Origin of the sequence: Streptococcus massiliensis DSM 18628 (assembly GCF_000380065.1) — a bacterium.
In the GTDB taxonomy this organism is placed as follows: domain Bacteria; phylum Bacillota; class Bacilli; order Lactobacillales; family Streptococcaceae; genus Streptococcus; species Streptococcus massiliensis.
In genome coordinates, this window is record NZ_KB904431.1 from 2900 (window position 1) to 47819 (window position 44920).

42 protein-coding genes and 2 pseudogenes are annotated in these 44920 nt (G+C 39.7%); 9 read left to right on the forward strand and 35 right to left on the reverse strand.

The features are described 5' to 3' along the window. Positions 1–100: 100 nt before the first annotated feature. The 12 genes from csn2-St to nox all read right to left on the reverse strand — a co-directional run bounded on the left by csn2-St (position 101) and on the right by nox (position 15641). The gene (gene csn2-St, locus A3I3_RS0109055) at positions 101–1150 is read right to left on the reverse strand and encodes a CRISPR-associated protein Csn2-St (RefSeq protein ID WP_018372379.1); all 1050 of its coding nucleotides are present in this window, start codon (positions 1148–1150) and stop codon (positions 101–103) included. Beyond that, positions 1147–1470: a CRISPR-associated endonuclease Cas2 gene (gene cas2, locus A3I3_RS0109060; RefSeq protein WP_026129793.1), complete on the reverse strand. Its 324-nt coding sequence runs from the start codon at positions 1468–1470 to the stop codon at positions 1147–1149. Before cas2 ends, csn2-St begins: the two co-directional genes overlap by 4 nt. Further along, the gene (gene cas1, locus A3I3_RS0109065; RefSeq protein ID WP_018372381.1) at positions 1460–2383 is read right to left on the reverse strand and encodes a type II CRISPR-associated endonuclease Cas1; all 924 of its coding nucleotides are present in this window, start codon (positions 2381–2383) and stop codon (positions 1460–1462) included. Before cas1 ends, cas2 begins: the two co-directional genes overlap by 11 nt. Positions 2384–2554: 171 nt before the next feature. After that, positions 2555–5935, reverse strand: a complete 3381-nt coding sequence (cas9, locus tag A3I3_RS0109070; protein ID WP_018372382.1) for a type II CRISPR RNA-guided endonuclease Cas9 — start codon at positions 5933–5935, stop codon at positions 2555–2557. Positions 5936–6914: 979 nt separating this feature from the next. Further along, on the reverse strand, positions 6915–7094 hold the full coding sequence (locus tag A3I3_RS0109085) for a twin-arginine translocase TatA/TatE family subunit (RefSeq protein ID WP_018372384.1): 180 nt from the start codon (positions 7092–7094) through the stop codon (positions 6915–6917). Position 7095: 1 nt separating this feature from the next. Next, positions 7096–7809, reverse strand: coding sequence for a twin-arginine translocase subunit TatC (gene tatC / locus A3I3_RS0109090; RefSeq protein ID WP_018372385.1), 714 nt, complete (start codon positions 7807–7809; stop codon positions 7096–7098). Then, a complete protein-coding gene (locus A3I3_RS0109095) occupies positions 7802–9490 on the reverse strand; it encodes an FTR1 family iron permease (RefSeq protein ID WP_018372386.1) in 1689 nt (562 codons plus the stop codon). Before A3I3_RS0109095 ends, tatC begins: the two co-directional genes overlap by 8 nt. Then, positions 9468–10700, reverse strand: coding sequence for an iron uptake transporter deferrochelatase/peroxidase subunit (efeB, locus tag A3I3_RS0109100; RefSeq protein ID WP_018372387.1), 1233 nt, complete (start codon positions 10698–10700; stop codon positions 9468–9470). The genes A3I3_RS0109095 and efeB overlap by 23 nt, the downstream gene beginning before the upstream one ends. Position 10701: 1 nt before the next feature. Further along, entirely contained in the window at positions 10702–11577 is an 876-nt protein-coding gene (gene efeO, locus A3I3_RS0109105) for an iron uptake system protein EfeO (RefSeq protein WP_018372388.1), read from the reverse strand. A 151-nt stretch (positions 11578–11728) separates the two neighbouring features. Then, a complete protein-coding gene (locus tag A3I3_RS0109110; protein WP_018372389.1) occupies positions 11729–13276 on the reverse strand; it encodes a ClC family H(+)/Cl(-) exchange transporter in 1548 nt (515 codons plus the stop codon). An 88-nt stretch (positions 13277–13364) separates the two neighbouring features. Continuing rightward, the gene (locus tag A3I3_RS0109115; protein ID WP_018372390.1) at positions 13365–14051 is read right to left on the reverse strand and encodes a glycoside hydrolase family 73 protein; all 687 of its coding nucleotides are present in this window, start codon (positions 14049–14051) and stop codon (positions 13365–13367) included. Positions 14052–14267: 216 nt separating this feature from the next. Continuing rightward, complete coding sequence (gene nox, locus A3I3_RS0109120) at positions 14268–15641, reverse strand: H2O-forming NADH oxidase (RefSeq protein ID WP_018372391.1); 1374 nt, start codon at positions 15639–15641, stop codon at positions 14268–14270. Between the two features lie 262 nt (positions 15642–15903). On the opposite strand from nox, the gene A3I3_RS0109125 reads away from it, so the two are divergent. The 3 genes from A3I3_RS0109125 to A3I3_RS0109135 are packed head-to-tail and all read left to right on the forward strand — an operon-like array spanning position 15904 to position 18716. Continuing rightward, positions 15904–16830 carry an FAD:protein FMN transferase gene (locus A3I3_RS0109125; protein ID WP_317857633.1) on the forward strand — a complete coding sequence of 309 codons (927 nt, stop codon included), beginning with the start codon at positions 15904–15906 and terminating at the stop codon, positions 16828–16830. 20 nt (positions 16831–16850) lie between these two features. Further along, on the forward strand, positions 16851–17459 hold the full coding sequence (locus tag A3I3_RS0109130; RefSeq protein WP_018372393.1) for an NADPH-dependent FMN reductase: 609 nt from the start codon (positions 16851–16853) through the stop codon (positions 17457–17459). A gap of 18 nt (positions 17460–17477) precedes the next feature. Next, positions 17478–18716 (forward strand): NAD(P)H-dependent oxidoreductase, encoded by a 1239-nt coding sequence (locus tag A3I3_RS0109135; protein ID WP_018372394.1) that lies wholly within the window; start codon positions 17478–17480, stop codon positions 18714–18716. Positions 18717–18819: 103 nt separating this feature from the next. Here A3I3_RS0109135 and A3I3_RS0109140 read toward each other — a convergent pair whose 3' ends face one another. The 9 genes and pseudogenes from A3I3_RS0109140 to brnQ all read right to left on the reverse strand — a co-directional run bounded on the left by A3I3_RS0109140 (position 18820) and on the right by brnQ (position 26936). Continuing rightward, entirely contained in the window at positions 18820–19356 is a 537-nt protein-coding gene (locus tag A3I3_RS0109140) for a TlpA family protein disulfide reductase (RefSeq protein ID WP_018372395.1), read from the reverse strand. A gap of 12 nt (positions 19357–19368) precedes the next feature. Next, complete coding sequence (gene ccdA2 / locus A3I3_RS0109145; RefSeq protein ID WP_018372396.1) at positions 19369–20076, reverse strand: thiol-disulfide oxidoreductase-associated membrane protein CcdA2; 708 nt, start codon at positions 20074–20076, stop codon at positions 19369–19371. Between the two features lie 144 nt (positions 20077–20220). Then, entirely contained in the window at positions 20221–21912 is a 1692-nt protein-coding gene (locus tag A3I3_RS0109150) for a cache domain-containing sensor histidine kinase (RefSeq protein ID WP_018372397.1), read from the reverse strand. Continuing rightward, a pseudogene (locus A3I3_RS10325) lies at positions 21909–22642 on the reverse strand (response regulator transcription factor). The gene A3I3_RS0109150 and the pseudogene A3I3_RS10325 overlap by 4 nt, the downstream one beginning before the upstream one ends. A 59-nt stretch (positions 22643–22701) precedes the next feature. Further along, positions 22702–23829: a peptide-methionine (R)-S-oxide reductase MsrB gene (gene msrB / locus A3I3_RS0109160; protein ID WP_018372398.1), complete on the reverse strand. Its 1128-nt coding sequence runs from the start codon at positions 23827–23829 to the stop codon at positions 22702–22704. 12 nt (positions 23830–23841) lie between these two features. Next, positions 23842–24408, reverse strand: a complete 567-nt coding sequence (locus A3I3_RS0109165) for a TlpA family protein disulfide reductase (protein ID WP_018372399.1) — start codon at positions 24406–24408, stop codon at positions 23842–23844. Further along, entirely contained in the window at positions 24409–24723 is a 315-nt protein-coding gene (locus A3I3_RS0109170; RefSeq protein WP_018372400.1) for a hypothetical protein, read from the reverse strand. 4 nt (positions 24724–24727) lie between these two features. Beyond that, positions 24728–25432: a thiol-disulfide oxidoreductase-associated membrane protein CcdA2 gene (ccdA2, locus tag A3I3_RS0109175; RefSeq protein WP_018372401.1), complete on the reverse strand. Its 705-nt coding sequence runs from the start codon at positions 25430–25432 to the stop codon at positions 24728–24730. A gap of 127 nt (positions 25433–25559) precedes the next feature. Next, positions 25560–26936, reverse strand: a complete 1377-nt coding sequence (gene brnQ, locus A3I3_RS0109180; RefSeq protein WP_018372402.1) for a branched-chain amino acid transport system II carrier protein — start codon at positions 26934–26936, stop codon at positions 25560–25562. A 219-nt stretch (positions 26937–27155) separates the two neighbouring features. On the opposite strand from brnQ, the gene A3I3_RS0109185 reads away from it, so the two are divergent. Both A3I3_RS0109185 and A3I3_RS11205 read left to right on the forward strand, forming a co-directional pair. After that, positions 27156–28142 carry a YdcF family protein gene (locus A3I3_RS0109185; RefSeq protein WP_018372403.1) on the forward strand — a complete coding sequence of 329 codons (987 nt, stop codon included), beginning with the start codon at positions 27156–27158 and terminating at the stop codon, positions 28140–28142. A gap of 28 nt (positions 28143–28170) precedes the next feature. Next, positions 28171–29289, forward strand: a pseudogene (locus tag A3I3_RS11205) (low temperature requirement protein A). Between the two features lie 8 nt (positions 29290–29297). On the opposite strand, the gene A3I3_RS0109200 reads toward A3I3_RS11205, so the two are convergent. From A3I3_RS0109200 to pyrF, 12 genes are all read right to left on the reverse strand, one after another. After that, entirely contained in the window at positions 29298–31067 is a 1770-nt protein-coding gene (locus A3I3_RS0109200) for an ABC transporter ATP-binding protein (protein WP_018372406.1), read from the reverse strand. Between the two features lies 1 nt (position 31068). Then, positions 31069–32808 (reverse strand): ABC transporter ATP-binding protein, encoded by a 1740-nt coding sequence (locus tag A3I3_RS0109205; protein WP_018372407.1) that lies wholly within the window; start codon positions 32806–32808, stop codon positions 31069–31071. 57 nt (positions 32809–32865) lie between these two features. Beyond that, entirely contained in the window at positions 32866–33336 is a 471-nt protein-coding gene (locus tag A3I3_RS0109210) for a GNAT family N-acetyltransferase (protein ID WP_018372408.1), read from the reverse strand. A gap of 127 nt (positions 33337–33463) precedes the next feature. Then, positions 33464–33880, reverse strand: coding sequence for a nucleoside-diphosphate kinase (ndk, locus tag A3I3_RS0109215; protein WP_018372409.1), 417 nt, complete (start codon positions 33878–33880; stop codon positions 33464–33466). A gap of 28 nt (positions 33881–33908) precedes the next feature. Then, positions 33909–34544 carry a TIGR01906 family membrane protein gene (locus tag A3I3_RS0109220; RefSeq protein WP_018372410.1) on the reverse strand — a complete coding sequence of 212 codons (636 nt, stop codon included), beginning with the start codon at positions 34542–34544 and terminating at the stop codon, positions 33909–33911. After that, positions 34534–35307, reverse strand: coding sequence for a TIGR01457 family HAD-type hydrolase (locus A3I3_RS0109225; protein WP_018372411.1), 774 nt, complete (start codon positions 35305–35307; stop codon positions 34534–34536). The genes A3I3_RS0109220 and A3I3_RS0109225 overlap by 11 nt, the downstream gene beginning before the upstream one ends. Before the next feature lie 9 nt (positions 35308–35316). Further along, a complete protein-coding gene (locus A3I3_RS10910; RefSeq protein ID WP_018372412.1) occupies positions 35317–35781 on the reverse strand; it encodes an NUDIX hydrolase in 465 nt (154 codons plus the stop codon). A gap of 12 nt (positions 35782–35793) precedes the next feature. Beyond that, positions 35794–36447: a uracil-DNA glycosylase gene (locus A3I3_RS10915; RefSeq protein WP_018372413.1), complete on the reverse strand. Its 654-nt coding sequence runs from the start codon at positions 36445–36447 to the stop codon at positions 35794–35796. A gap of 97 nt (positions 36448–36544) precedes the next feature. Continuing rightward, the gene (locus A3I3_RS0109240) at positions 36545–38071 is read right to left on the reverse strand and encodes a glycosyltransferase family protein (RefSeq protein ID WP_026129796.1); all 1527 of its coding nucleotides are present in this window, start codon (positions 38069–38071) and stop codon (positions 36545–36547) included. A 53-nt stretch (positions 38072–38124) separates the two neighbouring features. Continuing rightward, positions 38125–38523: a GNAT family N-acetyltransferase gene (locus tag A3I3_RS0109245; RefSeq protein WP_018372415.1), complete on the reverse strand. Its 399-nt coding sequence runs from the start codon at positions 38521–38523 to the stop codon at positions 38125–38127. Next, on the reverse strand, positions 38520–39158 hold the full coding sequence (gene pyrE, locus A3I3_RS0109250; protein ID WP_018372416.1) for an orotate phosphoribosyltransferase: 639 nt from the start codon (positions 39156–39158) through the stop codon (positions 38520–38522). Before pyrE ends, A3I3_RS0109245 begins: the two co-directional genes overlap by 4 nt. Positions 39159–39367: 209 nt before the next feature. Then, positions 39368–40060, reverse strand: a complete 693-nt coding sequence (pyrF, locus tag A3I3_RS0109255) for an orotidine-5'-phosphate decarboxylase (protein ID WP_018372417.1) — start codon at positions 40058–40060, stop codon at positions 39368–39370. Positions 40061–40360: 300 nt separating this feature from the next. Between pyrF and A3I3_RS0109260 the strand changes: the two genes are divergently transcribed. Together A3I3_RS0109260 and A3I3_RS0109265 are read left to right on the forward strand one after the other, a co-directional pair. Then, positions 40361–40744 (forward strand): RrF2 family transcriptional regulator, encoded by a 384-nt coding sequence (locus A3I3_RS0109260; RefSeq protein WP_018372418.1) that lies wholly within the window; start codon positions 40361–40363, stop codon positions 40742–40744. Positions 40745–40808: 64 nt separating this feature from the next. Beyond that, the gene (locus A3I3_RS0109265; RefSeq protein WP_018372419.1) at positions 40809–41723 is read left to right on the forward strand and encodes a DMT family transporter; all 915 of its coding nucleotides are present in this window, start codon (positions 40809–40811) and stop codon (positions 41721–41723) included. A gap of 64 nt (positions 41724–41787) precedes the next feature. Here the strand turns inward: A3I3_RS0109265 and A3I3_RS0109270 are convergent, their stop codons facing one another. Together A3I3_RS0109270 and A3I3_RS0109275 are read right to left on the reverse strand one after the other, a co-directional pair. Continuing rightward, a complete protein-coding gene (locus A3I3_RS0109270; RefSeq protein ID WP_018372420.1) occupies positions 41788–42726 on the reverse strand; it encodes a dihydroorotate dehydrogenase in 939 nt (312 codons plus the stop codon). Between the two features lie 8 nt (positions 42727–42734). Further along, the gene (locus A3I3_RS0109275) at positions 42735–43541 is read right to left on the reverse strand and encodes a dihydroorotate dehydrogenase electron transfer subunit (RefSeq protein ID WP_018372421.1); all 807 of its coding nucleotides are present in this window, start codon (positions 43539–43541) and stop codon (positions 42735–42737) included. 173 nt (positions 43542–43714) lie between these two features. Between A3I3_RS0109275 and A3I3_RS0109280 the strand changes: the two genes are divergently transcribed. Both A3I3_RS0109280 and A3I3_RS10710 read left to right on the forward strand, forming a co-directional pair. Further along, entirely contained in the window at positions 43715–44623 is a 909-nt protein-coding gene (locus A3I3_RS0109280) for a LysR family transcriptional regulator (RefSeq protein WP_026129797.1), read from the forward strand. A gap of 171 nt (positions 44624–44794) precedes the next feature. Continuing rightward, positions 44795–44920: transposase (locus A3I3_RS10710; protein ID WP_205617690.1), on the forward strand; the 126-nt coding region annotated here is incomplete at its 3' end.

Consider the following 44920-nt stretch of genomic DNA (forward strand, 5'->3'; position numbering starts at 1 on the left):
GTTTTACAGTTACTTAAATCTTGAGAGTACAAAAACCTCAAATGAAACTTTTTTGGTTTTTGTACTCGTATATTCATTATAAATTCTTCGAGAGCGAATGTCAATGACTGTCCTCCAGAAAGTTAATTAAAAGCTGATTAGGACGATGATACTGAAAATCTATTTTCTTATCATAATGGTACAAATGATTGATAATCTTTATTGCAACCATATCAGAGATAGATAAACTTACATGGTCGATATCTGTCGTGAATAAATAGCCTGCATTCTTTTGCAAAGAATGCAAAAACTCTTCCTCACTAAGTATATCATTAGAAGGATATTGCCCAATAAATCTTTCATACATAAAAGGAAATTCATATAAATGCTCAAGCAAGTCAGAAAAAATATTCACATTTTCAATATTTTCTTTATTAACATAAAGATAGCCCTCATTAGAAGGAAAAATAATAATATTCAGATTAGGAAAAATTTCGCATAATTCTTGTAATTTTTGACAACAAATCCTAAAAGAAGAATAGGTCAAATAGTCATCCATATTCCTTAGTAGCAATATGGTCTTATCTGTTTCTTTTTCTAAAACCACTGCTAACATTTCTAAGAACATCAAAAATTTTGTTTCATTATCAACAAATTCAAAAGAAATGTTTTGCTGTTTCACTCCAAAATAGGGTAAAAAGTTCTTAAGAATGAGTTGTTCTGTATTAAAATAAACGCTCTCTATATGGTAAGCGACTTCTCCAATCTCTAATTCTAATCCTTGATTTACAATATCAGAAATTTTTTCTAACTTATCGTTGATAGAATCAATTTGCTCTACAATATCCAGATGGCTCATTTTGATTTTTAAATAGTCAAAAGCAATCGTACCTTTTTTATAAACCATTTGTTCAATTAAATCTTGAATATTGGCAATTGACAAAACTTTATATTCCGTTCTCTTCAGTTCTTTTTCATCTAGCATAATTTTAGGCTCTTCTTGTTCAAACAATGACAAGTCTTCTACTTTGTACTTTTTGCCTTCAAAATACCAAATCAGTAACTGCCAGATATAATACTTCAACTGTTGCTCTTGTCCCACCACTTGAGTAAATTGCCCAAAACTGATAGAAACATTTTCTTTATAAGGATGCGTAAAACTCATTTTCATATAATCACCAACTTGTTATCACTAATCACTTCTTCTTGTTTCGTTTTTCCGCCAATGATCAACACCATTTCAGAAAATTGTTTTTCTGTGACGGCTAACAACCGCACATTGCCACTTGGTAAGTGGCTTTGCTGTAATTTTTTATAAAATTTACTAGCAAAACTTCGATTGGGGCAAGTGCGATAATAAACAGAGAATTGAAGCATTTCAAATCCATTAGCAATTAGTTCCTTTCGGAAATTTCTATAAACTCTTTTTTCTTGATTGGTTTCCATTGGTAAATCAAAAAAACAAAGTAATCTCATAGCCTCATACCTCAACCTGCTCACTCCATTCTACACTCGAAACAACGGGACAATAGAATTTTGTCGTATCTTTGTCATCAATACACTTGATAAATCCCTTGACATATTTATCCATAGCAACAGTAACCGAGCATGTTTCTTTTCCATATCTGATTTTAGCATTTAATAAATTTGTTAGGCTGAGCCGCGACTCATATTTTAGATATTCTTCTTCTCTAAGGTGTTTATATACCCACACATCTACAATTTGCCGAAACGGCTCCATTAAATCATCTACTAAATTAAACTGATTGTATTCATTTTTATGAAAAATTCCAATTAAAGGATTTAAACCATACCCTGCCACTATTCGTGCTAGCTGAGCTCGCATGATTGCATAACCATAATTTAACCCCGCGTTGATTACATCCGCTTCTTGCTGGGTTACTCGAGTAAACTTCTTTCCAAATAATTCGTTGAAATACACTTTAGCCGCGTGCCCTTCACGATTTGTTTTATCTCCTAGTTCGATATGATCCTTGTAATCCGCTAACTTCTGAATACAATCAATATTCTTTTCAAGCATAGCCAAAACATCTTGTTGATTGTTAATTTTAAAGTAAGTGACTATCTGCCATAGTTTATCCTTTTGCTCTTGGCTCCACATCAACTGATTTTGAAGACGCTTATAAGCTCTAAAATGGTTGTTTTGAGCATGATAAATGCCCGTTGGCAAATGCTCATTATCACAAACAATTAAAATAATATTATATTTGCTCAAAGCACTCAGCAAGCGTAAAGTTACAACTGTGTCCCCGCCTTCTGCTACAATAATTGAAATGTCGCTCAAAGGTATGGTGTATTCTTCACCTAATTTTTTAATCAAGAGATTATCCAATTTCAATCTCATTTTCTCACTTTGGCAGATGTGTACAATTCTCCAAGTCATAATTTCCCCTTTATAACACGAAAAACACCCTGTTAAAACAGGGTGTTTGTTTTCGGCATGAAGCCTTATCTTTGTAGCTTCTGCAAGATTTAAGTAACTGTGTAAGGCGTCCCTCACATTTACTATTATAAACCTTTGCAGAGCTATTTGCAATTCTTTTTTAAAAATTTTTTAAAAATCGAGTTTTGCTTGCTCACCCTCTTTTTTGATGAAATGTTTGTCACCGAGAACATCGGTTTTTACTTTATAGATTGAGAGATTGGATTTGTTTAAACCTTTCAAACATTGTCCTCCTTTCGCCACTGAGCCGAAAATCTTCATCAATTTTTGATCACCTTCAAATTTAGCTTTGTCATATGGTTTCAATTCAACATAATGTTTTTGGTTGGGCATTGTTCTAGATAAAAATCTAAACAACTGCTGCTCCCCGCTTTCGGTATCCTTGATTAAAATCAAATCATTCTTATGTAAAGTAAACTTAAATTCTGAATGTTCCGCTACGCCTTCTCGACATTTGATTTCCTTATATTTTTCTAAGGAAAGTCCATAGCCACCACCTTGTTTAAATTGCAAATCTGCATACTTCAATCCTAACAACTCATATTTTCCAGTTTGACCATTAAAGTAAACATCTGTCCTCCAAGGTTTTAGAGATTGCAAAACGACCCTGTTTTGACTATTATTCGGTGTAATATCAATATGATTACCTAATTTGTTATCATAGTACTTCAAGCTCTTAATTTCTGGTCCTTTTCCTTTTTTACTATACTTTCTGATAGGACCATTTTCTTTACGATATTTGTCAAAAGGATTGCAGGGCACTTCTTTATTTTTTTCATTAAGCTCTTTATCCGGATAAACCTCCAATATCTTTTCGATGACTTTCTCAAAAGTGACTGGATCCTTATGATACATAAGAAACTGAGTTTTATCTTTATGATAACGCTTAATAAAATCGTCATAACCGGACTGACTATAAATATCTTTTATCTTGCCTAAGACATAAGTTTCTTCTGATTTATCTTTTCCAAGTTGGGCTTGGCGTGTCGCATAGATAGTCGCATCAGAAATTTTCCGATTGTATTTTGAATCTACCTGATAAGAGAACAAGATACTATTCTCAAATTTTTTGCTTTTCAATGTCTCTACAAAATGTTCATAGGGCGGCTGGAAAACAAGTTCCTTGTATTCGTCATTTGTTAGAGATAGAATTTCACCTGTTTCAGGATCAACAAACTGTCCATCTTTATATGAAATGAGTGGATTGCCCTGTTTTTTCCATAGTCTCAGTTGAGAAGATGCCGCAATAATAAGGGCATCTACAGCATGGTGGTGATAGGTGTCACGTGTCTTGTCTATCTTCCATTTTCTTCTGAGTTGCGAAGTAAATTGTCCACGAACAACAGAAATCTTGGTATCAAAATCATTCTGTCTATAAAAGTCTTGCAAACTATTCAAAACCACTCGTGACGCATAGCGAGTATCAACTAGATTACGCTCAATAAATCTCTGTTTGACCTCAATTTTACTAATATCTTCTTCCGTTAGTAAATATTCTTTCTTCTTTTTACTGAAGTTTTTCAAACCATTCACATAAGCTTTCATTTCTCGAAATGACCAAGCATCATCCATAGTATCTATAGCTTGAAAAGGTGTCCTCTGTCCTTTTTCCTGATTAGCAGTCGCTAAAACCAAAACTTTATTGGCAAGACTATCATCGAACGAAAGAGACAAAGGCAAAATATGATCTATTTCATACATATGCTGATTGTGAATTAGATTTTGAATATCAATCTTCTTTCCAGTGTAAAGACATCTTTCCTCCTGTTGGTACCAAAGACGAATTTTAGTAGCTAATTCCTTGTGCCCATGAAAAATACTGTCAGGCAGCTCAACTTTGCCGTTATAGAGAGTTGCGGCTTTTTTCATTGCTGCTGATTTTTCATCTTCGTTGGCTTTTTGCCTCTTCTGAATTTCTTTTTTCTCGTCTTCTTCATTCTTATCGCGTGCCATTTCAATGACAATATGATCAAAAATACCGTATTTTTTGGTTGCAAGATTGATAATCTTAATGGCTTGGCGGACAGCTTTGGCAGCAACTGGATTATAAATCTCTCCCGTCAATTCTTTTTCATCAATATATTTGGTTCGCTTGGATGTCTCTTTCGCCTTTTGTTTCCCTAAACGTGTCAGAATGGTCATTTGTTCTTCTGAAGTCGTGTACAATTCAGGAATTAACTCCTTCATCAACTTAATTGAAAAACTGTGCCACCCTTTAGCAAATAAAGAACTATTCTTCTTTCTGAATTGAACAAGTTCAAGAATTTGCTGCTCACTAAATTGATTCAGAAACTCTTTCTTTATCGCTTCTTCAATTCCTTCGCGCTCTGTATTTAAAGTCAAAATATGAGCAAGTTCGTCCATAGTTTCGCGCGGTAAAATTGCCACATCAATGGTTTCTATTGTTTGCATTTTTCGATAGACTTCAAAGGTATGGATGTCGGGTTTATCGCTCTTATCAATCCGATACCCTTTAATATCATCAAATGTTCCATTTGTGAGCTTGGCAATATACTGTAACAACTTTTTCGCACCCAGAGTCTTTTCCGTTTTAGCATATTCAACAATTTGGTGCTTTTGCTCCTCACTTAATTTCTTCGTTTCGGTTGGAACAGTTAGATTATTTAAGTCATTCAACAAATTATATTCCTGCGCAGTGTAAGAAGCTTTAGGCGCTCTATACTCTTCGGGATAAAAGCTACATTTTCCAATGAGAATGCCAAATAAATTATCTGCTATTTTTTCTGTTTTCCCGTTAATTTTTCTATAAAGACCATAATCCGTTGGTGATTTTTCACTTCCTGGTCCGTGATAATATTTTCTTTTTCCTGTTAAAACTTTGATATAGCTTTCTATAAATTCATCTGTAATGGCTGCGTTAAGTTCCTGTTGCTTTCTTAAAATTCTCTCCGCCTCTTTTTTATATGCTGAGGTAGAAAAAACATTGATTAGCCGATGATTTTCTCCATTTTCATCTATAATTGTAAAATCACCACGAATTTGTCCATATTTTTCAAAACGCTCTAACTGAATTTGTCCCGGCGTTTTATCTTCAAGCAATTTACGATTTTCTTCAACCGCTTTTCCATATTCACTAGAGGAATTGTTGTCATCTTCTGCCGCATCGTCTAGATAACTAATTCCGCGATGCTTTACGATATTTTTCAACACAATGAATAATTCCTCATTGGTCAATTTCTCTCTCATCCCCTTAACACGTAATTGGTAGGGATTAAGATTAAGAGAAAGGTTAGAAAAATCAGTTAAAAGCTGGTATTCCTCAAATAAATCAAGTAGCCGTTTTCCGCGGTGCTTCTTGCGACGTGACAATCTTCTTGCTTGCCTAAATCCGCGACGCTCCACATTGCTATCAGCTGTCGCCGCTGGAAAAATCCTAGAATTAGCATGCTTAATTTCACCTGTTTTCTTATCTAAAATTCCCACTCCAACAGATGCTACACCAATATCTAAACCAAGAACTAAACCGTTCATATATTTGTCTCCTTTTTATTATTATATGCTTAAGATAAGTATATACCTATTGTTTAAAAAATAAAAATATTAACATAATGATTTTAAAAATATTCAATTCATGATATAGTTTTTTTAGATTGATAATGTTACATTATCAACTTTCGCAAAAGAAAAGCACTCTAAAGTGTACTCCCCCCCCAAAAAAAGTTAGACGAAAAATCTAACGATTGGGGGGACAAGTCAAGAAAAAATAGACACAAAATTAAGAGAATTAATGGTTCTTTCTTTCAAATTCTAAAGGCGATTGATACCCTAAAGCTGAATGGAGACATTTAGGGTTAGGGTATTTATATTTATGGCGACTTCCTTTGGCATAGAGACAAAGCTCATGAAGCCGTCTGCCGATACGTTTATGATTAACATGAGTCGTTCCTGAGTAATTCGTACACTCTCGTAGCGTTCTTTATGTTCATAGAAAATTGCTTTAATCATTTCCTTCAAGGTCTCATTCTCAACCTGTCTTGAAGATGAGATGGGCGATGCTTTAAATAAGCATAGAAGCCTGAACAGAATACTTAGAGTGTTTGACAAGCATGATGAATAGTTAGGCTAGCGCTATTCTTCTTTAGAAATTGGAACTTTATTTTCGGCTTGGCTTCTCAAGACCTGGAACTTTTCTTAGAAGCTCAAGCTCCTCCTTTAACAATCTATTTCTTTTACAAACTTCTTTATCTCAAATTGAGCATGACAAAGTGCACTTCCATGACCTGGAAATGCACTTTCACCATATTTTTCGTATTTTTGAAGCTAGCGATATAAGCTATTAGGATGAGCTCCTAAAGTTTCTCCCACGATTTTTACAGCTCAAGAATAAGCTTAACAGCAGCTAAGAAAAAGCTTTATCAAATGTTTTTCTTGGCATAATTCTTTTCCTCGTTTTCACTTAATTGCGTGTTCACTTTATTATACCAAGTCCAGTGAAGATAAAGTTCAAATTTCATTCATCTTTCTTTTCATCGGACTTTTCTTCTGTTTGATTCATTGATTTTTTAAACTCAGAAAACATTTTTCCGATTGCTTGACCAAGCTCTGGCAAGCGTTTAGGTCCAAAGATCAAAAGTGCTCCTAGAATCAAGATAATCAAGCCTGGTGCACCAATATCTCGTAAAATTCCCATTTTATTTCCTCTTTTCTTTTTTATGAAAAATGTGCTTACTAATCAAAATACTCAACTCAAAAATTAAAAGCAGAGGTACCGTCATAGTTAAATCGCTGATAAAGTCAGCGGGAGTGATGACCACTGCTATGACTAGCAAAACAAAGTAAGCATACCGTCTATATTTTACCAAATAATTAGGATTTAGCAAGCCTATGGAGGTCAAAAAAGCAACTAAAACAGGTAATTCAAATAAAATAGCGATCGGAAGACTTGTATGGAGTAAAAAAGTCAGATAGTTTTGCGCGGTCAACTGCGTATCAAACAGACCCTGTCCTAGAGAAAGCAAAACTTGTAAAATCGCTGGACTGACAAAATAATAACCAAAGGCAAGACCTGCAACAAAGCAGAAAAAAGTTGCAGGAATATAGCCTGACACAGCACGTGCTTCACTCGCTTTCAAGGCTGGACGGATAAAAGCCCAGATTTGATAAACTGTAAACGGCAGGGTCAAGCTAAAAGCCATCAAACTTGCTAGACTAATGTAAATCCATAAAATATCATTTGGCCCAAGTACAATTAATTTTTGCTGAAAACCTGCTGTCAAATAGCGATAAAGGCTATCTGAAAAAAGCAGACTCAGACAAAAAACTACAAAAAACCAAGCTAAAACCCAAATAAAACGTCTTCTAAACTCAGTCAGGTGCTCCACTACCGTTTGTTCTTTTTTATCCATGTTGACGATTCCTTACAGTTGCATAAATAATGATAGCAACAAAAATTATCTGACAAAGTATCGTCTCTAGACTTGGGTAGAATCCAATGAAATCAATGGTTGGCACACCTTTCACAAGATGATTTGGCAATAGATTGGTCAACTGAAGAGCATGAATGCTGACCCCTAGCATTTTAAAGGCAAGGGCATAGATGAGCCAAGTCAGCCAAAAGAAAATCTTATAAGGCTTAAATTGATTGGTCATAAAGGTCATCGCAACCGCAATGGCAATCAAAACAAGAATGGCAAGGGTAATTCCAAGTAAAAATTGTCCCAAAGTAATCCGAGGTAGAATCCCTACATAAAAGAGGACTGTTTCTGCCCCCTCACGGAAAACAGCTAAAAAGCTGAGGGCAAACATCGAAATAAACGATCCTGTCGCAGTTACCGTTTTCATCTGTTGCTCCATGAAGTCATTCCACTTCTTGACTGATGATTTTGAGTGAAGCCAAATTCCAATCACAATCATCATGATAACGGCCACAATCCCTACCGCACCTTCAATGATTTCGCGGTTGGAGCCAGAAGCCATTGTTGGAAAGAGCGTTTGAAGAAGGTAAGCAATCAATAGACTTGCCAGAATCCCTAAACCTGCACCAGCATAAACCCAAGTTAGACCTTTCTTTTGTTTGCTAGCTTTCAGAGTGGAGACGAGTGCCATGATAATAAGGAGCGCCTCAATACCTTCCCGCAAGAGGATTAACATAGCATCGAAGAAATTATAGCTCGCAGACGTATCAATAGCTGATAAATCATCAATCAAGGCTTGGAGTTTTGTCTGGTATTCTGCTTCAGACCCTCGCACCATGATAACAGGACTTTCACTCTCTACACGAGTATAAAGGCTAGAATTGCGCGTGGAAACATCTCCTTCAATCGTCGGCCAAATCGTGATAAATTCCTTCATCGTCGCTGCTGCCTTGCTCTTATCTCCATTTTTGAATTGCTCCTGTGCTTTTTTTAATAAATCAATCCCATCTTTAAGAGTGAGGTTTTCATTTGTAGCAGCAATTTTCTCACCTGAAACAAAACTTTGAATTGCATTTTTTAAGTCATCAAAAGAGCTTTGAATAGCTTCAAAATCTGTCGGTTCTGTTTCAATGCTGGAACGTAAAAATGAAATCGCTGTCTCGATTTTTCCATAGTGAGCAGAACTATTGCTGCGGACAATTGCTTCATTAGTCGTCCAAGTACTGTTCATATTTTTAAAAGCTTTTTGAGTCGCTTGGAGATTTTTTGAGCTAATAGCTTCTTGCAAATGATTAAATGTCGGTGACATTTTATCTTGCAACTTTTTCTTCTCAGCATTGACATCAACAGGATTTTGTTCTTTTTCAAAATCTAGCAAACGAGCTGAAATCGTTGTTAGTTTTTCCTCTGTTACCTCGCCAGTCATTTCCAAGGCTTGACTAACCTTTTTGCCAGCTTTTGAGTCATGATTAGTCGTCTCTGAAAACTCTGTCTTTAGTTCAGAAACAAGCTCTTTAGCTCTTGCTTGATCTCCATTTTTGACTGCAGTTGTCGCATCTGTTATTTTGATAAATAGCGAACTATAAGACTCTGCTGCAAAAGCAGGGCTAGCAAACATAAAAATAATGACTAATAAGGAAAAAATATATTTATTCAAACAAGGCTTGACCAAGATATTCTCCTTTTTTTACACCTGCAAAACAAGCGAAAAGACCGCTACCGATGTGGGTAATATATTCATTCATCTTATCATCATTTCCGAGATTCGTCTGAATCTTGATAAACTGCTCAGGATCTTTTTGAAATGCAATAAAGAGAAGACCTGTATCAAACTGTCCTGTCACGTCATCAATTCCACTCGAATAGGAATAGGAACGTCGGTAAATCGGCACACCTGCTTCTTTCGCTAAACGAACATGGGCATCAACTGGGATAAAGAGCTCGCCATTTTCATCGCGTAAATTCAGATCAACAGGGTCAAACTCATTTTTTTGTCCAAGCGGTGCACCGCTTTCCTTGTAGCGTCCAAAGGTGTTTTCTTGTTCTTTTAGACTTGTTCGATCCCAGGTATCTAAAAACATCTGAATCCTACGAACAGCCATATAAGAGCCACCTTTCATCCAGCCTGCCTCATCGGTCCAAATCACTTCATTAAAACGTTTTTCAGTCGTATCATTTGCTGTTCCATCTTTGAAACCAAAAAGGTTACGCGGAGTTTCCATGCGGTCTCCAATTGCCGCAAAACCTGACTGACTCCATTTCATAGCTACAATACGGCGACTTGTTCGAATTAGATTGCGCACAGCATGAAAAGCAACTTGCTCATCATCGGCACAAGCCTGGATTACGATGTCTCCACCTGTGTATTTTTCTCGTAAAATTTCCCTTGGAAATGGAGGTAAATCTCGAAAAGCTTTGGGTCTTTTCTTTTCCAATCCCATTTTTTTGAGAAAAGAATTTGAAACTCCAAAAGTCAAGGTTAGACGATGAGGATTGAGCCCAACGACTTCACCAGTGTCATTGGGTGGTAAATAAACGTTGTCTGAATCCTTTTCTACTAATTCGCCGTCCACCAAACATTGACTATGCTTGGTCCATTCTTTAAACATAGCAATCACTTCGTCTCTGTCCGTTGATATTAGGTCTAGAACTACAAAGTAAATATTTTTCTGCATGGGCGTGATAATCCCCGCCTGATGTTCACCATAAAAAGAAATTTTTTCGTCACCAACAACTAACTTTCTTTCATCAGCCGCTTGTTTACCGAAAAAAGCAGACGCACCAGAGAGACCCAGTGCCAATCCAGCTCCTCCAATACCTGCTTTTTTCAGAAATTCGCGACGATCCATTTTCTTTTCAGTCCATTTTTCGTCATTTGTCATCTTATTTTTCTCCGTTTAAAATAACACCCATTTTACCTAGCGACTCACCTAAATTATGCACAGAAGTTGAAAGAGATTTTGTATCTTTTTCGGTCAATTCTGTGTAGAATTTATAATTTTCAGAGTCAGTCATGTAAGAGTCAAGTTTTGTATTGACTTCTTTAAAATCTTTGGTCAATTCTTCAGCGAGTTTACTATCTTTTTTCTCAATCAATGGTTTGAAAAGTTCAAAAATCTTTTCTGCACCTTCAATGTTTGCTCGGAAATCATACAAGTCTGTGTGAGAATAAAACTCTTCTTCACCAGTAATCTTTGTATCTGCCACTTCATTTAAAAGGTCAACAGCACCTGTCAACATAATCTCAGGAGTGACCTCAACTGTTGCAATTTTGGCTTTCAACTCCTTGATATCATCTACCAGCTGATCTGCGTATTTTTCTGTACCTTCGGTGGTGTTTTGTTCCCACATAATACGTTCTAAACGATGGTAGCCTGACCAACCTTCCTCGGTTTTATGCTCTTCTTTATAATCTACCAAACGAAGATCGATTTTTTCATCAGATTCTTTGAAGGTCTCAGCAATCGGCTCTGAACGCTCATAAGCCATACGAATCAAAGGATAGACTTTCTTAGCTTCGTCCAATTTCCCAGCTTTCAAAAGATCGCGAAAACCTTCTGTATCGGTCAAAAGTTTATCAATTTGCTCTTGAACAAATGCTTTATAATCAACTGTTGCTTGGTCAAGTTGTTTCTTTTCCGCTGATGACAGAGTGATCTTAGCATCGCTTGAAGAAGAACCGGTTGTCTTGCTATTATTTGCAGCACAGGCTGTTAATAGCAATAAAGACGAACAAATAAGAATAGCTGATTTTTTCATATAATCTCCTAACTAGAAATGAGAGCTTCCCTCAATTTCCTAAAAAGTTTCTAACTTAGATATTTTACCAAAAATTTTATTAAATAGCAATAATTATCTGAAAATTTAATACTGTTTTTTTATAAAAGAAAAAGCACTCTAAACCGAGTGCTTAATTATCTAGTAAAAGCTCTTTTACTTGGGCAATTCGATTTTTCTTGACCACAAGTAAAATCGTATCTCCCAAATAAAGTCTGGTGCTGCCATTGACAGTCTGTTCTTTATCACCATGTATTTGTGTTGTAATGAGAATATCATGTGGCAACTCAAGTTCATGAACCTGACGTCCTGCAATCTTTTCTGATACAGGAATTTCAATTAAAGTTGTTTCTCCTTCATCAACTAGATTTTCAGGGAGCATTTGCTCAAGCAAAGCCTCGTAAACAGGAGCCCCGTGAAGCAAATCCATCACTGTATATGCAACTAAGGTTACTATGCCTAAAGGCATCAGACTACGGATATCTCCTACCATTTCGGTTACTAGAATCATCGCGGTCAACGGCGCCTTAGAAACAGCACCAAAGTAACCGCTCATTCCCAAAATAATGAAAAGTGGAAATTGTGCATCAGTCACCCAGTCCAATCCTACAAATAAATGTCCCAGTACTGCTCCAAGTAGTGAACCTAATGCCAAAAGAGGGAGAAAAATCCCTCCTGGAAGTCCACTACCATAACTGATCATACTAAAAATAAAACGGAGAAAAAAATAAATAACGAGTACACTAAATGTTAAACGATGGATTGGGAGTGACAAAATCAACTCATTTCCTCCACCTAAAAGTTGCGGCGAAAAATAACCTAAGGGTAAGATAAGGACAAAAGCAAGGAGGCTGTACCAATTTGGACTCAGATGCAATTTATCACCCAGCCAATGATAGACTTTGCCTATTCGTAAAATAGCCCATTCATAGACATAACCCGCTAAACCTAAGACCACTCCTAATAGCAAGTAAATCCAATAACGAGTCAAATCTAGGTGTGCGACAACATCAGGCATACCCAGTACTGGTTTAAGCCCAAACATGGTTTGAGATACAAAATTCGCTGTTAAACTAGCCGCTAGTGTTGTTACCCAGACAAAACGAGTAAAATGGTGATAAACTTCCTCAACAACAAATAAGAGACCCGCAATCGGTGCATTAAAAGCCGCGGCTAATCCTGCTCCAGCTCCAGCGGCGATTAATGTCCGTTGTTCTAGTGGACTAAGTTTAAAATATTTTCCCAGTCCTTTTCCTGCGGCAGCGCCTAGTTGAATACTTGGGCCTTCACGCCCTAACATCAAACCACTTGAGATGGCTAGAACACCTGCAAGAAACTTTTTCCAAAGAATGTCCCACCAATCCATGCCCATAAGACCTTTAAGTTCTGCTTCAACATTGGGAATTCCAGATCCTTTAATATCTTTGTCTGATTGAATCAGTTTTGCGTTGATCCAAGCTATGAACAAATAAGCCAGCCCGATCACACCTAACCAAATAAACTGGCTATGACTGTCTTGATATGCATTGAAAAAGAACTTAAAAATTTCACTAATCAGAAGTCGAAAACTTCCAACTACAATCCCTGCAAAGATACCTACAGCTATTCCACGTAAAACTTGGATAAGAATGGAACTAGCAGCAAATTCATACTCTTTCTTTTGATCAGATGACTTCGTCATCCCGTCTCCTCCTCTATCATAATCTTCCTATTTATTTTACCACATTTTGCAATAAGAAAAAACAGCTATTCAGCTGCTTTCTTGACTTTTAGTGGTTAAAACGATTTGCCCACGCAAGATCCTCATCTAAGATTTCCTGACTTGTGTATCTACCGCGGTAACTATTCCAGACACCAGATCCAGTTTGTGTAGCTTGACTGTCGTTATTATCATAAGCAGTCAAACCGTATGCTTCAATGTAATAATTTAACTTTTGTGCATAGCTGGTATCTGTCGCATAAGTACCTGTCAATGCTGCTGTTGCATCTTGATAAGTAGAGGTATTACTACGGTGCACCCCTGCATAACGATTCCATTGAAGAAGACGGGCATAATCTTGTAACGACTCTGCCCAAGATGGATAAACTCGGAAATTATCCATAATCTTATAAGCATTTCCTTGACCATCATCTTCCCATGTCTCTAAGGATACAGCATTTCCATTGTATGCACCTTTAATTCCAAAAAGGTTGCCATAACGTGCAGCTAAACCTGACTGACCAGAGTTAGACTCGTGCATGGCCTGTGCAATCATAACACTTGGGTAGAGGTCGTTTGCATTAGCTATTTCAACCGCACTTGGCGCAATAGCTTGGATAAATTCTTGCTGACTGTTAACCTGAGGTGTTTCAGCCACTACTTTCGGTTCACGATGTTGGCTCAAACCATAAATTCCAATAAGGGCTGGCGCTAAAAAAAGTGTTGCAACAGCAATTCTCTTAAGACTCTTCTTCATTCTTCTTTTCATAATCTCTTTATCCTTCTGAATAATTATTACTTTGTGCATATTCTTAAGACTAGGATAACAGAAAAAATAAAGATAGACAAGTTCTTCCAAATATTTTAATATAATCTTAACATTTGTCCAACATTTTGTAAAAATACGAGCAGAGGGTTTCTTATAGTTTAGAAAAAAATAACTGGGTTAAAGTTAAACCCAGCTACTTTTAATTTATTCTGCACTCAAAGCTGCCATCGTTATATAGTTATATGGTTTATTGAAGTGCGGTAGGAAGAAAATATCTGTCAATGCCAATTTGTCAATCGTCACTTGTTCTTGAATAGCCAGTGAGAACATATGAATTCCCATTGAGATATTTTCATAAGATACCATTTGTGCACCCAAGATAACACGTGTGTCCTTATCGTAAACGATCTTAATCGCTACTTCGTAGTTGTCGTGCTTGATAAATTCTGGCTTTTGCAAATCGTTAAAGCCTGTTTCAACAGCATTATAACCAACCTCTTTAGCTTTTTCAAGAGTCAAGCCGGTTGAAACCATATGAAGTCCGTAGATAGAAATACCGTTTGAACCTTGCACACCGATTCCTTCTAATTCATGACCCGTTGCATTATAGGCGCCAACGATACCAGAACGAACGGCATTTGAAGCAAGAGCGATATAGTTCATATCTTGACGAGCATTATCATAAATAGTTGCACAGTCACCAACTGCGTAAACGTCCGGCATTGATGTTTCTTGTTTCTTATTAACCAAGAAAGCACCATTACGGAAGAGTTCAATTTTACCATCAGCTAAGGCAGTGTTTGGACGGAAACCGACCGCAAGAATAACCATATCCACATCAAAAGTGGCTTTGTCAGTTACTAAGCGCTCAACTTTGCCATCTCCTTCGACTGCTTGTACTGTTTGACCAAGAGCCAATTCAATACCGTGGTCTTCCAAGTTCTTAGCCATTACATCTGTAAAGTCTTTGTCATAGTAGCCATTTAGAACAGTATCAACAATATCAACAAGAACAACTTTCTTGCCAAGGCGTTCGAAAGCTTCTGCCAATTCGACGCCAATATAGCCCGCACCAACTACTGCCACACGTTCGATATGCTTGCTCTTATCTTGAAGTTTTTCAATCACTTCTTCAGCATTTTGGTATAATTTTACAAATTGCAGATTTTCCAAAGTTGCTTTAAATTCACGATTTCCTTCGACCAGCTCAACTCCCTTAATTGGTGGGACGATCGGTGTAGAACCTGTCGCAAAGATCAATTTTTCGTACGGCTCAACATGCTCTTGACCATTGACCAAGGCATGCACTTCTTTTTTATCATAATCAACAGAAAGAACTGGACTTTCCATGTAGACTTTGGCACCTTTTGCTTCTAACTTTTCTTTGTCAGAATAGAACAAACCTTCTGGACCATCAATTTGCTTACCAATCCAAAGTGCCATTCCACAGCCAAGAAAAGAAATGTTAGAGTTTTGATCAAAAACAACGATTTCGTTTTCTGAACCAAAATTATCTAACATGGTATTAATGCATGCCGTACCAGCGTGATTCGCACCAATAACTACAATTTTACTCATAAGAAAATTCCTACCTTCAAATAAATTTACTTATCAAGTATATCATAGGGTGGTAACGTTTACAAGAAATATGCTCACGATTTGAAAAAATATAAATTTCTTTCAGATTTTTATCGAAAGAACAGAAAAATTTTCTCATTTTTTACTTTCATACTTATTCTAGTGAACTTTTTAATTATACAAACATTTTCCCTTTCAGAAAAAGTTGTGAAAACGTTATCTATTTGGTATAATAGTAAGAAGAGACAAGAAAGGTTGTATTCTGATGCTGGCTTCTCGCTCGATTCGTTTAATGGGAACAACGATTACTATTTCTTTAGTGCATCAAAAAGCTGAGAGTCTGCTGGAGCAAATGCTCTCTCTGCTTGTACTTTATGAAAGGCGCTTCAGCGCCAATGATGACCGTTCTGAATTGATGCAAATCAATCATGGGGCGGGAAGAGAAAAGATTTGCGTTCATCCAGACTTGTTTGAGCTGATTGAGCTGGGGAAAAAGCATAGCATAGCTCCCCAAAGTCATCTCAATATTAGCATCGGCCCTTTGGTTCAGACTTGGCGGATTGGCTTTGCTGACGCAAGAGTGCCCAGCCAGGCTGAGATTGAGCAAGCGCTAGCCTTGACAGACCCGCATTTGATTGACTTAGATGCGGAGCAACAAAGCGTTTACTTGCAAAAAGAGGGCATGAAAATCGACCTCGGTGCTTTAGCAAAAGGCTATATCGCTGACAAAATCATTGATTTTCTCAAGCGGGAAGGCGTCACTTCTGCCCTTATCAATCTGGGTGGAAATGTGCTGACACTGGGAATAAACGAAGACAGCGGGCGTCCATGGCGGATTGGCATTCAAAATCCCCAGCTGCCGCGCGGGCATAATCTAGCCATTCTCACCGTTCAAAATCAGTCGGTGGTAACCTCGGGCGTTTATGAGCGCAGCCTTGATTTTCAAGGAAAAAGCTATCATCACATCCTTGACCCAAGGACTGGCTATCCTATGGAAACCTCTGTCGCTAGCTTGACCATTGTATCTGACAAGTCGGTGGACGGCGAAATCTGGACGACGCGTTTGTTCGGAGCAGAACCTGCTGCTATTTTACAGCAAATTGAGGCGCAAAAGGGACTGGAAGTCTTTATCATCACAGACGACAACCACTACTTCTACAGCTCTGGCTTGCAGTCACAGCTACTCTAAACAAAGAAAGGATATTTATTATGTTAAAACTTATCGGTTTAGTTGGAACAAATTCCAAACAATCGACCAATCGGAAACTCTTGCAGTATATGCAAAAGCATTTTGCAAACAAGGCGGAAATCGAACTCGTCGAAATTAAAGATATTCCGACTTTCAACAAGCCTGCCGACAAAAAGGTTCCTGAAATCGTACTGGACATCGCAGCAAAAATTGATGAGGCTGACGGCGTCATCATTGGAACGCCTGAATACGACCACTCAATTCCTGCCGTGCTTATGAGCGCTCTGGCTTGGCTTTCTTATGGTATTTATCCCATGCTCAACAAGCCAGTCATGATTACCGGCGCTTCTTACGGCACACTCGGATCTTCACGGGCGCAGCTTCAACTGCGGCAAATTCTCGATTCGCCCGAATTGAAAGCAACAGTCATGCCGGGTTCTGAATTTCTGCTTTCTCATTCCCTCCAAGCATTTGACAAGGACGGTGACTTGATTGATTTAGATACAATCAAAAAATTGGATGCCCTCTTTGACGACTTCCGACTCTTTGTCAAAATCACGGAAAAATTGTCCAGCGCACAAGAGCTTTTGCACAAGGAAGCGGAAGATTTTGACTGGGAAAGTTTATAGGAAAGAAAGGAAACAAACATGAAATTTGTAGGACTTGTCGGCTCAAACTATGAGCAATCGTATAATCGTAAATTATTAGAATTTATTCGCAAGCAATTCAAGCTAAAATTTGAACTGGAAGTGTTGGAAATTGACGATGTTCCAATGTTCAATCAGGACGAGAAATGGGACGAAAGTTTCCAGTTGCGTCTCTTGTACAATAAAATCACTCGGGCTGACGGAGTGATTATCGCAACGCCTGAGCACAATCACACCATTACCGCTTCCCTCAAGAGCGTTCTCGAATGGCTGTCTTACGAGGTGCACCCTTTTGAAAATAAGCCAGTCATGATTGTCGGTGCTTCTTACTACGATCAAGGGACTTCGCGCGCCCAAGTTCATCTGCGCAAAATCCTCGATGCACCGGGCGTAAATGCCTACACGCTTCCAGGGAATGAATTTTTGCTTGGAAAAGCCAAGGAAGCCTTTGACGACCAAGGCAATATCACCAACGAAGGCACGGTAAACTTCCTTGAAACTTGTTTGGATAACTTTGTTAAATATGTAGAGGTGGTTTCAAAATTGAAAAAACCAAAACCAATCGAACCAGAAGACTTGGATGTCACGCGTCCAATCGCTACGACTATTACAGGTGTTGACCCTGACGACCCAGACTGGGTTGAAAAAGCTGCCGAATTGGTCGGTGCCGTCTCTGGCGATACTTATGTCAAGCTAGACCACGGTATTCTCACGGTCAACCAAATCGATATGTTCCTCAAGTCCATGCCGTTTGAGCTGACTTATGCCGATGACAACAACCAATTCCTCTACTATAATAACGCTCATCAAGACCCAGACACCATGTTTGCCAAACGTGTGCCATCACAATCTGGCAGCCGCTTGTCAACGGTGCATAATTCTCTGCCTGCCGCTCGCATGAAAAATGTCGAATGGGTAGTCGGAAGCCTTCGCAATGGGAACGAAGAATATGTCCGAACGCTTGTTCCAGGCTCACCAGACGGTGTCATTAACACCCACAACTACCAAGCTATGTATTATCCAGACGGTTCTTACGCTGGTATCAATGAAATAGTCTTTAACTTCAAGCCTTGGTTGGACTGGTATCTTCAAACAACCGGACAACGCTTAGTTGGCGGCGCTGCTTCTACTGCTTACAATCCACATGGTGGAGCAGATGCCACATCAGGTGCTTCAGATGCTGGCGGAGCTCCAGCTAATGCACCTGCCGACGCTACATCAGGTGCTTCAAGCCATTAAATTATTACAAAAGCCAAGATTTTTATCTTGGCTTTTAATATATACTAAAATCAATTCATTTAAATAAAATAATATTTGAGTACAAAAACTGTTTTGTCACATACTATTTTATCTTTGAGATATCCTTTTCAACAACTTTATTTGAAACAGCTCCAATATAACGTTTGGCTACTTTACCTTGGCTGTCAATCAGGTATTCTGTTGGATAGGCCTGAACTTGATAGGCTCTGAGTGTATCTGCGTTCTTATTGTCAAAAAGGACTGGAATATGTGAGTATCCTTGTTGAGCAAACCAACTTTTAAAATCATCCACTGATTTTTCTTGATTGAATTCAGGTGCTACAATTGTCAATACTTCTATTTTTTTGTCTTTCTTAGCCGCTAATTCTTCAACTTCAGATAAACTCTTGATACAAGGTGGACACCAACTCGCCCAAAATTTTAAATAAACCTTTTTTCCTTTGTAGTCCGATAATTTAACAATATTGCCATTTAAATCTTGCAACTCAAAATCTGGTGCAGCTTTCCCCACTAGCCCAGTTTGAGTTTGGTCATTGCTATTAGACTGACTGGCACTTTCACAAGCACTCAACACAAAAATAGCCAAAAAAGCTATAAGTACACCTTTAAGATATTTCATAACATTCCTCCATTATCCAAACAATCCCGATAAGCTATTTACTTGACCTAAGAGTAATAAAATTCCCATTAAAACAATGAGTGCTCCTCCTATCTTTTTAAGAATACCCATATATGGCTTGATTTTTGAAAAATAACGCATAACCAAACTAGAAGCTAGAGCCAAAATAAGAAAAGGCAGAGCCATACCCGCAGTGTAAATTAAGGTTAAAAGAGAGCCTTGGATAGCCCCACTAGAACCAGACGCTGCAATTCCAAGGACGCTACTTAAAACTGGACCAATACATGGTGTCCAACCAAAACTAAAGGTAATTCCCAGTAAAAAAGCTGTCCAAAAATCATTTCGTTGAGCATTTCTCTTAAGATTAACTGTTTTTTGATACTGTAAAAATTGAAAATGAAGGATTTCCATCTGATGCAGCCCTAAGAGAATAATGATAATTCCCATCATATAGCGAAACCATGTTGCATAGAAAAAGCTTCCAATAGCTCCTGCTCCAAAGCCCAATATGAAAAAAACAGTTGAAAGTCCCATAATAAAGCAAAGGGTCTTAACTAAGCCATACCAAACAAATTCCTGTCCCAAAATCCGAATACTTCGTGGCTCGTCTGTATCCAACAACAATCCTATATAAACAGGCAAAAGCGGAAAGATGCAAGGCGAGAAGAAAGACAAGATACCTGCCAAAAATACTGATATAAAAAAGAAATTTCCTTCCATCTGTATCCTTTCGTCAAAAATATAGTCGTTTTTCACTATAAAACTATTATATCATTATTCTAAATAATTGATATAAATTTTGTTTGAAAATAAAATTATAAATCAGCAAAAAATTCCTCTAAAATTAACAGAGGAATTTTTCCTTTATTTGATTTCTTTTGGCAGAAATAGTTTTATATTTGTAAAATGATTTTCTTTTGACTCAATTTCCATATGGTAGGCTTCACCAAATTGCAGCCGTAATCTCTGATCCACGTTGCTCAAACCAACTCCACCTAAACGTAATCCATTTTTCTCACTGGCAAGACTTGGCATTCCCTTACCATTATCATAGACAGATAAAACTAAATGATTTTTCTCTTCAGTAACCATAACTTTGATCTGTCCTAGATGTGCTACTTCTTTGATTCCGTGATAAATAGCATTTTCCACCAAAGGTTGCAACACCAACTTAGGCAACTGATAGTCAGCAAAAGCCCCTGCTTCCGCTACTTCATAGTTCAATTTATCGCCATAGCGTTGTTGTTGGATAAAAAGATATTGACGAACATGTTCTAATTCATCTTTTAACTTAATCTGCTCCTGCCCTTGATTGAGAGCAAGTCGAAAATAAGTTGCCAATGATTTGGTTACATCAACCACACGTCTGCTATCGTGAAACTCAGCCATCCAGACAATAGTATCCAAAGTATTGTATAAAAAATGCGGATTAATCTGGCTGGCTAGAGCCTTCAATTCATATTCACGTGCTTTTTGCTCTTTCTGTGTAACATCCAGCATAAGTTGATCAATAGTATCCAACATGCGGTTAAATTCACATGCTAAATCCAGCAACTCAGGTGCTCCTTGTTCTTTAGCACGAAGCCCTTTTTCACCACCAGCTATTTTCAAAATCAACTGTTGTAAATCTCTCAAAGGCTTTATCCACCTCCGCAAAAGCAACCAGATGGCCAGAGCACAAAGCAGCGTAGCAAGAAGACCAATAGCAACAAAGGAGACCATCATCTGATTTTGTAATTGATGAAGACTTTCAAGTGAGGCAACGCCAATCAGGGTCCAATGACTATCAGGAATAACTCGCTGGTAGACAAATTGTGCTCTTTTTTTCGTGTAGCCATTAGTAACTCCAAGATAAGGCTTCATGGCTGCCATCTCTTGACTCGATGAATAAACACTTTTCTTGGGATGATAAACAAACTGATGCTGACTATTGACAATAAAGCTAAAGCCATTTTTACCAAGTTTTAGTCGATCCAAATAGCCCGCAAGTGTATCGTAGCCAATATCCAAGCGTAATACACCAAGATTGTGTCCCGCACCATCCGTAACCTCTTGTGTAACGGATACGACCCAGTTTTTAGCAGTATTCTGTCTAGCAGGAGTTAGCTCAGGCATGCTGCTATTTTTAATCGCAAGTTGATACCAATTTTCTGCCATCATATCACTGGATGTCTGCATTGTAAGATTTGGGTCAGTAGAAACAGTTCGTCCATCCTTGGTCACAAGAGTTGCTGAAACCAAATCCTTGTCTGTTGACAAAACCGTCTTAAAAAGATTTACTACAGTATCTGATGTTATGTCTTGAGAATTACCTGCAAAAGCTTTAATCTGAGCATTTTCTGCCAAACTCGTGGTCGTTGTCTTAAGTTTATTAATATAAGCTGCAATAAACTGACTGGATTGCTCAATCGTATCGCGAGTCTTTTGCTCCGTCAATTGACTAATGCTATTGGAACTCGTTTGATAGTAGAGTGCCCCAACTGCACCTATAAGCCCTAAGACAAGAAGAAAAAGATAGAGCACCAGTTGAATAAGGAGTGAGAAACGTTTTTTCACATTTGTCCTCCTTTTTTATATTGACGTGGGGTTAGACCAACTATTTGTTTGAAGCGCTGTGAAAAATAATTCATATCTTCAAAACCTACTCTTTCAGCAATCTCATAGATTTTTAAATCCGTTGTCAAAAGTAATAGTTTCGCTTCGTTCATACGAATTTGGATCAAATAGTCTTGAAACGGCATTCCAAGATCTTTTTTAATTAAAACGCTAAGGTAAGATGGACTAAAGCCCAGCTCCTGTGCCAGTGATTTGAGTGTTAACTGACTATTTGATAACTGACTAGCGATAGCCTCGGCTAAATCCGAATGCTCACTTTCTGACAACAACTCCTCCACTCGCTCCTGCTTTTGCTCTTTAACCAATTTCTTTTGGATTTTTTTCAGCATTTCCTCAATATCATCTTTTGAAAATGGTTTGAGGAGGTAATCGTCTGCTCCTAATTGACGGCTGAAAGAGCGTAGTCAAATTCATCATAACCTGTCAGAAAAACAATATGAGTCTGCGGATAAGATTCATGCACCAAGCGTGCTAATTCAATTCCGTTCATGATGGGCATATTGATATCAGTCAGGAGAATATCAACAGGTTCTTCCTGAATAATTTTCCAAGCTTCTCGACCATTTTCTGCTTGTGAAGTAAGTTGCATGTCAAAAGCCGCAAAATCCACCAGAGAAACAATTCCCTGGCGGACTAAATATTCATCCTCAACGATCATAATCTTATACATGGTTAATTTCCTCTCTGACTTGTCCTATTGTCATTATACCAAATTTTACGATAATAGGTTTATTTCACATAGTCTAAGAGATAGCCGTATCCTTTTTCTTCCATTTCTTCTTTTGGAATAAAACGAATGGACAGGCTATTAATACAGTAGCGTAGTCCTCCTTTATTTTTTGGACCATCTGTAAAGACATGACCTAAATGAGAATTACCCACACGACTACGAACTTCTGTCCGCTTCATATTGAAACTATTATCCTCTTTGTAACTGACAACATCTGGACTAATAGGCTGAGTGAAACTAGGCCATCCGCAGCCTGAATCAAATTTGTCCTTAGAAGAGAAGAGCGGTTCACCGGTCGCTATATCTACATAAATACCGGGTTTAAATTGATCCCAATAACGGTTTGAAAAAGCACGCTCGGTTTCATTCTTTTGAGTAACAGCATACTCTTCGGCAGATAGTTTTTTCTTGAGTTCCTCATCGCTCGGTTTACTATATTTTCCTGCATCAATGACAGGATAAGAAGCTTGGTTTACATTGATATGGCAGTACCCATTTGGATTCTTTTTAAGATAATCTTGATGATGCTCTTCTGCTAAAATATATTTATTTAATGCAGCTGTTTCAACTGCCAATGGCTTATCATATTTTTTAGCTACCTCTGCCATAACTTGATCAATAACTTCTTTATCTGCTGCGTTCGTATAATAAATTCCTGTCCGATACTGGCTTCCTTGATCATTTCCTTGTTTATTCTTACTGGTTGGATCAATAATTCTAAAATAGTGAAGTAAAAGCTCGCGGAGAAAGGTTTCCTTACTGTTATAAGTAACATGTGCAGTCTCAGCATGTCCGGTTTGTGAAAGCAACTCATATTTAGTTGTATCACTACGACCATTAGCATAACCTACGGTCACATCAGTAACCCCCTTAACACGAGAAAAATATTCTTCCACTCCCCAGAAGCAACCACCTGCTAAATAAATTTCCCGCAGGTCTTCTTTATTTGCAACAGGAGTTTTCTTTTCTTTTTGGGTAGATTTGGCACCTTGGCTAACGGATGCTTCCTTAATCTGCTTTACTGTTGCGCTGTCACCTAAAATTCGACCGCCCCCAAATTTAAGAAAAACAATACCCAAAACAAAGACGAGTAAGAGGATCAAGAGCCAGAATTTTTTGCTTTCCATGATATCACCTCTCTATTTTATGCTTTTCAGTGTTTTCTCAATTTCTGATTTTTCTGAAAAACCTACGTGAGTTTTAGCTATAGTGCCATCTGTTCCAATGTAAACCCCTGTTGGATAAGAGCGCACCCCATATTCCTTAAGAAGTTTTCCTTCTGGGTCAATGAGAACAGGTAAAGACTTATAATTAAGACCTTTATACCATTTTTTAAAGTCTTCCTCCGACTTTTCACCCTTGTGTTTTGGTGAAACGACTGATAACACTACAGTATCAGGGTCAGCTTTAGCGGCTAGTTCGTTTGCATCTGGTAAGCTTGCTAAACAGATAGAACACCATGATGCCCAAAATTTAAGATATACTTTCTTACCTTTTAACTTGGATAATTGATAAGTCTTACCATTTACATCCTTCAAGGTAAAGTCATTTGCTTTTTGTCCTTGACTAAGTTGTTTTACACTTGTTTTTTCGGCTGCTTTTGTATTACTACTGCTGTTTGTAGTATTATTTTTTCCACAGGCAGCAAGTAGAGACAAACAAGCCAACCCCACCAACAGGTGGGGAATACTTTTCCTAGCTTTCATTTAGTTTCCTTCTTTCGTTTTTTTATCGTCTTTCATGTTTTTGTCATCTTTCATATTTTTATCATCCTTCATGTTTTTATCGTCTTTCATATTCTTGTCATCTTTCATGTTTTTATCGTCCTTCATATTCTTGTCATCTTTCATATCCTTCTTGTCGTCTTTCATGTTCTTTTCACTTTTCACTTCATCTTTCTTGGTCACACTAGACTTTGAATCATGCATTTTATCCATCTTTTTTTCTTGACTAGAGCAGGCTCCAAGCAAGCCTAGGCTGAGTAAAAGTGCGATTGTTACAGTTGTTTTTTTCATTTGCATGGTATTAACCTCCAAAAATTTGTGCGAGGAAATTCACATTTCCTAAGAGTAAGAGAATGCCCATAAGGACAATCAACAGTCCACCGATTTTTTTAATAATACCCATATAGGGTTTTAGTTTACTAAATTGTTTGAGTACAAAAGAAGATGCCAATGCTAGAAGCAAGAAAGGTAAGCTGAGACCGATTGTATAAACTATCATGTAAAGACCGCCTGTCAGTGAGCCAGAACCTCCTGATGCTGCTAAGGCTAATACTGAACTTAGAACCGGTCCTACACAAGGAGTCCAACCAAAACTAAAGGTCAATCCTAACAGAAATGCATTAAAATAAGCATTGCGATTCTTATCTTGTTTATAGGTCAAGCTCTTTTGCTTTTGTAGTTGATGAAAATTGAATATTCCCATCTGATGCAAACCTAAAACGATGACAATCGTTCCCATCAAATAACGGAACCAATCTGCGTTGATTGTTTCCCCTAAAAATCCTGCTCCAAAGCCTAAAATGACAAAAATTGTAGATAGACCTAGAATAAAGGATAAGGTTTGTAGAAGACTGGTCCAAGGGATATGCCACTTTCCTTCCTTTTCTTCTTCCTTTCTGTCAACCAGCACTCCTGCATAAACAGGTAAGAGCGGTAAGATACAAGGGGAAAAGAAAGAAAAAATTCCTGCTAAAAAGACTGAAATCATAAATAGAGCACTTGTCATGTCTGTTCCTCCATTGAAAGATAAGGGTTTGAAGTAGACCTTTATTGATTTTTACATTCTTAGTATAGAAAAAAATCTCCCCTAAAACTAGGGGAGACGATTTTAAAAAACTTGATTTTAATATGATTTAGTCCAAATCAAACAAGTCATGACCCTCTGCTGTGTCTTCTTCAAAAATTTCTTGGTCAGCATCTTCACTGGTCATCTTATCTGGTAAAAAGATTGATAAAACAAGCCCAACAACAGCAGGAACAAGCCAAGGTAAAGACTCAGCAGCAAATGGCAAAGTGTTGATTAAATTTGTTAATAACCCCCATTTTAAAATTCCTGCAAAGGAAGTTGCAAGAGAAATTACAGTTACAAAACCAATTGTTAGTTGCATCCCCATTTTTGACAAGGGCAATACCTTGTTTAGCATAAGAATAGCTACGAAAACAATAGTAACCGGATAGAGAATTTGTAAAACAGGAACTGAAAATTGGATAATATTATTGAGTCCCATATTTGCAATAGCAAAGCCGACTAAGGTGAATGCAGTTACACAGGGTTTATAAGTTACCCACTCAAAACGTTCATGGAAAAATTCTGAAAGGGACACAATCAAGCCTACAGTGGTTGTAAAACAGGTCACCACAACCATAATCGCCAAGAAAAATTGACCCGCTGGACCAAAAATCTGCTGGGTAGCTTGGGATATAATATAAACACCTTTGTTGACATCCGATGACATTACATCTGCTGGCACAGGAAAATGATTGCCTAGAAATCCTAGTCCTAAATAGAGTACACTGAAAAGCAGAGCCACTACTAAACCAACCAGCCAGACAATGGAGATGTACTCTTTCTTACTTGAAAATCCTAGTTGTCGCATACTATGAACAATCACGACTGAAAAAGCGACAGAAGCCAGAGCGTCAAGCGTATTATAACCTTCAAGAAAACCAGTTCCAAAGGGGTTACTTGCATAAGCAGCTACTGGAGTTTGGACATCTGTGCTACCGTAACGACTGATTCCAAGTACAACTAAAAGAACGATTAAACCAGCAAATATAGGCGTCAAAACACGTCCGATACGATCAAGAACCTTGGTTGGATTGAGAGAAATCAGGTAGGCCGCTAAAAAGTACAAACAAGTAAAGATTGGCAACCCAATTCCTGCCCATTCGGCGGGCAACAAAGGCTTGATTCCTACATCAAATGAGGTAGAAGCCGTCCGTGGAATAGCAAAGAAAGGGCCTATGGCCAAATAGAGCGCGACCAAAAAAACAGTTGCAAAGATTGGTGAAATCTTCTGCTCTAATTCGTAGCGGTAACCTTTGGGATTGAGAGCCCCAACAATCAAAGCCAAAACAGCAATTCCTACTCCTGAAAGGACAAAGCCGGCAATAGCTGGTAAATAGTTTGTTCCTGAAAGCGCCCCCAAGGCAGGTGGAAAGATAAGATTTCCCGCACCAAAGAAAAAACCAAAAATAAGCACTCCAATCAAGCTTCCCTTTTTAAACATAGCATCTTCCTTTAATCATTAAGTTTCGTCTAAGTATTGAAATATTATAACATAAACTGGTTGAGAAAAATAGCTTAATTACTCTCTTTTGTAAATATATACAACTTTTTCATAAAATCTTGCAAATCAACTCAAAGATTGCTTTTATAGCTTCACTCTTTATGCTATACTTATAGGTACTATTAATCAAAAATAGTCTTTCATGGAAAAGGAGGTCTCATGTTACTTCATCTCTTTTGGTTATTCCCACTAATTATTTTCTTCCTTTCCTTTTTATGGGAACCGCGGCGTATGATAAATGCCTATCTTTTTTCATTTGCCCTAGGGGCATTATTAGCTACAGCAACGGGCTTTTCGTTCATAAAGATCGGACAGTACAATACACAGCTTGCTATCTATTTTTTATTGGCTGTCGCCTCTCTCATTCCCCTCAGTTTCATCTTATCAATTCTTTATCTAATCTTCAACGGGAGCCAAATGATGGCTTTTGAAGGGCGAAGACTTGTCAATCTTCTGTCTCTTTTTTATGGTCTTATAATCCTGCTTGACTTTGGTCTTCATTTTCTCACATTAAACCATCATTTTAGAATTTATCTTGCTCCTTTAGATCTACTTCTACTCTACGGAACCGCTTTGTATTTATCGCATATACTTTATAGTGCATTTTATAATAACTGGCCTATCCGAAATACTCCTAATTACATTGTCATTCTAGGTTCAGGGCTTATCGGAGAAAAGGTTCCACCACTCCTTGCTCAACGCTTAGATAAAGGACTTGCACTTTATAAAAAATTTGCAAAAAAACCAATGATTATTGTATCGGGCGGACAAGGCAAGGATGAACAAATTCCTGAAGCGGCTGCTATGGCAGACTACCTTGTAGAAAAAGGAATGGTAGCAGAAAATATTCTGATTGAAGACCATTCTACCACTACATTTGAAAATCTCACATTCTCAAAGAAACTGATGAAAAAAGATAGCACAGCACTCGTTGTAACCAATAGTTTCCATGCATTGCGAGCTGGCATTTACATGCGGCGTGTCGGAATTAAGGGACGTAGTATCGGTTCTAAAACCGCTCTCTACTTTCTTCCTAGCGCACTTATTCGAGAAAATGTTGCACTTTTTATTATGTATTGGAAATGGCATATACTCATTCTATTTTTCTTGCTTACACCCTTTATCTTTAATATTATTCATCATTAATTAATAATTTTTAAAAGGAAATAATTTCATGCCAAATATCACCGCCAAACGCGTATCCAACTATGAGCTTTTTTATGATCTGGTCTTTGTTCTTGCTACATCAGGATTGACCGGACTTTTGCACAATGAGCATTTTACCTTGCAATCTTTGATTATCTTTATCTCTGCAAGTGTGGGTATTTTATCCATTTGGTACTATGAAACGGTCTACCTCAATAAATTTGGCGAGCGCGATAGAATTGACATCTATACGATTATCGCCGGTATGTTTGTCATCGGACAAATGTCAGTCAATATGACTAGCAGACCAACTCAGGCAACCCTGACTCTTTTCCAGTTTCTCTATGCTCTCGCTTACGGCATTATCCTGCTTCAATTTTATCTGCGTGGAAAAAAAGATGGCTTTAACTCAGATTTTCTCTTTCATGTGAAAAACTTGGTTGCTATTGTAATTTTCTATCTTTTGACAACAGTGGGAGCTGCAACTAATCTGCTGAAAATAGGAAACTGGGCTATGTTTGTGACCTTTGTCCCTCTGCTTATCCCCTTCTTTTTGCGCAATGTGGACATGACCAAGAGCATCAACTTTCCTCATCTTTTAGAGCGCTGCTAGCTTATTACTATTATCACTTTTGGCGAAATGGTCATTGCTATCATCCGTTCTTATCCTTTTGTCAGCTATCCACTTGAAAGTATTTTGCTGTTTGTCGGCATGGCCTTTCTTTTTGTCCGCTATATTACACAAACTCACCTCAATATTGATCATCATCAAGTGGCTCGCACTCAACCTTTGATCTATACTCATCTTTTTTTAGTTATGGGTCTCAATCTGTTTACTGTAGGCATTGAAATGTTGGCAAATCAACATCATGCAAACCTAGGTTTCATTTTCTTTATTGTAGGAATTCTTATTTATTATACTAGTATTCTACTCACCACTCGCTACAATAAACCGCTTTTCCGCTACGATAAAGAAGAAATTAGTCGCTACTTACTTCTACTTGCTGCTGGTATCTGCTTACTCTGGCTAAGCAAATTTTCTCTCTTACTTCTCAGTGCAGTCCTTGTCGTTTTCACTTGGACAATGATGTGGTTAGGTGCTATATTCCGTAGAAGAGCCCAACAAAAACAAGAAAAGCCCGATTAAGGGCTTTTTTAGTCTTCTTTCTTAGCAAATTGGCTATTGTAGAGGTCGTAATAGAAACCTTGGTCGGCAAGAAAGCTCTGGTGGGTTCCTTGCTCGATGATTTGTCCGTCTTTGAGCACTAAAATCTTATCCGCCTCTTGAATAGTCGATAGTCGGTGAGCGATGACAAAGCTGGTCCGCCCTTGCATGAGGGTTTTCATGGCTTTTTGAATGAGCAACTCCAGCCGCGTATCAACCGAGCTGGTCGCTTCGTCCAAAATCAGAATTTTCGGATTGGCTAAAAGCGCGCGCGCAATGGTTAAAAGCTGTTTCTGACCGAGAGAAATATTGCTTGATTCCTGGTTCATTTCCATATTGTAGCCACCTGGCAGGGTGCGGATAAAGTGGTCCACGTTTGCTGCCTTGGCCGCTGCGATGATTTCCTCATCAGTGGCAGATAGATTTCCAAAACGAAGATTATCCTTAATCGTCCCCTCATAAAGCCAAGCGTCTTGCAGCACCATACCAAACTGCCGCCGGTAATCCTGACGAGATAGGTTGCGAATATCGTGCCCGTCCACAGTGATGCTGCCCTCAGTCACATCATAAAAACGCATGAGCAAATTGATAAGCGTGGTCTTTCCCGCGCCGGTCGGACCGACAATCGCTATCATCTGCCCCGGCTCCACATCCAGCGTAAAATCACGAATTAAAGGCTTGTCCGCTACATATTGGAAATCTACATGGTTGAAGCTAACCTGCCCTGTCAAATCGTGCTCTAGCTTTTCTGTCACATGATTTGGCTCATCTGCTTCGTCCAGCACTTGGAAAATCCGCTCTAGCGAGGACTTGGCACTTTGCAGTTGTCCCGCAAGCTGGGTCAGAGTCTGGATTGGCTGACTGACCTGCCAGACATATTGGACAAAGGCCTGCATGTTTCCAATGGTTAATTTGCCAGCAATGACCTGCAAGCCGCCCAGCACCGCAACAATCAAATAAGTTGTATCTGAAATAGCATTGAGAACAGGCATCATAATCCCAGAAATGAAACTAGCCTTAAAGCCGACTTCTCGAAGATTATCAATAATCACTCTAAAATCACGTTGGGAAGCCTCTTCCCGACCATAGAGTTTAAGCACGTTAAATCCCGTCAAATTTTCCTGAACAAAGCCGTTCATGGCTCCCAAAGCATTAGCTTGTTCTTTAAAATAAGGCTGGGATTTTTTCAAAATAGCCGTAGCTGAAAAATAGGTCAAAGGGATAGAAATGATAACGACCATCGCCAGTCCTAGATTGAGATAGAGCACCATAGCGATCACCAGAATAAGCGTCATAACTGCATTGACTAGCTGAAGAAAACTCTGCTGAAGGGCATTAGAGACGGTTTCCACATCACTCGTAAAGCGCCCCAGCATATCGCCAAATTGATGTTTATCAAAATAGGAAACAGGGATACCATTAATCTTGTGACTGAGCTCATTACGCAAGTCGCGCGTGGCACCTTGAACGGCATTGGTCATAAAATAATTGGAATAATAAGCTCCTAACTCGTAACAAAGCCCTCGAATCAAATATAGTACCAAAATCCCAGAAATATAGCCGGTATTAAGACCAGCACCTGCTATGCCATTTGCCATATCCAACAAGTTTTTAGTCAACTCTGTGATAGCTAACCCAAGTACAAAAGGTTCTAAGACGCTAGCTATAACACTGACGATTTTTAGGACAATAGCCATATATACCGCGGTTTTATAGACTTTAAGATAAGTCCACATCCGCCCAAACGATGTCTGTTTCATATCAGTCCTCCTCCGTCAGTGTTTGGCTGTTGAGTTGCGAATTGGCAATTTCACGGTAGATGTCATTATTCTTCATCAACTCTTCATGCTTGCCCCGACCGACAATTTCACCCTTATCCAGAACGATGATCTGGTCTGCATCCATAATTGTCCCCACACGCTGTGCGACAATAAGCACCGTTGCATTTTCCGTGACGTCTTTCAATCGCCGCCGCAAAGTTGCGTCCGTTTTGTAATCCAAGGCAGAAAATGAGTCATCAAAGATGAAAATATCTGGTCCTTTAACCACCGCCCTTGCAATAGACAAGCGTTGTTTTTGCCCACCAGAGAGATTGCTTCCGCCTTCCGCCAAGTGAGTTTGGTATTTTTCTTCGCGGCTTTCAATAAATTCCCGTGCCTGCGCCACATCTGCTGCTTCCTGCAATTCAAGCGGCAAAGCATCTTCCTTACCGTACTTGAGATTTTCTTCGATAGTTCCGGTAAATAGCAGAGCTTTTTGTGGAATAAAACCAATTTTCTTACGGAGAGCTTTCAGATTGTAGTCACGCACATCTACGCCATCAACAAGAATTTTACCCAAAGTTACATCATAAAAACGCGGAATAAGGTGCACCAGAGATGATTTCCCCGATCCAGTTGACCCAATAAAAGCAATGGTCTGACCCGGCTTAGCAGAAAAGCTGATATTATGCAATACTGGGTTTTCTGTTTCGCCTGGATAAGCAAAGGTAACATTATCAAACTCCAAATAACCATGACTTTCAGTCTCGGTTACACCATTTTCGTTGGTATTGATAGAAATAGGCATATTCACGACTTCTTGTAGACGTTCACTTGAAACAGCCATCCGTGGATACATGGTAAAAAGATTGGAGAAGAAAAGAAAGCTCAAGAGCGCATGAAAACTATATTCAATAAAAGCTACTAAATCCCCAATCTTAAGCTGACTGTTACGTAGTGGCTCTAAAGAAAACCAGACTATCAACACAATCATCGCTACAATAATCTGAACAAAAAGTGGCTCAGTCAAGCCTGTTAACTTAAAAAGACGAGTGGAATTCTCAGCATAAATATTATTTTCTTCTGAAAAACGTCCCTCTTGGAAATCTTCTCTTGCAAAAGCACGAATAACACGAAGTCCTGTTAGATTTTCTCGCGCATATTGGTTAATCTTGTCCAAGGTCTTCTGCTGCTTTTCTGAAAGCGGACGAGTTCTGACTGCCACATACCATACTACAATGAGAAGAAAAGGTACTGCCACAGCAACGATCCAAGCCAAAGATGGGCTTGTCAAAAAAATCATAGCAATCGAAAAGATCATCATCAACGGCGTCACAACCCCCATCCGTAGGGATTGTTCAGCAAATTGCATGAGGACAAAGGCGTCACTAGTTACTCGCGTTACGAGCGAAGAAACACCGATTTGTTCGTACTCATGATGTGAATACTCTTGCAGTTTAGCATAAACATCTGCTCGAATATCCCGCACCATGGTTGTCGTTAACTTCCCTGAAGCATAAGACAGAACGATTCGCCCTAATACACCAAGAACAATAATGATAAACATAACACCAGCCCACATATAAAGACGGCTAGTGTCAGCTGTATTGATGCCCTCATCAATCATTCTTGCCAAAACCGTTGGCAAGCCAAGATTGACGACTACAAAAAACAAGGCACCTACGAGATCTAACAAAAGCCACTTAGGATAACGCTTCAAATAAGACCAGATATATTTCATAATTCTCCCTTCTAAACTTCTACTACTACTAGAAAAAGCACCTTGCAGTACTTTTTCTTATTCTAATACTTGCTCCATTTGCACATACTGCGCCTGCATGCCGAGGCGCTCATAAAAGCGCACTGCACCTGCATTGTCACTCCAGACATGCAAAGTCACACTCTTGCAGCCATTTTCTTTGGCAATCTTGACAACATGCCGATAGAGGAGCTCACCTACGCCCTTGCCGCGCTGCGACGCGTCCACACACAAATCATCTATAAAGAGTTCCTTGCGAGCCACTAGATTAGGCTTGTCCTTGGTTTCGATATAATTGCAGAAAACATAGCCCTGCACAAGTCCCGCCTCGTCTTCGTAGACAAAAATAGGATGTTCTTTATCCTCAATCCGCTCTATAATCTCTTGGTCAGAGAACTTCTTTTCCCCTGGAACAAACAAATCCGGACGCAAATCCGCATGAATTGCATGTACCTGATACAAAAGCTCGCTAAGCCGCTGTGCATCTCTTGTCTCTACTAGTCGAATCATTCTATCTTCCTTTCAATTTTACCTAATAAAAGTATAACAAAGAAAAAATATAAAGGCAAACTCGTTCAATAGATAAGTGAAATAAAAGAGGATTGCCCAAAGCCGCAAACCTCCTTGTTTTCAAATCTTAGTGACCAAACCAGATCCTGATTTCTCGCTCAGCTGACTCTGGTGAATCCGAGCCATGAACAATATTCTGAATTGCTTGTCCTGGAGCTGCCGCTTGGGCAAAATCACCACGGATCGTCCCCGGCAGTGCTTCTTCAGGACGAGTAGCTCCCATCATCGTACGCCAACCACTAATAGCTTGCTCTCCAGCAAGTACGCCGACAACAATTGGCCCATCAAGCATAAAATTACGGACAGCTGGATAAAAAGGCTTATCCAGCAAAGCTTGGTAATGTAAATCAATCAGATCTTGATTTGGCTCAACCATTTTCATCTGCTCAATGTGAAAACCACGCTGTTCAATCCGCGATAAAATTTGTCCGATTATCCCCCGCTTTACACCATCAGGCTTAATAATAAATAATGTCCTTTCCATAAGATATCCTCCTTGTATATGTTTAATCTTATTTTTTCTGCCTAGAAATTTCCAACCAACTAACGATATAAAGACCCGCTAAAGTTCCTTCAAATAGAAGAAAGAAAAGTATGAAAGTATGCATGAAGAAATTTTCCGGCAAAATCCAAATCACTGGATCGACTGCTGGATCAAAAAGCCATGTGGAATCGCCTGCAAAAAGAATCTTGTGAAAGAGAATGAAAAATTGATCAAAGCCAACTAAAAATGCCATTCCACCAAACAAAAGTGGCAAACAAATCAAAAAGAGCAGACCATGCCGAAAGAGATGTAAATATTTTTTAGCAATAATTGTTCGACAAAAATGAACAAATGCTGGCAAAGTAACAATAAAAATCGCCTGTGTAACATGAAAAAGATACTTCACCATTTGAAAATGATGCAACCCATTTTGTGAAGATGGGAAATTCGGCATTTTCAAAGTCCAGTCAACAGGATTGGTCAGATAGTCCATCAGCACTTCAAAATTTCGTGAAATGGTTGTCGCAGGCAAGTGAACAACCTTTTCCAGCCCCAGCCAGCTAATTTCCAAAGGGTAGAAAATCCATGCTAGATAAATTGTAGCAAGAATAGCAGCTGACAAGATCCACAGCATACTCAACCCAAATAATCCTTTAATCCGCATGAAAATTCCACTCCGATAAATTATTAACTACATGAGTTGGCTGAATTGGTAGGTCGGCCACTTCTTCTTTTTTGGTAAAGCCGGTCAATACCAAAAGCGTATCAATTCCATTATCAATCCCTGCATGGATATCTGTCAGATAATTGTCACCAATCATGAGTGCTTCCTCACGTGCTACACCTAGGCGTTTCAATGCTTTTTCCATGATAATCGCCTCAGGTTTACCAATATAAACTGGCTCAACTCGCGTCGCTGCTTCCACCAACTGAGCTAGAGAACCCGCTCCCGGTAAAAGACCGCGCTCCGTTGGAATATTGAGGTCAGGATTGGTTCCGATAAAATGAGCCCCTTTTTGGATAGCTAGTGTTGCTAAAACAAACTCTTCATAGGTCACTTGCGAATCTAAACCTACTACTACATAAGCAGGGTTTTCACTATCTTCTACATAACCTGCCTCACAAATGGCAGTTTTGAGCCCGCCTTCACCGATGATGTAGGCAGTTTTTCCCAATCCCTTGTCATTCATATAGTCAATAGTTGCATAGGTTGCTGTGTAAATAGTCTCAACTGGTGTAACAATATTAAACTTTTCAGCAAGCATGGACTGAACCGTTTCTGGGCGGCGGGTCGTATTATTGGTCACAAACAGATAAGGAAGACCGCGCTTTTGCAGCTCTGCGACAAAAGCTTCCGCTGTCGGAATCCGTTCTTTTCCTCGATAAACCGTTCCATCTAAATCAATTAAATATCCTTTATAAGTCATATATTCCTCTTATTCATAAAAATCAACATGTCTATCCAGCAACTTGTCTCCCTCGTAGGAGAATTTAGCTGAAAAGAAAGGCTTATCTTCCAAAAGCCAGGAAACGAAAGTATGGTCGCCCTCCCAAGTCGGCTTGGACAAGACCTGGTCATAGGGCACCCATTCCAGCGTCCCTTCGTCGCAGTCAATCAACTGCCCCTCGAACTCCGTTACCTTAAATACATAGGTGTACCAATCGTGACCGACGGTGAATTCTGGAAAGGTGATAATCCCCTTGAGCACTGGCTTGGCGCGCAGCCCTGTTTCTTCCAAAATCTCGCGAGCCGCGCACTCTTGCGGCGTCTCACCCTTTTCTAGCTTACCACCCACGCCAATCCATTTGCCAGCGTGAACATCGTTCGGTTTTTTGTTGCGGTGGAGCATGAGAAATTCCCTGCCATTATCAATATAACAAATCGTTGCTAATTTTACCATAGTACTTCCTTTTTATTGCAGCCAATCAATAGGCTTGAGCCCCTTGCTCACCAAGAAATCATTGGTTCGTGAGAAAGGCTTGCTACCAAAAAATCCACGATGTGCTGAGAGCGGGCTAGGGTGCGGCGACTCGATAATCAAATGCTTGGGATTGCTAATCAAAGCCTTTTTCTTGCGCGCATAAGCCCCCCAAAGGATAAAGACCACTGGGCTGTCCTTTTCATTAACCACCTTGATGACGGCGTCAGTAAAAGGCTCCCAAATCAGACCCGCATGAGCATTGGCTTGCCCAGCAGGCACGGTCAGACTGGCATTGAGCAGCAACACGCCCTGCTTTGCCCAAGCCGTCAAATCATGAGATTCCTTGACTCCCACATCGTCTGCGAGCTCTTTTAGGATATTTTGCAGAGACGGCGGAGCGGGAATGTCATCTGGCACCGAAAAACTCAAGCCCTGCGCTTGCCTTGGCCCATGGTAGGGATCTTGCCCCAAAATCACCACCCTGACATCAGACAAATCCGTGGTCTGAATAGCGTTGAAAACCTTGTCCCGCGGCGGATAAATAGTGCCTGAGCCATAGACATCGTCCAAAAAATGATTGATTTTAGCAAAGTAGCCTTCTGGTAACTGTTCCTTGATTAGGCTGTGCCATGCTGAATGTTGCATCTTGACCTCACTCCACTCTTATTCTTTCTTTTATTATAACAAAAAAGGAAAGGAGACAAAAGTCAAATCCTAAAGAGAACTGACTTTTCGTCCTTTCCTAGCTATTTTTTCTCTTGCTTCCTTGCCATTTGATAGGATAGTAGGTCAAGCCCAAGCTTGACAAAAGTAAAATCTGTGGTAAAAATTGAATCAGATAGCGCGTTTTCCCACCTTCAAAAATAGTTAGGAATAACAGACCTCCAAAAACTGCTAGACTGAGGAAGTTCAGCTCTTTATCCTCTGGACGAAATTTCCAAAGTGCAAAGACCAAACCGACACTCATCAAAATCCAAACAAGCTGCTTCACCGCAGCAAAAGGAACATAATTAGAATCATCATAGCTGATAAAATGGCTACGAATGAAGTCAGTCACCGGATTTCCCTCAATCATGGGATAAAGTGGAGAAATATAAGGAGTCTTCTCTGCTTTGGCATTCTCGTAATAAATCCAATCTAGCGTTCCATCCATAACATTCCAACGTTGTTTGTATTCACTGTGAAGAAAAAAGGTCCAAGGAGTGTATTCTGACAAACGACGCTTAATTTCTTTAATCACATTTTCCGTTGCAAACATGCCATTATTATAAATTTTTCGCTGTTCAGGATCAATATACTGGAGCAAGCCGTCTTTCATATCTTCCTGATCGGTTCCCGTATCTGTCAATCCCAAATTGATAAAAAGTAGCGGTCCCTTAGCCAAGCCTTTTCCCTCCACCAAAGGAATCTCTGTTTGGTGCTTAACTGCATAACGAGCAACCCCATATGGAATTGTAAACGCTAGTCCCACTATTGCCATTGTCAACAAACATCGTTTCCAGGATTTGATAAAGAAAAGAATGACAAAAAGGGCGATGAGGACAATGAGAACAGTCGGACGAAAAATCATTGCTAAAGCTGTAACAAGACCCAAAAGAACAGCTTTTGACAAATCCAATGTCTTCTCTTCTTTTAAAAGTGCAAGAGCTAAAAATAGTTGTGAGCTGACCAAAGGTAAAATCATAATGTCCGTGTACATGGCCATGAAAAATGGGGAAAATCCTAAAAGTAGGATATAAAAGCTAAAAACTTTATTCGCTACTTGTTGATTAAAATACTTCCGCGTCCCCCAGTAAAGAATGCCTGCGGTTATATCCGCATAAAAAATATTGAGTCCTTGCATAACCCAAAGCCCTGTTGCACCAAAGAGCTTAAAAAAGAAACGCTCGTATAAAAAAAGAGGAATGTTATTTGGATTGCGGGTCAAATAACTGGAAATAGAACTTTCTTTAAGATAACCAAAAGCTCCTGTAAAGACGACTGCTGCATCACGTCTAATCAAGAGCTCAGCCGACAACAAAACCGCCACTTGGAAAATAACTACCGCAAACATAAGACCTAATTTATGTCGCATTAGCCATTCATACGACTTTTTAAAGAAGGCCGGAAATTTCCAAAATAAAAGACATATTAGTAAAACTAGCAGTAAACTCCCTATAAAACTAACGATGTTGGAAAGTTGCCAAAAAGCTGAAAAGACCCAATGAAGAGCTAAAATAAGCATGACTTTCTGAAGTACAGAAAAAGCAAACTGATACAATTTATTCATGAAACTATTATAACAAAAGACTGAGATTTTCGCGAATATTCAAAAAACAAGCCTCAAAAAGGCTTGCGTTTAATGATAAAGGCATTGTCGACTGTTTCAAAACCGATTTTGGGATAATAGTCCATAGCATTTGGAGCTGAAAGGAGGATGAGAGCCACCTCTTCTCCAATTTGCTGACGCGTTTTTTCAACCAAAATTTTACCTATCCCCTGCTTTTGATAACTTTCATCGACCGCTAAGTCAGATAGGTAGCAAGCATAGGAAAAATCTGTCAAAGAACGTGCCACACCGACTAGTCGCTCCCCGTCCCAAGCCGTCCAGAGAATATCCGCCTCGTCTAGCATCTTCTGCAAACGCGACAAATCCTTAGTCGGGCGGTGAATGCCTGATTGCTCCAAGACATGGGCAAACTGCTGAGCGGTGATTTTTTTCTGATTTGTATAATCAATCACGACAAACCTTCCTGCCAGGTTTCTTGGTTTCCTTTGAAGCGTTCCAAGAGTGCCAAGCCCTCTGCGCTGACATAGCCTTCTTGCTCCGCCAGCTTAATCAATTCGCTGTAGTTGGACAAGGTCACGAGCTTGACTCCCGCTTCTTCAAAGCGTCGATCCGCTTTGGCGAGTTGATAGGTGAAAATCGCCACCACACCAAGGACATGAGCCCCTTCGCGCTTAGCCGCTGCTACGGCGTCTAGGACGGAACCACCTGTTGAAATCAAATCTTCCACAACGACCATTTTTTGTCCCGCTGGCACACGCCCCTCAATCTGATTGCCAGCTCCGTGGTCTTTGGGTTTGCTGCGAATATAGGCAAATGGCAGCTGCATCTTGTCTGCGATAATGGCACCGTGAGGAATACCCGCTGTCGCCGTCCCCGCAATGACTTCCACTTCTGGAAATTCTGCCTTGATAGCCTCCACAAAACCGTCCTCAATCAGAGTGCGCGTCTCTGGATAAGCCAAGGTCACACGATTGTCCGTGTAAATCGGCGACTTGATGCCGCTAGCCCAAGTGAAAGGCTCCTCTGGTTTCAAATAAACCGCCTTAATTTTCAATAAATCGCGCGCAATATCTTTTGCTAAAGTCATGTTTTCTCCTTTATATTATCAAATGTTATCTTCTATCGAACAAAATTCCCGTAGAAGTGCTGGCTCTTTAGAGTCGAGCAATTCTTAGCGGCACTTCCGACGATTTTTGGTCGATACCACCATTTCCTAAAATCTAGTGAATAGCTTAGGGAGAGTCCGAAACATCGGAGCTCCCGTAGAAGCGCTAGCGCTTTAGAGCCTGGCACTTCTTAGCTATTCCACTCTTCCTTAATCTTATGGTACATATCAACTGGGTTTTCCGCCTGAATGATCGGACGACCGACCACTATATAATTACTGCCAATCTGATGAGCGTCATACGGTGTCATAACCCGCTTTTGGTCACCAGCTGCTGAACCTTTGGGACGAATTCCTGGTGTCAAGCAGATAAAGTCATTGCTAGTAGCTGTTTTGATGAGCTCCACTTCTTGCGCCGAACAAACGACACCGTCAAGCCCCGCTTCTGCTGCACATTTAGCATAGTTCACTACAGACTCTTGCAAACTCGTTTGGATATTTTGCCAATCACGCATATTTTCCTCACTGGTTGAGGTCAGCTGGGTCACCGCAATAATCTTTGCCGGCTTACTTAGCCCTGCTTTTGCTGCACGCATCATCTCCACACCACCAGCCGCATGTACCGTCATCATATCTACATCTAATGCTGACAGCATAGCCATAGCTGATTGGACTGTATTGGGAATATCATGAAGTTTCAAATCTAAAAAGATACTATGGCCGTGACTTTTCACATAATGAACAATTTCTGGACCATTTCCATAAAAAAGTTCCATGCCAATTTTGACATAAAGTTTTTCCTCTTCAGGGAAAAGTGCTAAAAAGCGCTTAATATCTTCAAAAGAGGGAAAATCTAGGGCAATAATAGGACGTTCTTCGCGCATGTTTTTCTAGTTCTCCTGTTAAAAATTGTAAAATAAAAACCTTGCCAACTAGCAAGGTTTCACAAAAATTAGGCTCACTGAACCCTTTTTTATCTGTGCCCCTTGCCTGCCTCTCTGGACTTGCTTAAAGGTTTATTTACTTCAATTTATAGTTTATAGTTTGCAGACTTATTTGTCAAGGATTTACCAATAGATTTTCTTAATATTCCAAACACAAATACTTTTCACTTGATAAAAGCATTAATTATAGATATAATGGGTAGGTAATAACCGAATATTTGAACAGCGAGGAAATGAAAAATGGAATTTTCCAAAGGCTCTGACTATGCTCTTCACAGCTTGCAGTACTTGATTAAACATCAAGATAGACATCCTATTCGTGTCAGCGAAATTGCCGAATATCTGGATATCTCACCCACTTACCTTTCAAAAATATTAACAAGCTTAACCAAGAGCGGCTACCTCTCTGCTGGCAGTGGGGCTAAGGGCGGTTATTCATTAATCCCAAATTGGGAAGAGATTAGTTTTTATGATGTCATAACTGCCATTGAGGGAGATAAACATTCCCTATTTGACAGTTTTAACCATGGTTCACAATGCCAAATTTTCAAAATCTTTTCAAATGTCGAAAAAGAGATAGAAACTGTATTAAAAAAGCCAACACTCAAAGACTTAGTCAGATAAGTCTTTCTTCTTACTTTTAATTACAGATATTAAACATCTTTAATATATACGAAAGGAACTTTTTATGATCTTTTTACTCGTTAGTACAATGGGATTTATTATCCCTTTTCAATCAGCTATTGCTGGCAGACTAGGACAACGCCTAAAGTCCTCATACCTGTCTTCATTTCTTTCTTGCCTATGTGCTTCACTTACAGCCTTTGTTATCACTTTTATTAGTAAGGGAAGCGTTCTCATCCCAGATAATATACTCGTTCAATTTTCTTCATTACTGTGGACTGCAGGTGTTTTCTTTGCTATCGGGACAACCTTGCTGATTTATGTTATTCCCAAAATCGGTGGAATGCTCTGTGTTGTGCTCCCGCTGTTAGGTCAAATCATAACCAGCATTTTGATTGAACATTGGGGTCTGTTCTCCGTTCCTCGCAAAGCAATCACTAGTAGCACATTTATAAGTGTTCTCTGCTTACTCGTCGGTGTATTTCTAGTCATTTCTTCTAAAACAAAAACAAAACAGAAATCAGAAATACACAAAATAGATTACTTTTTAGCATTTATCGCAGGTATCAGCATGGCGCTGCAATTTATTATTACTGGGAAAGTGGGGCAATTATTGCACTCTTCTCCTCATGCAGCTATGTTTACATTTATAGAGGCTAGCCTCTGCTTATTAGTATTTTTGGCTTTTCATTTTAGAAAAAAAGAGTCTGTTGCTCTGTTTTCAAAAGAAAAAATACCTAATTGGATGTATATAAGTGGAATTTTGCTGGCTTTCATTTTGCCAACAAACGCCCTAGCTTCTTCTCTGATCGGTCCCAACTTAACAGTCATTATTAGTTTATTATCACAGTTACTGGCTGGAGTTATCATTGATCATTTTGGACTTTTACATGTCAAAGTGAATAAGATAAATTGGCAACAGATAACCGGTCTGATGTTGGTAGTTGGCTCTATCTTTTTATTAAAATTTCTCTCTTAAATATATCTGTGATGGTATGAACGAACATTTCCGTCAACTATTTTAAGAATCTTATATTGCCTTTTTAAGACAGACTTTCCCGCACTTCTTTTCTCAGCTGCTCAAGGCTCTCAATGCCGTACTTATCCATGACCTGAGGCAAATCTTGGATGATCTGCGGACAGGCAAATGGGTCTGTAAAATTCGCCGTACCGATACCGATAGCTGACGCACCTGCAATAAACATTTCCAGCGCTTTTTCAGCGGAGTCCACCCCGCCCATACCAATAATGGGCAACTTAGAATGCTGCGCGACTTGACGAATGAGCTTGAGCGCCACCGGAAAAATAGCTGGGCCGCTCATGCCGCCTGTACCATTAGCGATAATCGGCTTGCGGCTTTTCAAATCAAAACGCATGCCCACCAAGGTATTGATCATGGTAAATCCTGCCGCACCAGCATCTTCGACCGCCTTTGCCACCTGCGTAATGTCTGCCACACTAGGCGTTAGCTTAACATAGACCGGCACCGAGGAAGTCGCTACTGCCGCTTTGACCGCAGCGTAAGCCAGCTCTGGCACTTGCCCGATGAGGAGCCCCGCATTGCCGTGGTCGACATTGGGACAGGAGATGTTGAGCTCTATGGCTGTGACATTAGGCGCTTGGGAAATTTTGCCCGCCACATAGGCATACTCTTCATTAGAAAATGCTGCTACATTGGCAATAATGGGCAGTTGTGGATAATGCTGAGCCAGCCAAAGGAGCTTTTCTGAAAGAACGACGTCCACACCGGGATTTTGCAGCCCGATAGCATTGAGCATGCCCGACGGTGTCTCAGCCACACGCGGCGTCGGATTACCAAAACGGGCTTCCTTGGTCGTCGCCTTTATCATAATCGAACCCAGCAAGTCTAAGCTGTAGTATTTGGCGTATTCCTGACCGAAGCCAAAGCAGCCCGAAGCAGGAATAATCGGATTTTTCAGCTCCAAGCCCGGCAAAGAAATGGCTAATCGATTTTTACTCATTTTCCCTCCTAAACCACAATCGTTCCAGTTTCAAAGACTGGTCCGTCTTCGCACACACGCTGATTGACCGCTTGGTCTTGATTGGCCACATGGACAACGCAAGCATAGCAAGCCCCCATGCCACAAGCCATGCGCGACTCCATAGAAATGTAAGCACGTGGATGTTCGCTGAATTTCTGGTCTACATATTTGAGCATGCCCGGCGCTCCGCAAGCGTAAATGGCAGCAAATTCGCCAGACAATTCGTCAACAATCGTAGACACATAGCCTTGCCTGCCATAGCTGCCGTCGTCCGTTGTCACCAAGACTTGCCCATAGTGCGCTAGCTCTTCCTCTAAAATGACGGCTGACTTGCTCGCAAAGCCCAGCACGGAAATAACTGCTACGCCCTTTTGTGCCAGCTCTTTTGCCACTTGCACCAAGGGTGGCACACCAATACCACCGCCGATAATCAGCACACGGTCGCCTTTTCCAAGCCCGCAGAGATTAAAGCCATTGCCCTGCGGCCCCATGCAGTCAATCCGACTGCCGACAGGGAGCTTCGAAAAGATTTTGGTTCCCTCGCCCTCTGTCCGATAAATGACCCGCGCGATTTGCCGCTCCTTGTCAATCTCAGAAATCGAAATCGGCCGCCGCAAGAGCTTAGAAGCATCGGGCACTCGCATGTGCAGAAATTGCCCAGCCTGCATTTCCTCTACCATTTGCCCCTTTAAATCAAGCGAAAAAATCTGAGGCGCAATCTGACTTTGCCTGACAATCTCCATTTGCTCCAGCAAAATACTGCCCAAGCGTTTTTTACAAGTCTCACTAACCATACTTTCTCCTATCATAAAAGCCCTGTCCCAAGGACAAGGCTACACAAAAGCAGGCAGAAACCACCATTTTATCTATGCCCTTGTAGCCTCTCTGGACTTCTTAAAGGTTGAATTTTTAATATTTTACACCTTATCTACTTTTTTGTCAATGGTAAATATGATAAAATAGTCTTATGAGAATTCAACAATTACATTATATTATCAAAATCGTGGAGACTGGCAGCATGAACGAAGCTGCCAAACAGCTCTTTATCACCCAGCCCAGCCTTTCCAACGCCGTGCGCGACTTGGAAAATGAAATGGGCATCGAGATTTTCATCCGCAATCCCAAGGGAATTACCCTGACCAAGGACGGCATGGAGTTTCTTTCCTATGCTCGGCAGGTGGTGGAGCAAACCCAGCTCCTTGAGGAACGCTATAAAAATCCTGTCGCTAATCGCGAACTTTTCAGCGTTTCGTCCCAGCACTATGCCTTTGTGGTCAATGCTTTCGTCTCTCTGCTCAAAAAAAGTGATATGGAAAAATACGAGCTTTTCCTACGCGAGACGCGGACTTGGGAGATTATTGATGATGTCAAAAATTTCCGCAGCGAAATTGGCGTTCTATTTCTCAACAGCTACAACCGCGATGTTCTCTCAAAAATGCTGGACGACAATCATTTGATTGCTACGCATTTGTTTACAGCGCAGCCCCATATTTTTGTGAGTAAGAGCAATCCCCTAGCCAAAAAAGAGCTGGTGCAGTTGACTGATTTGGAAGCTTTTCCCTACCTCAGCTACGACCAAGGAACGCACAATTCTTTCTATTTTTCTGAGGAAATTCTGTCCCAAGAGCACCACAAAAAATCAATCGTGGTGAGTGACCGCGCCACTCTCTTCAATCTCTTGATTGGCTTGGACGGCTACACCATTGCCACAGGAATTCTCAACAGCAATCTCAACGGCGACAATATCGTCTCCATTCCGCTTGATATTGACGACCCGATTGAGCTGGTTTACATCAAGCACGAAAAAGCCAGCCTTTCTAAAATGGGCGAGCGCTTTATTGATTATCTGATTGACGAAGTAAAGTTTGATAAATAAAAGAGCCCAAAGGCTCTTTTTTTATTATGTGACTTTAGTCCGTCTCGCTTCGAAGGTGCGAGACAAATAAACCACCCGCTATGCGGGTGCGCATCGCAGGTTATACCAAAAAACTCCAAACGCGATACAATAAAGGTGTTCAAGCCTATTGTAAAGCGAAAAGAGAAAAGTATGGCTCAAAAAGCACATAGTTTATCACACACAAAGTGGAATTGTAAATATCACATTGTGTTCACCCCTAAGTATAGACGAAAAATTATCTATAATCAATATAGAAGCAGCTTGGGTGAAATATTC

What these genes read in the sequence shown, in the direction of transcription:
- nox (WP_018372391.1), bottom strand. Translation starts at nt 15,641, where the DNA reads ATGAGTAAAATTGTAGTTATTGGTGCGAATCACGCTGGTACGGCATGC.
- A3I3_RS0109205 (WP_018372407.1), bottom strand. Translation starts at nt 32,808, where the DNA reads ATGAAATATATCTGGTCTTATTTGAAGCGTTATCCTAAGTGGCTTTTG.
- A3I3_RS0109130 (WP_018372393.1), top strand. Translation starts at nt 16,851, where the DNA reads ATGTTAAAACTTATCGGTTTAGTTGGAACAAATTCCAAACAATCGACC.
- brnQ (WP_018372402.1), bottom strand. Translation starts at nt 26,936, where the DNA reads ATGTTTAAAAAGGGAAGCTTGATTGGAGTGCTTATTTTTGGTTTTTTC.
- A3I3_RS0109165 (WP_018372399.1), bottom strand. Translation starts at nt 24,408, where the DNA reads ATGAAAGCTAGGAAAAGTATTCCCCACCTGTTGGTGGGGTTGGCTTGT.
- ccdA2 (WP_018372396.1), bottom strand. Translation starts at nt 20,076, where the DNA reads ATGGAAGGAAATTTCTTTTTTATATCAGTATTTTTGGCAGGTATCTTG.
- A3I3_RS0109265 (WP_018372419.1), top strand. Translation starts at nt 40,809, where the DNA reads ATGATCTTTTTACTCGTTAGTACAATGGGATTTATTATCCCTTTTCAA.
- A3I3_RS0109270 (WP_018372420.1), bottom strand. Translation starts at nt 42,726, where the DNA reads ATGAGTAAAAATCGATTAGCCATTTCTTTGCCGGGCTTGGAGCTGAAA.
- A3I3_RS0109220 (WP_018372410.1), bottom strand. Translation starts at nt 34,544, where the DNA reads ATGCGGATTAAAGGATTATTTGGGTTGAGTATGCTGTGGATCTTGTCA.
- A3I3_RS10915 (WP_018372413.1), bottom strand. Translation starts at nt 36,447, where the DNA reads ATGCAACATTCAGCATGGCACAGCCTAATCAAGGAACAGTTACCAGAA.
- A3I3_RS10910 (WP_018372412.1), bottom strand. Translation starts at nt 35,781, where the DNA reads ATGGTAAAATTAGCAACGATTTGTTATATTGATAATGGCAGGGAATTT.
- A3I3_RS0109275 (WP_018372421.1), bottom strand. Translation starts at nt 43,541, where the DNA reads ATGGTTAGTGAGACTTGTAAAAAACGCTTGGGCAGTATTTTGCTGGAG.
- efeO (WP_018372388.1), bottom strand. Translation starts at nt 11,577, where the DNA reads ATGAAAAAATCAGCTATTCTTATTTGTTCGTCTTTATTGCTATTAACA.
- A3I3_RS0109225 (WP_018372411.1), bottom strand. Translation starts at nt 35,307, where the DNA reads ATGACTTATAAAGGATATTTAATTGATTTAGATGGAACGGTTTATCGA.
- ccdA2 (WP_018372401.1), bottom strand. Translation starts at nt 25,432, where the DNA reads ATGACAAGTGCTCTATTTATGATTTCAGTCTTTTTAGCAGGAATTTTT.
- csn2-St (WP_018372379.1), bottom strand. Translation starts at nt 1,150, where the DNA reads ATGAAAATGAGTTTTACGCATCCTTATAAAGAAAATGTTTCTATCAGT.
- tatC (WP_018372385.1), bottom strand. Translation starts at nt 7,809, where the DNA reads ATGGATAAAAAAGAACAAACGGTAGTGGAGCACCTGACTGAGTTTAGA.
- A3I3_RS0109240 (WP_026129796.1), bottom strand. Translation starts at nt 38,071, where the DNA reads ATGAATAAATTGTATCAGTTTGCTTTTTCTGTACTTCAGAAAGTCATG.
- A3I3_RS0109185 (WP_018372403.1), top strand. Translation starts at nt 27,156, where the DNA reads ATGTTACTTCATCTCTTTTGGTTATTCCCACTAATTATTTTCTTCCTT.
- msrB (WP_018372398.1), bottom strand. Translation starts at nt 23,829, where the DNA reads ATGGAAAGCAAAAAATTCTGGCTCTTGATCCTCTTACTCGTCTTTGTT.
- A3I3_RS0109110 (WP_018372389.1), bottom strand. Translation starts at nt 13,276, where the DNA reads ATGACGAAGTCATCTGATCAAAAGAAAGAGTATGAATTTGCTGCTAGT.
- ndk (WP_018372409.1), bottom strand. Translation starts at nt 33,880, where the DNA reads ATGGAAAGGACATTATTTATTATTAAGCCTGATGGTGTAAAGCGGGGG.
- pyrF (WP_018372417.1), bottom strand. Translation starts at nt 40,060, where the DNA reads ATGCGCGAAGAACGTCCTATTATTGCCCTAGATTTTCCCTCTTTTGAA.
- pyrE (WP_018372416.1), bottom strand. Translation starts at nt 39,158, where the DNA reads ATGACTTTAGCAAAAGATATTGCGCGCGATTTATTGAAAATTAAGGCG.
- A3I3_RS0109140 (WP_018372395.1), bottom strand. Translation starts at nt 19,356, where the DNA reads ATGAAATATCTTAAAGGTGTACTTATAGCTTTTTTGGCTATTTTTGTG.
- A3I3_RS0109280 (WP_026129797.1), top strand. Translation starts at nt 43,715, where the DNA reads ATGAGAATTCAACAATTACATTATATTATCAAAATCGTGGAGACTGGC.
- A3I3_RS0109200 (WP_018372406.1), bottom strand. Translation starts at nt 31,067, where the DNA reads ATGAAACAGACATCGTTTGGGCGGATGTGGACTTATCTTAAAGTCTAT.
- A3I3_RS0109170 (WP_018372400.1), bottom strand. Translation starts at nt 24,723, where the DNA reads ATGCAAATGAAAAAAACAACTGTAACAATCGCACTTTTACTCAGCCTA.
- cas9 (WP_018372382.1), bottom strand. Translation starts at nt 5,935, where the DNA reads ATGAACGGTTTAGTTCTTGGTTTAGATATTGGTGTAGCATCTGTTGGA.
- efeB (WP_018372387.1), bottom strand. Translation starts at nt 10,700, where the DNA reads ATGACAAATGACGAAAAATGGACTGAAAAGAAAATGGATCGTCGCGAA.
- A3I3_RS0109210 (WP_018372408.1), bottom strand. Translation starts at nt 33,336, where the DNA reads ATGATTCGACTAGTAGAGACAAGAGATGCACAGCGGCTTAGCGAGCTT.
- cas1 (WP_018372381.1), bottom strand. Translation starts at nt 2,383, where the DNA reads ATGACTTGGAGAATTGTACACATCTGCCAAAGTGAGAAAATGAGATTG.
- A3I3_RS0109115 (WP_018372390.1), bottom strand. Translation starts at nt 14,051, where the DNA reads ATGAAGAAGAGTCTTAAGAGAATTGCTGTTGCAACACTTTTTTTAGCG.
- A3I3_RS0109135 (WP_018372394.1), top strand. Translation starts at nt 17,478, where the DNA reads ATGAAATTTGTAGGACTTGTCGGCTCAAACTATGAGCAATCGTATAAT.
- A3I3_RS0109260 (WP_018372418.1), top strand. Translation starts at nt 40,361, where the DNA reads ATGGAATTTTCCAAAGGCTCTGACTATGCTCTTCACAGCTTGCAGTAC.
- A3I3_RS0109085 (WP_018372384.1), bottom strand. Translation starts at nt 7,094, where the DNA reads ATGGGAATTTTACGAGATATTGGTGCACCAGGCTTGATTATCTTGATT.